Source organism: Sinorhizobium sp. 6-70 (assembly GCF_030124375.1).
Taxonomy (GTDB): domain Bacteria; phylum Pseudomonadota; class Alphaproteobacteria; order Rhizobiales; family Rhizobiaceae; genus Sinorhizobium.
Genome location: NZ_JASKLS010000010.1, coordinates 169971 through 227641 on the forward strand (window position 1 = coordinate 169971; position 57671 = coordinate 227641).

At 58.9% G+C, this 57671-nt stretch carries 52 protein-coding genes and 1 pseudogene (2 of these 53 cut by a window edge); 24 read left to right on the plus strand and 29 right to left on the minus strand.

What is annotated here, in order from left to right; all coding sequences use genetic code 11:
* The 3 genes from QN222_RS19925 to QN222_RS19935 all read left to right on the plus strand — a co-directional run.
* On the plus strand, nt 1-238 hold the final stretch of the coding sequence (locus QN222_RS19925) for a peptide deformylase (RefSeq protein WP_283963933.1). The gene continues 266 nt to the left of window position 1, outside the view; the window shows 238 of its 504 coding nt (coding positions 267-504); its start codon lies off the left edge, out of view; it ends in the stop codon at nt 236-238.
* Between the two features lie 80 nt (nt 239-318).
* Nucleotides 319-579, plus strand: a complete 261-nt coding sequence (locus tag QN222_RS19930; RefSeq protein ID WP_283963925.1) for a hypothetical protein — start codon at nt 319-321, stop codon at nt 577-579.
* 200 nt (nt 580-779) lie between these two features.
* Nucleotides 780-1154 carry a hypothetical protein gene (locus QN222_RS19935; protein WP_283963926.1) on the plus strand — a complete coding sequence of 125 codons (375 nt, stop codon included), beginning with the start codon at nt 780-782 and terminating at the stop codon, nt 1152-1154.
* Nucleotides 1155-1227: 73 nt separating this feature from the next.
* Here QN222_RS19935 and QN222_RS19940 read toward each other — a convergent pair whose 3' ends face one another.
* The 3 genes from QN222_RS19940 to QN222_RS19950 are packed head-to-tail and all read right to left on the minus strand — an operon-like array spanning nt 1228 to nt 6078.
* Nucleotides 1228-2775, minus strand: a complete 1548-nt coding sequence (locus QN222_RS19940) for a SpoVR family protein (protein WP_283963927.1) — start codon at nt 2773-2775, stop codon at nt 1228-1230.
* Nucleotides 2776-2777: 2 nt separating this feature from the next.
* Nucleotides 2778-4103: a YeaH/YhbH family protein gene (locus QN222_RS19945; protein WP_283963928.1), complete on the minus strand. Its 1326-nt coding sequence runs from the start codon at nt 4101-4103 to the stop codon at nt 2778-2780.
* 25 nt (nt 4104-4128) lie between these two features.
* Nucleotides 4129-6078 (minus strand): PrkA family serine protein kinase, encoded by a 1950-nt coding sequence (locus QN222_RS19950; protein WP_283963929.1) that lies wholly within the window; start codon nt 6076-6078, stop codon nt 4129-4131.
* Between the two features lie 1047 nt (nt 6079-7125).
* Here QN222_RS19950 and QN222_RS19955 point away from each other — a divergent pair.
* The gene (locus tag QN222_RS19955) at nt 7126-8514 is read left to right on the plus strand and encodes a DUF6538 domain-containing protein (RefSeq protein WP_283963930.1); all 1389 of its coding nucleotides are present in this window, start codon (nt 7126-7128) and stop codon (nt 8512-8514) included.
* Here the strand turns inward: QN222_RS19955 and QN222_RS19960 are convergent.
* Nucleotides 8477-8710 carry a hypothetical protein gene (locus tag QN222_RS19960; RefSeq protein WP_283963931.1) on the minus strand — a complete coding sequence of 78 codons (234 nt, stop codon included), beginning with the start codon at nt 8708-8710 and terminating at the stop codon, nt 8477-8479. The genes QN222_RS19955 and QN222_RS19960 overlap by 38 nt on opposite strands.
* Nucleotides 8711-8719: 9 nt before the next feature.
* A complete protein-coding gene (locus QN222_RS19965; RefSeq protein ID WP_284005565.1) occupies nt 8720-9415 on the minus strand; it encodes a hypothetical protein in 696 nt (231 codons plus the stop codon).
* Nucleotides 9416-10817: 1402 nt separating this feature from the next.
* Here QN222_RS19965 and QN222_RS19970 point away from each other — a divergent pair.
* On the plus strand, nt 10818-12419 hold the full coding sequence (locus QN222_RS19970) for an anti-phage dCTP deaminase (protein WP_283962705.1): 1602 nt from the start codon (nt 10818-10820) through the stop codon (nt 12417-12419).
* A gap of 144 nt (nt 12420-12563) precedes the next feature.
* Nucleotides 12564-13214: a hypothetical protein gene (locus QN222_RS19975; protein WP_283962706.1), complete on the plus strand. Its 651-nt coding sequence runs from the start codon at nt 12564-12566 to the stop codon at nt 13212-13214.
* A 42-nt stretch (nt 13215-13256) separates the two neighbouring features.
* On the opposite strand, the gene QN222_RS19980 is transcribed toward QN222_RS19975, so the two are convergent.
* Nucleotides 13257-14576: a hypothetical protein gene (locus QN222_RS19980; RefSeq protein ID WP_283962707.1), complete on the minus strand. Its 1320-nt coding sequence runs from the start codon at nt 14574-14576 to the stop codon at nt 13257-13259.
* A gap of 793 nt (nt 14577-15369) precedes the next feature.
* Nucleotides 15370-15783, minus strand: coding sequence for an aspartate 1-decarboxylase (locus QN222_RS19985; protein WP_283962708.1), 414 nt, complete (start codon nt 15781-15783; stop codon nt 15370-15372).
* 169 nt (nt 15784-15952) lie between these two features.
* Between QN222_RS19985 and QN222_RS19990 the strand changes: the two genes are divergently transcribed.
* The 5 genes from QN222_RS19990 (at nt 15953) to QN222_RS20010 (ending at nt 23951) form a co-directional block, all read left to right on the plus strand.
* A complete protein-coding gene (locus tag QN222_RS19990) occupies nt 15953-18046 on the plus strand; it encodes a class I SAM-dependent DNA methyltransferase (protein ID WP_283962709.1) in 2094 nt (697 codons plus the stop codon).
* On the plus strand, nt 18046-18321 hold the full coding sequence (locus tag QN222_RS19995) for a hypothetical protein (protein WP_283962710.1): 276 nt from the start codon (nt 18046-18048) through the stop codon (nt 18319-18321). Before QN222_RS19990 ends, QN222_RS19995 begins: the two co-directional genes overlap by 1 nt.
* Nucleotides 18321-19739, plus strand: a complete 1419-nt coding sequence (locus tag QN222_RS20000) for a restriction endonuclease subunit S (RefSeq protein ID WP_283962711.1) — start codon at nt 18321-18323, stop codon at nt 19737-19739. Before QN222_RS19995 ends, QN222_RS20000 begins: the two co-directional genes overlap by 1 nt.
* A gap of 185 nt (nt 19740-19924) precedes the next feature.
* Complete coding sequence (locus QN222_RS20005) at nt 19925-23392, plus strand: type I restriction endonuclease subunit R (RefSeq protein ID WP_283962712.1); 3468 nt, start codon at nt 19925-19927, stop codon at nt 23390-23392.
* Nucleotides 23364-23951 carry a hypothetical protein gene (locus QN222_RS20010; protein ID WP_283962713.1) on the plus strand — a complete coding sequence of 196 codons (588 nt, stop codon included), beginning with the start codon at nt 23364-23366 and terminating at the stop codon, nt 23949-23951. The genes QN222_RS20005 and QN222_RS20010 overlap by 29 nt, the downstream gene beginning before the upstream one ends.
* A gap of 106 nt (nt 23952-24057) precedes the next feature.
* Here QN222_RS20010 and QN222_RS20015 read toward each other — a convergent pair whose 3' ends face one another.
* Nucleotides 24058-25953, minus strand: coding sequence for an ATP-dependent helicase (locus QN222_RS20015; RefSeq protein ID WP_283962714.1), 1896 nt, complete (start codon nt 25951-25953; stop codon nt 24058-24060).
* A gap of 68 nt (nt 25954-26021) precedes the next feature.
* On the minus strand, nt 26022-28082 hold the full coding sequence (locus QN222_RS20020; RefSeq protein ID WP_283962715.1) for an AAA family ATPase: 2061 nt from the start codon (nt 28080-28082) through the stop codon (nt 26022-26024).
* Between the two features lie 204 nt (nt 28083-28286).
* On the opposite strand from QN222_RS20020, the gene QN222_RS20025 reads away from it, so the two are divergent.
* The 5 genes from QN222_RS20025 (at nt 28287) to QN222_RS20045 (ending at nt 31039) form a co-directional block, all read left to right on the plus strand.
* Nucleotides 28287-28781 (plus strand): poly-gamma-glutamate hydrolase family protein, encoded by a 495-nt coding sequence (locus QN222_RS20025; RefSeq protein ID WP_283962716.1) that lies wholly within the window; start codon nt 28287-28289, stop codon nt 28779-28781.
* A 33-nt stretch (nt 28782-28814) separates the two neighbouring features.
* A complete protein-coding gene (locus QN222_RS20030) occupies nt 28815-29114 on the plus strand; it encodes a hypothetical protein (RefSeq protein WP_283962717.1) in 300 nt (99 codons plus the stop codon).
* A 469-nt stretch (nt 29115-29583) separates the two neighbouring features.
* On the plus strand, nt 29584-29847 hold the full coding sequence (locus tag QN222_RS20035; RefSeq protein WP_283962753.1) for a hypothetical protein: 264 nt from the start codon (nt 29584-29586) through the stop codon (nt 29845-29847).
* Between the two features lie 104 nt (nt 29848-29951).
* Nucleotides 29952-30149: a hypothetical protein gene (locus QN222_RS20040; protein ID WP_283962718.1), complete on the plus strand. Its 198-nt coding sequence runs from the start codon at nt 29952-29954 to the stop codon at nt 30147-30149.
* Nucleotides 30150-30685: 536 nt separating this feature from the next.
* A complete protein-coding gene (locus QN222_RS20045; protein ID WP_283962719.1) occupies nt 30686-31039 on the plus strand; it encodes a TM2 domain-containing protein in 354 nt (117 codons plus the stop codon).
* A 1219-nt stretch (nt 31040-32258) separates the two neighbouring features.
* On the opposite strand, the gene QN222_RS20050 is transcribed toward QN222_RS20045, so the two are convergent.
* On the minus strand, nt 32259-32534 hold the full coding sequence (locus QN222_RS20050) for a hypothetical protein (protein WP_283962720.1): 276 nt from the start codon (nt 32532-32534) through the stop codon (nt 32259-32261).
* Nucleotides 32531-32890 carry a hypothetical protein gene (locus QN222_RS20055; RefSeq protein ID WP_283962721.1) on the minus strand — a complete coding sequence of 120 codons (360 nt, stop codon included), beginning with the start codon at nt 32888-32890 and terminating at the stop codon, nt 32531-32533. The genes QN222_RS20050 and QN222_RS20055 overlap by 4 nt, the downstream gene beginning before the upstream one ends.
* Nucleotides 32891-33116: 226 nt before the next feature.
* Here QN222_RS20055 and QN222_RS20060 point away from each other — a divergent pair, with 226 nt between their 5' ends.
* The 6 genes from QN222_RS20060 to QN222_RS20085 all read left to right on the plus strand — a co-directional run bounded on the left by QN222_RS20060 (nt 33117) and on the right by QN222_RS20085 (nt 35297).
* The gene (locus tag QN222_RS20060) at nt 33117-33566 is read left to right on the plus strand and encodes a hypothetical protein (RefSeq protein WP_283962722.1); all 450 of its coding nucleotides are present in this window, start codon (nt 33117-33119) and stop codon (nt 33564-33566) included.
* 30 nt (nt 33567-33596) lie between these two features.
* A complete protein-coding gene (locus QN222_RS20065) occupies nt 33597-33722 on the plus strand; it encodes a hypothetical protein (RefSeq protein WP_283962723.1) in 126 nt (41 codons plus the stop codon).
* A 243-nt stretch (nt 33723-33965) separates the two neighbouring features.
* Nucleotides 33966-34187: a hypothetical protein gene (locus QN222_RS20070; protein WP_283962724.1), complete on the plus strand. Its 222-nt coding sequence runs from the start codon at nt 33966-33968 to the stop codon at nt 34185-34187.
* On the plus strand, nt 34180-34311 hold the full coding sequence (locus QN222_RS20075) for a hypothetical protein (RefSeq protein WP_283962725.1): 132 nt from the start codon (nt 34180-34182) through the stop codon (nt 34309-34311). Before QN222_RS20070 ends, QN222_RS20075 begins: the two co-directional genes overlap by 8 nt.
* 64 nt (nt 34312-34375) lie before the next feature.
* The gene (locus tag QN222_RS20080; RefSeq protein ID WP_283962726.1) at nt 34376-34669 is read left to right on the plus strand and encodes a hypothetical protein; all 294 of its coding nucleotides are present in this window, start codon (nt 34376-34378) and stop codon (nt 34667-34669) included.
* On the plus strand, nt 34635-35297 hold the full coding sequence (locus QN222_RS20085; RefSeq protein ID WP_283962727.1) for an SOS response-associated peptidase: 663 nt from the start codon (nt 34635-34637) through the stop codon (nt 35295-35297). The genes QN222_RS20080 and QN222_RS20085 overlap by 35 nt, the downstream gene beginning before the upstream one ends.
* 140 nt (nt 35298-35437) lie before the next feature.
* Here the strand turns inward: QN222_RS20085 and QN222_RS20090 are convergent, their stop codons facing one another.
* Entirely contained in the window at nt 35438-35920 is a 483-nt protein-coding gene (locus QN222_RS20090; protein ID WP_283962754.1) for a BA14K family protein, read from the minus strand.
* Nucleotides 35921-36337: 417 nt separating this feature from the next.
* Between QN222_RS20090 and QN222_RS20095 the strand changes: the two genes are divergently transcribed.
* A complete protein-coding gene (locus QN222_RS20095) occupies nt 36338-36523 on the plus strand; it encodes a hypothetical protein (protein WP_283962728.1) in 186 nt (61 codons plus the stop codon).
* 551 nt (nt 36524-37074) lie between these two features.
* Here QN222_RS20095 and QN222_RS20100 read toward each other — a convergent pair.
* From QN222_RS20100 to QN222_RS20130, 7 genes are all read right to left on the minus strand, one after another.
* Nucleotides 37075-37389: a hypothetical protein gene (locus tag QN222_RS20100; RefSeq protein WP_283962729.1), complete on the minus strand. Its 315-nt coding sequence runs from the start codon at nt 37387-37389 to the stop codon at nt 37075-37077.
* Nucleotides 37390-37391: 2 nt separating this feature from the next.
* A complete protein-coding gene (locus QN222_RS20105) occupies nt 37392-37790 on the minus strand; it encodes a thermonuclease family protein (protein ID WP_336621035.1) in 399 nt (132 codons plus the stop codon).
* A 772-nt stretch (nt 37791-38562) separates the two neighbouring features.
* Nucleotides 38563-39324: an amino acid ABC transporter ATP-binding protein gene (locus QN222_RS20110; RefSeq protein ID WP_283962730.1), complete on the minus strand. Its 762-nt coding sequence runs from the start codon at nt 39322-39324 to the stop codon at nt 38563-38565.
* Nucleotides 39324-40433, minus strand: coding sequence for an amino acid ABC transporter permease (locus QN222_RS20115; protein ID WP_283962731.1), 1110 nt, complete (start codon nt 40431-40433; stop codon nt 39324-39326). Before QN222_RS20115 ends, QN222_RS20110 begins: the two co-directional genes overlap by 1 nt.
* Nucleotides 40430-41554 (minus strand): ABC transporter permease subunit, encoded by a 1125-nt coding sequence (locus QN222_RS20120; RefSeq protein ID WP_283962732.1) that lies wholly within the window; start codon nt 41552-41554, stop codon nt 40430-40432. The genes QN222_RS20115 and QN222_RS20120 overlap by 4 nt, the downstream gene beginning before the upstream one ends.
* 14 nt (nt 41555-41568) lie before the next feature.
* Nucleotides 41569-42597, minus strand: coding sequence for an amino acid ABC transporter substrate-binding protein (locus QN222_RS20125; protein ID WP_283962733.1), 1029 nt, complete (start codon nt 42595-42597; stop codon nt 41569-41571).
* Nucleotides 42598-42640: 43 nt separating this feature from the next.
* Nucleotides 42641-43837: a PLP-dependent aspartate aminotransferase family protein gene (locus tag QN222_RS20130; RefSeq protein WP_283962734.1), complete on the minus strand. Its 1197-nt coding sequence runs from the start codon at nt 43835-43837 to the stop codon at nt 42641-42643.
* 112 nt (nt 43838-43949) lie between these two features.
* Between QN222_RS20130 and QN222_RS20135 the strand changes: the two genes are divergently transcribed.
* Complete coding sequence (locus QN222_RS20135; protein ID WP_283962735.1) at nt 43950-44837, plus strand: LysR substrate-binding domain-containing protein; 888 nt, start codon at nt 43950-43952, stop codon at nt 44835-44837.
* A 276-nt stretch (nt 44838-45113) separates the two neighbouring features.
* Here the strand turns inward: QN222_RS20135 and QN222_RS20140 are convergent, their stop codons facing one another.
* The 10 genes and pseudogenes from QN222_RS20140 to deoC all read right to left on the minus strand — a co-directional run.
* Nucleotides 45114-46664, minus strand: a complete 1551-nt coding sequence (locus QN222_RS20140; RefSeq protein WP_283962736.1) for a sulfite reductase flavoprotein subunit alpha — start codon at nt 46662-46664, stop codon at nt 45114-45116.
* A 14-nt stretch (nt 46665-46678) separates the two neighbouring features.
* Nucleotides 46679-47101: a PAS domain-containing protein gene (locus tag QN222_RS20145; RefSeq protein WP_283962737.1), complete on the minus strand. Its 423-nt coding sequence runs from the start codon at nt 47099-47101 to the stop codon at nt 46679-46681.
* Nucleotides 47102-47104: 3 nt separating this feature from the next.
* A complete protein-coding gene (locus tag QN222_RS20150; protein ID WP_283962738.1) occupies nt 47105-47398 on the minus strand; it encodes a hypothetical protein in 294 nt (97 codons plus the stop codon).
* Between the two features lie 196 nt (nt 47399-47594).
* On the minus strand, nt 47595-50393 hold the full coding sequence (locus QN222_RS20155) for an alkaline phosphatase family protein (RefSeq protein ID WP_283962739.1): 2799 nt from the start codon (nt 50391-50393) through the stop codon (nt 47595-47597).
* Nucleotides 50394-51212: 819 nt separating this feature from the next.
* A pseudogene (locus tag QN222_RS20165) lies at nt 51213-51304 on the minus strand (LysR family transcriptional regulator); the annotation flags it as partial.
* Nucleotides 51280-53637, minus strand: a complete 2358-nt coding sequence (locus QN222_RS20170; protein WP_283962756.1) for an NADP-dependent malic enzyme — start codon at nt 53635-53637, stop codon at nt 51280-51282. The gene QN222_RS20170 and the pseudogene QN222_RS20165, both read right to left, overlap by 25 nt.
* A 165-nt stretch (nt 53638-53802) precedes the next feature.
* The gene (locus QN222_RS20175; RefSeq protein ID WP_283962740.1) at nt 53803-55146 is read right to left on the minus strand and encodes a PLP-dependent aminotransferase family protein; all 1344 of its coding nucleotides are present in this window, start codon (nt 55144-55146) and stop codon (nt 53803-53805) included.
* A 118-nt stretch (nt 55147-55264) separates the two neighbouring features.
* Entirely contained in the window at nt 55265-56470 is a 1206-nt protein-coding gene (locus tag QN222_RS20180; protein ID WP_283962741.1) for an aspartate aminotransferase family protein, read from the minus strand.
* The gene (locus tag QN222_RS20185; RefSeq protein WP_284005570.1) at nt 56470-57618 is read right to left on the minus strand and encodes a phosphoserine transaminase; all 1149 of its coding nucleotides are present in this window, start codon (nt 57616-57618) and stop codon (nt 56470-56472) included. Before QN222_RS20185 ends, QN222_RS20180 begins: the two co-directional genes overlap by 1 nt.
* A gap of 32 nt (nt 57619-57650) precedes the next feature.
* Nucleotides 57651-57671: the end of a deoxyribose-phosphate aldolase gene (deoC, locus tag QN222_RS20190; RefSeq protein WP_283962742.1), read on the minus strand. Its footprint extends 639 nt past the window's final position; the window shows 21 of its 660 coding nt (coding positions 640-660); its start codon lies off the right edge, out of view; its stop codon occupies nt 57651-57653.

Here is a 57671-nt window from a genome sequence, read left to right on the forward strand (position 1 = left end):
AGGCAGCGTCTCGATGCCCGGCATTTCAGAGGAAGTCGAGCGACCGGCCGCGGTGCGCGTGCGCTATCAGTCGCTATCAGGCGAAACGCTGGAAGAAGATGCAGAAGGACTGATGGCGATCTGCCTGCAGCACGAGATCGACCAACTCTCCGGTATTTTCTGGACGCAACGCCTTTCCCGGCTAAAACGCGAACGCGCCGTCAAGCGGTTCGAAAAATTGACCAGAGGTGAGCGGTGACCTGCTGCAGCGTCCCTTGAGACGCGCGGCGTGTAGTCTAGCTGGGATCGACGACAATAGGATTCATCAAAGGATACAAAATGAAAGCCTTAAACCTGATACCCGTGCTTGCATTGCTCCTGGCCGGATGCACGGCCGTGTCGCCTGATCTGGAGCCCCTCCCCGGCAGCTTCACCTACGGCGAGAAGGCGGCCGAGCGCAGAACACAAGCGGCGCCCGGCACGATGATCCAGCATCGTTTCCTGCATCAAGGGACCATGGTTTTCGAAACTTACGAGGTCCAGCCGGACCATTCCTACAAGCTCGTCCGCCGCAGCGTCCAGGACAGCTGGGCGCCCTGACGCCCGCCGTTCTACTGCATGTTTCCCCAAATCGTACCCGATTTAGGGAAACATGCAGCGTTTCAAAGTGCGACAGCGCCCTTTGCACATCTGATAGACGCGCGGCGCTGTAAGGCGAAGCTGTCACGACGTCGTCGCGACCCGGAACATTGTGATCGCCGCCTCGTTCTCCATTGGTAGAGATCAATGGAGATTATCTGATGGCCAAGTATCTCGATGAACGCGGCGATCCGGTCTCGAAGACGCATGATGCGGACAGGGAAGAATTCTCGGCCCGGGAAACCAGACCGGGCGGCCTCGGCCTCCGTGTTCTGGCGGTGCTCACAGGCGGACTCTTTCTCGTCCTGCTTGCCTGGGGCGCCGTCGAACTCTGGGGTGAAAGCAATGACAGCGATCGGGCGACGCAAACTGAGCAGACTCAGCCTGCTCCATCGTCCGAACAGACCGGCAGTGTCGGCAACCAGACACCGGCACCCGTCGACGGCCAAGCCTCCCCGACCGACATGAATCCTACCGCCCCGTCGGGAACCGGTGGACCGTCGCAGCAAACCTCGCCTGACGGCACGGCGAAATAACGGGCCGTCCGTCCGGCCACCATGACGCCGGTATAAAGCCTCCGCCGCCATCACATGCCACACGCATGATCACCTATTCGGAAGTCGGCGCCGTCGAGCACTCATAGAGCACGTCGTCGGTTTCCGCATCGACGCCGGCAAGGCTAACGTCGTACCCCCAAAGATGGCGCACGTGACGGAGCGTGGCGTCGCGGCTCGCTTCGTCGAGGAGGATGCCGTTCTTGACGTTGTGCTGCAGCCGTAGGTGGCGGTCGCCCAGGAGATCGACATCCACGACTTGGATGTCCGACTGGTTCGCTGCGACATCGTAGCTGCGCGCAAGCGCTGTGCGTATGGTCTCATAGCCGCGCTCGTTGTGGATCGAGGCAACCTCGCAGTAGTTGTCGCCGGCCTCGTCCGTCAGCAGGAACAGCCTGAATTTGCGGATCAACGCAGGGCTCAGATATTGCAGGATGAAGGACTCGTCCCGGTGGTTCGCCCAGGCGTCGATCAGCGTCTCCCGCCATTTGCCGCTGCCGGCGATCTCGGGAAACCAATCACGATCTTCCGGTGTCGGATCCGTGCAGACGCGCTGGATGTCCTGCATCATGGCAAATCCCAGCGCATAGGGATTGATGCCCGGAAAGCGCGGGTCGTCGAAGGATGGCTGAAAGACCACGTTGGAGTGGCTGTGGAGCATCTCCAGCATGGAGCCTTCGCTGATCCTGCCCTGGTCGAAAAGCCTGTTCATGATCGTGTAGTGCACGAAGGTCGCACATCCCTCGTTCATCACCTTGGTCTGCCGCTGCGGATAGAAGTACTGGGCGATGACGCGCACGATACGTAGGAGTTCCCGCTGCCAGGGCTCCAGGATCAGGCTGGTTTTTTCAAGAAAATAGAGCAGATTTTCTTCGGGCAGGTTGAGCGCCTTCTTCCGCTCCGAAGCGTCGCGCTCGGCCTCCTTGGAGTTGTGCCCGTCCGGTGAGGGCGGCAGCGTTCTCCATAAATCGCTGTAGGTCTGCTCTTCGTATTCGAGCCGCTCGCGGGCGCGCTCCCGCTCCTTCTCGGACGAAAGCCGCGGTGGACGACGATATCGGAAGACGCCCTGATCCATGAGTGCGTGGGCGGAATCGAGAATGACCTCCACCTCGGACGTTCCGTACCGCTCCTCGCATTTGGCGATATATTTCTTGGCAAACTCCATGTAGCTCAGGATCGCGCTGGCGTCGGTCCACTGCTGGAACAGATAGTTGTTCTTGAAGAAGTGGTTGTGGCCGAAGGCCGCGTGCGCCGTCACCAGGGCCTGCATGGCCATGGTGTTCTCCTCCATCAGATAGGTGATGCAGGGGTTGGAGTTGATGACCAGTTCATAGGCAAGCCCTCGGCGGCCCTTGCGATAAAGATGTTCCTCGAAAACGAAGCGCTTGCCGAAGGACCAGTGCTGGTACATCAGCGGCATCCCTACCGAAGAATAGGCGTCGAGCATCTGCTCGGAAGAGATGATCTCGAGTTGATTCGGATAGACGTCGAGCTGCAATTCATCCAGTGCGATCGTTTCGATCGCATCATAGGTGCGCGACAACGTCTCGAAATTCCAATCGGAATCGTGAAACAGAAGGTTTGAGGCTGCGCCTTTGGGCATTCCTATCGCCTTTCAGTGCGCAGTTGCATGGTTGGCTGCCTGGCGAAGAGCTTCCGGAAAACCGGATAGATGTCCGACGGCCTCGCAATCCGCGTCATCTGGAAATTCGACCATTCGCTGTCGACCGTGCGATAGGCGCGCCAGAGGGACGTGCCGTTGTCGGTCGTACCGAAAATCTCCGTCTCGCGCTCATCTATGATTTCGACATAGGCATAATATTGGCAAAGGCGCATCACCTGCCGGTGGAGAAGCGAAACGCAAAGGTCCGAATCCCCGGCGCTGTTCTCCCCGTCGGAGGCCTGGGCAGCGTAAATGTTCCATTCACGCGCCGGATAACGTTCCTCAATGATGCGGAGCATCTCCTCGATGGCCGTGGAGACAACAGTGCCGCCGCTCTGCTTGCTGTAGAAAAATGTGTTTTCGTCGACCTCACCTGCCTCATCCGTGTGGCGAATGAAGACGATGTCGATTCGCTTGTAGCGCCGCTTGAGGAAGAGATGCAGCAGGACGAAGAAGCGCTTGGCCAGATCCTTCTCGCGCTCGCCCATCGACGCGGAGACATCCATCAGGCAGAACATCACCGCGCTTGCATTCGGCAGCGGCTGGGGCTCGAAACGATTGAAGCGGATGTCGACCGGGTCGACATAAGCAATGCGGCGGCGGCGCCGCTCCAGCTTGTCCAGTTCCTCGCGCAACGCCTCGATGCGCTTTTGGTGGGCACCACTGGCGTTCGATTCCGCCTCCAGCTTGGCAATTTCGTCGGCGACTGCGGCCACGTCCGCACGGCTGGGCCGCCTGAGCGCGATACGGCGGCCATAGCTGTTGCGCATCGTGCGCCCCACATTGATGTTCGTGGGCGATCCCGACGTCGCAAAACCGGCCCGACGCGGCTTGAACGCGACGGACTCCTTGAGATTGAGCTTCACCATGTCGGGTAACTCGAGATCTTCGAAAAAGAGATCGAGGACTTCGTCGCGCGACAGCACGAACTGGAAGTCGTCTTCGCTCTCGCCGGTTCCCGCGCCCTTGCCTGAGCCGCCGCCACGCGCGCTTGGTTTCGGGAGGCGATCGCCTGGCGTGAACTCTTGATTGCCGGGCAGGACATACTGTCTCTCCCCGGAGCTCGGGGAAGGCTGGAAGGATGGTTCACCGACGCCGCGTTCGGGCATGGGCACGCGGTGCTCCGCATCCACGTCCGCGATCTTGCCTGCTTTGATCTGTTCCTTGATCGTCCGTTTCAGCTCTTCCCGCGCCCGTTTCAGGAAACGCCGCCTGTTGCCAAGGCTCTTGTCCTTTGGATTAAGGCGGCGGTCGATGAAATTCGGCATTGGCAAACCCCCAACGTACGCATCTTTAGCCCGCCTTGTTCACTCGCATGTACCAGTCGACGAGCCTCCGAACCTGCCGTTCGGTGTATCCGCGTTCAATCATGCGCTGGACGAACTCGGCATGCTGTTTCTCGGTGGCGCTGTCTTTCTTGGAGCCAAAACTGATGACTGGCAGCAGATCCTCGACCTGACCGAACATACGCTTTTCGATGACTTCGCGCAGCTTTTCATAGCTCGTCCAGGAGGGATTGCGGCCGCTGTTCTTGGCGCGGGCACGCAATGTGAACTTAACCACCTCGTTGCGGAAGTCCTTCGGATTGGCGATGCCTGCCGGCTTTTCGATCTGCGACAGCTCGCTATCGAGAACCTTCCGGTTGAGGATCTGTCCAGTGTCTGGATCCTTGAAGTCCTGGTCCTCAAGCCATGCATCGGCGTAGGCGATGTACCGGTCGAACAGGTTCTGACCGTATTCGCTATAGGATTCCAGATAGGCTTTCTGGATCTCGTGGCCGATGAATTCGGCATAGCGCGTGGCCAATTCCGACTTGATGAAGTCGAGATAGCTTGCCTCGATTTCCTTGGCAAACTGTTCGCGTTTGATCGCCTGCTCCATGATATACATCAGATGCACGGGGTCGGCGGCGACCTCCTTGGTGTCATAGTTGAAGGTCTCCGACAGCACCTTGAAGGCAAAGCGGGTGCTGACGCCCGTCATACCCTCGTCGACGCCGGCGGCGTCACGATATTCCTGTACCGATTTCGCCTTCGGATCGGTGTCTTTCAGGTTCTCGCCGTCATAGACCCGCATCTTCGTGTAAAGTGGCGAGTTTTCATGCGGAGCAAGGCGGGTCGACACCGTGAACCGGCTCAAGCACTCCAGAACTTCCGGCGCGCAAGGATTATCGACCAGTTCACTTTCACGAAGGAGCTTCTCGTAGATCAGCTTCTCTTCGGTGACGCGCAGGCAATAAGGCACCTTGACCACCAGGATGCGGTCGAGGAAAGCCTCATTGTTCTTGTTATTCTTGAACTGAAGCCACTCGGATTCGTTGGAATGCGCCAGGACGGTGCCCTGGTAGGGAAACGCGCCGAAATTCTCGGTGCCGTTGTAATTGCCCTCCTGGGTCGCCGTCAGCAACGGGTGGAGGACCTTGATCGGCGCCTTGAACATCTCCACGAATTCAAGCAACCCCTGTGTAGTGCGGTTCAGCCCGCCACTGTAGGAGTAGGCGTCCGGATCCGCCTGGCTGTAATTTTCGAGCTGGCGGATATCGACCTTGCCGACCAAGGAGGAGACATCCTGGTTATTTTCGTCGCCGGGTTCGGTCTTCGCGATGCCGATCTGGCGCAAGCGGGATGGCACCAGTTTGACGACGCTGAATTTCGAGATGTCGCCGCCGACTTCGTCGAGCCGCTTCGCCGCCCAAGGCGAAATCAGACCGGTGAGCCGCCGTCTCGCGATTCCATACTTGTCCTCGAGAAGATCCGCCATGCGTTCCGGGTGGAACAGACCGAGCGGGGATTCGAAGACGGGGCTGATCTTGCCGTTAACCATCAATGTGTAGATGGGACGCGCCTCCATCAGCTTCTTGAGCCGCTCCGCCAACGAAGATTTGCCGCCGCCGACCGGCCCGAGGAGGTAGAGAATTTGCTTGCGCTCTTCCAGGCCCTGCGCGGCATAGCGGAAATAGCCGACAATCCGCTCGATCGTATCCTCCATGCCATAGAAGTCAGAGAATGAGGGATAGATCTTGATGGTTCGATTGGCGAAGATTCGCCCGAGACGCTCGTCCGCGCTCGTATCGACGAGGGTCGGCTCTCCAATGGCTTCCACCATGCGCTCCTGCGCGGTGGCGTACATACTCTTGTCGTCGCGGCAGGCGAGGAGATATTCTTGCAGACTTATCTCTTCTTGCGCTGCACTTGTATAGATCTCTGAAAAGAGATCGAAGACGTCAGATTCACTCCTTGTCATCATGCTCTCCCGCGGGAGGCCGGTCAACCGAGACGGGTTCGCTGCCTGTTGGCTCCCTGCTTACAGTGAACTGTTTCCTGCCTCCAAAGTTCCTCAACACGTTGCGGTTTAGCTAGCGGATGCCGAAGCAGTGGCCAACGGTGAGCACCCGCATCTCCCTTACGGCGCGCGGCGCTTTCCAAATGGCGCAACGGGCACCGTAATACTTTGAATTGCTACAGGTCTTATCCGTAAGTCGAATCGGATATAAGAAATCATGCAGCAGGTTCGCCGCTCTGTCACCCCATCATATTGACCGCTTTTCACAATTCCGCGATGGCGAGCGGATTCGCGTCCAGTCTCTGTCCACTTTTCCGATTTTTCGACGAACGGCTATTTTCCACCGCGGCAGGGTCCCACAGAACCGGTGCGCGGGCGAAACACAACTCGCCTTCGTCTCCGTGGCCCGAACTCGGGCCGGGCGGAAATGCTGCAGAGACCCCATGGCCAGATCTGGCACAGCGCGGCGGCGACCCCACTCGCTTGTTCGTAGACTTGCGTCGGCGACGCCGCCTGATGGATCTCCTTAGCAACACAATATGGCATTTTGGTCGCGGGTGCTACCGGAGGCGTTCGTTTTGAGCTTCCGGCGCGACGTACAAGCGAGGTCCTGCAGCTGCAGCGATGCGCCGCGGTGCCGGAACAACGGCGTTACAGCGCCGCGCGTCTAATCAGACGCGCAAGGTCGCTGTGGAGCTTTGAGTTTCTGCATGGTTGTCCTTAAATCGATCCCGATTCAAAGGATCACGCCGTAGCGCATGCAATTCGAAGTCCGAAAATAAAAAACCCCGTAGAACCGGACGGTTACGGGGGCTTTTTAATTCAATTTGGTGCGGTCGAGACGCACAAAAGGTGCGCGCAACGCGCACCGGAAAACCGCTTCAACAATGCCTCCTATTATATTGCTACAAAACACATTTTAGTCTCTCCTGTTATTCGATCCGATTGACGCCCGCGCCTTTTTGGGCCACATTAGGGAACCATTTCCGGGGCACAGGAGGAGGCGCCGTGGAGAGGACAGAGCTCGACAGATACCTCATCACCCGCAACGGAATATATTTTTACAGGCGCCGGGTCCCGAGGCTCGTCGCCGCCCTCGACGAGCGGCAGCCGACCGTCCGGGCGTCGCTCAGAACGCGGGATCTCGCCAAGGCGCGGGCGCTGCGGGACGGATACGAGCGCGCGGACGACGAGCTCTGGGGCGCCCTCCTAGGCTCGGACTCCGCCGAGGCGGCGAGGCGGCGCTACGAGGCCGCCGTCCGGCGCGTCGCGGCACTGGGCTTCACCTACCGCACGACGATGGAGATCCTGCAGGGCGAGACCGGCGCGCAGATCCTCGATCGGCTGCGCGTGCTGCTGGAGCACAGGCCCAATTCGCCCGAGACCAACGCCGTCCTGGGGGTGGTCGAGCGGCCCGGCGTGCGCCTGTCCGAGGCGTTCGCGCTCTACGTCGAGAAGATCGCGGCGCCGGAGCTGGTCAACAAGAGCGGCGAGCAGAGACGAAGCTGGCTCAAGGTCAAGAAGCGCGCGTTGAAGAACTTCACCAGCCTGGTGGGCGACAAGCCGATCGGCGAGGTGACGCGGGAGGACGCGCTCAGGCTCTACGACCTGTGGGCGGAGAGGATCGCGCCGCCGCCGGACGAGGACGGCAAGCGCCGAAGGCCGACCCACACCGCCTCCTCGGGAAACCGCGACATCGGCAACATGCGCGTCCTGTATCGGAAGTACCACGAGCACATCGGCGTCAGGAACATCGACAATCCGTTCGACAAGCTGGCCTTCAGCGACAGGCACCAGAGGGCGAGAAGGCGCCCGCCGTTTCCGACGGCGTGGATCGCAGAACGGATCCTGGCGCCGGACGCCCTTCGGGCGCTGAACGACCAGGCCCGAGGAATCGTGCTGGCGATGGTCGACACGGGCGCGCGTCCGAGCGAGCTGGCGAACCTGCCGCCGGAGAGGATCGTCCTCGCCGCGCCGGTGCCGTACATCGACATCCAGACGCGCCCCGACGACGACGACGAGGAGGAGCTCGGCCCGTGCGAGGTCAAGACGGTTTCGTCCTACCGGCAGATACCGCTCGTCGGCCTCGCGCTGGCGGTGTTCCGCAAGCATCCCCGAGGCTTTCCGCGCTATCGGGACCGGGCCGACGCCCTTTCCGCCGTCCTCAACAAGCACTTCAGGGTCCATAAACTCTTTCCGACCCCCAGGCACAAGATCTACTCCCTGCGCCATTCGTTCGAGGACCGCATGAAGGTGGCGGGCGTCGACGCCGAGCTGCGCGCCATCCTGTTCGGACACACGGCCGCGCGGCCGGAGTACGGGCAAGGCGGATCCCTGGAATGGCAGCGGGACCAGCTCCTCAAGATCGTGCTGCCGTTCGACCGTGCAATCGTCTGACCCGCCCGCGCGCCGAGGCGAGGACGGCGTGATGCGCGCGACGCCGCGCGAGCTGGTCCTCGAGCCATGCGTAGAGCCCGACGAGGACGCCTCCATCTCGTCCCATGGCGACGACCTCCACCGCGAGACGGTCGAGCAGCCTTTCCATCTCGCGGAGAGACACGTCCGCCGGAACCATGGGTGTCCTGGCTTCCATTCCGCGGCCCTAGACGAAACCGTTGTCCGACGCAGGTCCCGCGCCGCGCCGACGCCTCTCCTCGGTCTTGGCCCTGGCGAAGGCATAGTGGACCTGCTCCTGGCACGGACGTACGCCCCAGAGCAGCGCCTTTGTGAATTCAGGCCGCCGCGAACAGAACAGCGCGACGACGTCCGTCGAGACGCCGCCCTGCCGCAGCCACGACGCGCCCGTGCGCCGCAGCGTCTGGAAGGTCATCCGCGGCGCGCGCTCCGCGCCGAGGACGGCGCGCGCCAGCCTGCCAAGCTCCATGCGGCAGCGGCGAAGGCTTCCGACGTGCCCGGACGGGCGGAGCGCGCCGTTCTTCCGCCATCGCCTCATGTGCTCCAAAAGCGGCCGCGGGATCAGGATCGGTTCGGCGTCGCGCTCCCAAGCCGAGAGGCACTCGTATTCCTCCACGGGCCGGCGGTAGAACAGGCCCCGCTCGAGGTCGATCCAGGGCAGCCCCTCCTCCCTCTCGAAGGACGCCAGCTCGATCACCGACGCGTGCGTGCAGGTGTAGAATGCGACGAGAATGAACCTGGCGAGGTGGACAGTCTGTCCGCGCCCACCCTGCGCGCCCCTTCCCCTGTGGGCCGCCCGGAGCAGCCTCGCCACTTCGTCGCGGCTGCAGCAGCGCGTGCGCGGCGCCGGCCTCCTCCGTCCTTCCGTCATCCTCGGCGTCACCGCAGCACCTCCCTGGCCGTGTCCTCATGCGCGCTGTTTCGGGCCCCGCTTCGACGATCGCATGGCCCCGGCCGCCCCGGCGGCGCCGCTTCTTGTCACTGCGCGCGCGACGGCGGAATTCTCCGGGGCCGGACGAGCCCGACCTTCTGCAGGCGGGAGCGAAGTCGGCCGCCGCGCGGGCGTCGCCGCCTGGACCGGCGCTTTTCGAACCGCTGCCTTGCCGGCCGGCGTTCCGCTTCAAAAACGAAGGACGCCGGCAGCATCTCCGCGTTCTCAACCGGCGACTATAGCACATTTCATGCATGACTTGAATATAAAAACGGTTACTCTCATGTACAGCGCGGTCGATGCAACGGGCTCGTATTTGTTGACAACCTGATCCTGCGCGGGGCAGATGCCGATGATCCCGATTAATTGTTGACAATTCTGCGATTCACGCGGGATTCATGAATTAATTTTCCGTACACTATTAAGGATGAATGGAAAATTACTGGATCGTCCGCGCCGTGGCATGTGCCCGCTGTCCCGCGGCGTGGTTCGGAGGCCCGCGAGCGGGCGAGGCTCGACGCGCCCGGCGTCTGCATTCGCCGGCCGGCGGCCGTCGCGATGTTGTTCGTGACCCGCCGAGCCGGATCCGGCCGGAGCGACGAGCGGGGGAGAACGGGACAGCGTGCACCTCAAGCACTGGCTCGATGGAACCTCCGGCCGGACCGGCGCCGGACGCTACCTTGGAGGGCCCGCTGGGAGTAGCCTTGCCCGCCCGCAGGCCCCGGCGTCCGCTTGGCGGTGAACTCCGCCCCGACGGCTCGGCGACCGCATTTCCGCTTCCAGATTGTTGACATCGGGCTCGCATGACCTGTGTGTCCACTCTGTGAACACAGCGCAGTCGCACATGGAGGTTGTCCTGAAGAGAGCGGATTACGAGGAGCCTGCTCGCATGCCCGAGCTCGGTGTGACGAACATCCACTGCCGTCTGTCAGGCATGGGCAAGAGGTTTTAGCCTGCAAGTAGATCTCAGTGAGGATAACCCGTCTCTACGAGCCTGCATGCTTGGTTATCGTTAGGAACTTCCGAAAGGCGCATGGAAGCCATTGCCAGAGCCTATTCGGGGGAGGCGAGCGCTCGGTAGCTGTTCAGCGACCGCTGCTGGCCTTTAGATCTGCGTCCCGGATAACGTATGGACCACGTAGGGTCTCGGGTCGCTCGAGGACGTTCTTGACGGCGTCTCTCATGATCGCGCGCAGTTCGTCGCCGCGCTGCTCGCTTGAGGATTTATCTTGCACGGCAAGGTTTGATTTCATCACTACACCCTCCAAGTGATCCGACTCGATAATACCGATATTAACGAACCAGCGATATGGATAATCGCATCACGGTCTTAATGTTCCCCTAGGAGCTACGAGTGACAACTACAGCGACAGTCGACAATCCGGAAATCGTCGTAGGACTCGTCGGGCCGATCGGTGTCGACCTCGACGCAGTGGTGGGGTTCCTGACGGAAGCTCTGGCGAAAGTCCAGTATGCCAGCGAGGTCATCCACATCACACAGGTAATGCGGGACGTCTTGCCGCAGATTGTGATTGATGAATCCAGCTACGTGCACAGATATGCGTCGCTTATCAGTCACGCGGACACCGTCCGGCGCAGCGTAAACAACAACGCCGCCCTCGCCTGCCTTGCAATAAGCGACATTCGACGCGTGAGGACCCGCCGAAACGGCAAGCGCCGACCCGACCAGCCTGCTCTCGGCACGGCCTATATCATCCGGCAGCTAAAACGAGAGGAGGAGATCGCCCTCCTTCGCGCAGTCTACGGCCGGAAGTTCGTGCAGGTCTCTATTTACTCCGATCCGGACGAACGCCGACGCCAGATCATGAGGAAGATAAAGGGATTCGGTACCGCCATCATTGAAGACGAGGAAGCGGAGAAGGAAGCGATCGGCCTCATCGCACGAGACCACAATGAGGTCGACGAGGTCTTCGGGCAGCGCGTGTCCGATGTCTTCCCGCTCGGGGACGTTTTTGTTCCCGGCCAGGGAGGACGGGAGGCGAAGGAAGTCGTCGAAAGATTCGTAAACGCGTTCTTCGGTCATAACGGCCTGTCTCCAACGAAGGCCGAGTACGGAATGTATGCTGCGGCAGGCGCGTCCCTTCGGTCGCTTGACCTGTCACGACAGATTGGGGCGGCGATCTTCTCGGAACGGGGCGAGGTCATCACTCTGGGCTGCAACGAAGTGCCGAAGGCATTTGGCGGAACCTACTGGTGCGACGATGCTGGCTCGCACCACCGGGATTTCGAGGAGGGAGAGGACGGCAACCATAGCCGAAAGCTCCGGCTGCTCCATGACCTCGTCGACCGCATGGGCCAGCTCGGCTATCTCTCCGACAAGCTTGAGAAGGAGGGAGCCACCACGAACCAGGTCAAGAAGATGATGACCGAGCGGCTCATCTCGGATTCGAGGGTCATGGACATCATCGAATTCGGCCGCATCATCCACGCCGAGATGTCCGCGATCACCGACGCCGCTCGCAAGGGAAAGGCCTTGGCGGACTCGATCATGTTCACGACCACCTTCCCCTGCCACATGTGCGCCAAGCACATCGTGTCCTCCGGTATCCGGCGCGTGGTCTTCCTCGAGCCTTATCCCAAGAGCCACGCGAAGGACCTCCACGAGGATTCGATCACCTTCTCGCCGTCCGAGCAATATACGAAGGTGCTCTTCGAGCCGTTCATCGGCATCTCCCCTCGCCGCTACCGCGACATCTTCGAGAAGAAGAAGCGCAAGGGTTCCGACGGCAAGGCGATCCAATGGGCCGAAAAGAAACCGGTCCCCAGGATTGAAGACAGGAGTCCTTCCTACATCGCAAACGAAGAGCCGGCCATCTCGCTTGTCGTAGAAAATATCCTCAACCTTTCGAAGGCCTCAGTCCCGATCGCGCCGGCGGCGGTGAAGACTCCCTCGAGACGAAGTCGTAAACCCAAGGATTCGCCGCCGTCGATCTAGCATCACAAAACTGAAAACGTCGAAGGATTCGCGTCGAATCTTCAGCGTCTCTGGCCATTGTGCTAGCGATACCGAAACATTTGATTCAACGCCCAGATCGTGGGCAGGTCGTAAGAGAGCAAGATGCAGGACTCGAATTCCCCAATGTCAGATCAGATTGCGATGATCAGGGAGTTGATTGCTCGTCTTCCAGCCCCGTGCCGGCTGGCGGAGATGACCGACGCCCAGATCGTCGAGGCGGGCGAAGAGCTCTCCAGGAACGCCGACAGCGAGTGGAATCGGCTTCCTGACGAAACTATCGGGCCACGGCGCGAGGGCGTGCTCGGCATGTTGCTGGTGCGCAAGCGCCGACAGCTCGCGTATTCCCTGAAACTTTCGAATCTTGCGCGCGATCCATTTCAATCCATCCCGGCCGCATTGTTGAGCGTCGCAGGCGGAAGCGCTCTTCCGGGCCTCGTCACGGCACCGCCCGTGACGTTCCCCAGCTTCCTGCTTGCTATTGCCCTGTCATGGCTTCGGGTCTTCGCGCAGCCCATCGGCTATGGCGAGGCGGCACTCTTGCACTACATGAACCAGATAGAAGCCGTGAAAGGCAAGGTAATGCAAGATGACCTTGCCGAAGCCGGCCGCGTCCTGATCGAGGCGTATGGTTACGTCAAGGGGCAGAACGGCAACGAGATCTCGCACCTGCTGGCCTCGCTGAAGGCCTGGAAGGCCATCGAGGAATTCGATGGTGGGTACCGGGTCACGGAAACCGTGCCTTTCGGTCTGGGGCCGATCGAGTATGTCAGCTAGCCGCGCTGTCGGCATGTCCGGGAGACGTGGCGGTCGTACACGTCAGCGGCAGCCGGTCAGAAGATTCCGTGTGTATTCGTAAAGGCTCTCGTCCAGTCTGATCATAGTTTCAGGGTCGAACCGTGCGAAGTCGAAGCGGCTGTCGGGAAGCGAGTAGATATCACCGTTCGAATCAAACATTGGCGGGATGACACCCACGTAGGAATGCGCCTGCACGGGGCCGAACGTCGGACCCTTCTGTCTTCCAATGGCAACTCCAAGTCCGAGTTCCAGCATGTAGTTTTCAGCCTCGTCGAGATAGGTTCCCCGACCGCCGGGCTCCTGCATTGCGATTGCCTCGAGTGCCCGCTCCAGGATCGATCGTCGCCCTGGCAGTCCGCTTTGCTTCAAAGCGGCGTCGATCCACGTGTCTTTATCGTTTCCGTCCCGCCAATGGCTGAGGTTTGAACAGATAACCGCGAACGCGAAGGCACGGTTCTCCCGTTCCTTGAAGGATGGGAAGATTGCTGACCACGGAGCCATTCTGTCGGGAAGCAAAATATCTCTGAACTGACGTTCGCAAAGGTTGAGACACACGTGTGCTATGGTAGCCGCGAGGTCGTAGGCCAGCGCTGCGTCACTGATCTGGGCGAAGTGCGCGAGGAGATGCACCGGCGCGGAATATAGCGTGAGCGACGGTTCATAAAGCCGGGATAGAAGGCCACCGTGAATTCCCTCACCGACCTCCTTCTGCTTGCCTGCAGGCACCTTGCCCATCAGGATCGCGCGTATAGTGTCGTATTCGGACGCAACTGCGATGGTCTCAAGGAGAGCACCGACCGTCATCGGCTGGCGGATGAGGCGGTCGCCGGTCCTGTTGTCGTGAAAGCAGACGAAGAGGATTGGCCTGCTGGGATCCAGTCGGCCGTACGCGTCAATCTCCTGGCCCGCGGAAATCGATATCTGCCACGGGTGTCTGGCACTATGCGTCTCCTTGGATTCGAAGACGGTCTGGTAGTACTTCGGAAAGGTCAGGCGACGTGTTTCGTCATGAAGGTCGATGAATGAGGCGAAATCGCTTTCCCTTGGGGGCCTGTCTTTCGTCGGCAGTAGCCTGAACTCCTGATATATGCGCTTCAGGTACGCGCGTCCCCAGATCGTTCCCACGATATCCGCCCAATGCGCCATCTCGTGGCTTATGGTTGCCATGATTTCGACGACTTTGGCGTGATCCGCAGCCTCCAAGGCTTTCGGCAGGTCGTCCTTCTCGTATTGGTCCAGGGTCACCATCTGCGTGTGTGGCGAGAAGTGGGCAATGGCGACAGTGTTCGGAAACCTGTGCTCTCGCCGGTCGGCCATCCATTTCTTCACTGCATCCGACATCAGCGCCATCCTCTCGAATTCGGATCATTCCGGTACTCATCAAATGATGTCATGTCGAGAGGGCGCATACGCGGCCTCCACGTGCTAGTCCGCGGCATGTGCCAGTCCTCGGAGCGATCCGGGCCCGAATGAGAAGCATCCCGGCTTCCAATTCCTTATAACCGGTATCCTCTCGGTATATTACGATGAAAGCCGGCGCCAATTGCAACGACCCGGATTCACGGCATTTTCGAAAAGCAAACCCGACAAGAAACTTGGAAACATCCCCTATCTCGGACTGAGATGAAGGATTCCTGCACCGAGGGATTGGCACCCGCGGGAGTGTCACAGAACCCATCTCCAGGATGCCGGGACAGAAAACGAGATCTGCGCTCCCGGATCATCGCCGGCTTTTACGATGCTCGGATCCCGCGGAGCCTTTCGGAACGACGGCGGAGAAGCTCGCCATTCAGAAGCAATCCGACTGGCTCGCTGGCTCGACCGTGACGCGCGGTCGCTTGATGCAGAAATGAATCTTGGGCCTGTCCTTCGCCTATTCGGCATCTCCCACTGGCGATCGGACACGTTCCCGTGTGTGGCCCATTGGCCGAGTCCTTGGGCCTAGAGATCTGTCCTCTCATTGCAAGGACGCCCGGCCCAGGGAACTACTATCTCGAACAACCCGTGAATCGTCCTCAGCGGACAGCCGTACTCAGGTTGGAGCGCGCGCTTCAGGATGCCGCCCAGATTTCGATGCGGACCGCCTGAGGACTTTACTCCCCTACACAACGTTGAGCTCAGGCCACTAGCCGGTTTAAACGCCAGCCACCAGGAGGGGTATTGGGAGTTCTTCGCCTCCCGTATCGAGGATGCTGAATGTGTACCGGCCCTCGGCGTGGCCGTCTACTGAATAGCTCAGGCGATCGCAAACGCGGTTGTGGTTGTCGAACGTCAGCACCTTAGGCTTCAGACCCGTGATATTGCCCTCATCCACATAGACTGAGCTACAGACGATGATCGCGTCTCCGGGCTGACAAGTCCTCGCGGCCGCCCCGTTGAGAATGCAACAGCGCGAACCAGGTTCGCCAAGAATGACGTTGGTTGAGATTCGCGCACCCGAGTTCTTGTTCCAGATCTCTACGAACTCCATCGGCAGGATTCCCGCCTCTTCGCAATGATCGGGATCTAGGGTGATCGAGCCATGATAATTCAGGTTCGCCTCGGTCAACCGGCACCACTGGCGACTGAATTCGTGGTGGTGGATTGATAAAGCAGAATTGGCTTCATCGGGTTGTACCCACCCACCAACAGATGTCATTAGTCGTGACGCACAAAACCGACGTAAGCCAAACGTGCGTGCGAATAAACATATTCCTGGACGAAGAATTGAAGCGCTGATGATGCGGAAACGACAGCAAGACCAAAGCCAGATCAAGTGGGTCGCCGACTTTATCTGGAACATCGCCGACGACCGTCTGCGCGACGTGTACGTGCGTGGCAAGTATCGAGACGTGATCCTGCCCTTCACCGTGCTAAGGCGGATCGATGCGGTGTTGGAACCGACCAAGCAGGCGGTCCTGGAACGCAAGAGACTGCTGGACAATGCCAAAGTGGCAAATCAGGACGGGGCGCTACAGGCCGCTGCCGGACAAGCCTTCTACAATGTTTCCGAGTTTACATTGGCCAACCTCAAGGCCAGCGCCGCCGGGCAGCGCTTGCGCGAGGATTTCATCGCCTATCTGGACGGCTTCTCGCCAAACGTGCAGGAAATCCTTACCAAGTTCAGTTTCCGCAACCAGATACAGAAGCTCGTCGATGCCCATATCCTTGGCTACCTGATCGAAGACTTTCTCGACCCCGAGGTCAATCTTTCGCCGTTGCCGGTCAAGGACGCCGACGGGCGTATCAAGCTACCCGCGCTCGATAACCACGGCATGGGAACCGTGTTCGAGGAGTTGATCCGCCGCTTCAACGAAGAGAACAACGAAGAAGCGGGCGAGCACTTCACCCCGCGTGACGTAGTCAAGCTCATGGCCAAACTACTGTTCCTGCCTGTGGCTGAGCGCATCGAGTCTTCTACCTATTCGCTATACGACGGCTCTTGCGGCACGGGTGGCATGCTCACCGTTGCCGAGGAAGCCTTGCAGGAGCTGGCCGAGCAGCACGGCAAGGATGTATCCATCCACCTGTTCGGGCAGGAAATCAGCGATGAAACCTACGCCATCTGCAAGGCCGACCTGCTGTTGAAAGGCGAAGGCGCGGAAGCGGAGAACATCGTTGGGGGGGCAGACAAATCCACGTTGTCTGCTGACCAGTTCCGCAGCCGCGAATTCGACTTCATGATTTCCAACCCACCCTACGGCAAGAGTTGGAAGACCGACCTGGTGCGCATGGGCGGCAAGAAGGATTTCAGCGACCCGCGCTTCATCGTCAATCACGGCGGCGATGCTGAATTCAAGCTCATCACCCGCTCCAGCGACGGACAGCTCATGTTCCAGGTGAACAAGCTGTCCAAGATGAAGCATGACACCACACTTGGAAGCCGCATCGCTCTCGTCCACAATGGCTCTGCACTGTTCACCGGCGACGCCGGGCAAGGCGAAAGCAATATCCGCCGTTGGGTGCTGGAGAACGACTGGCTCGAAGCCATCATCGCCCTGCCGCTCAACATCTTCTACAACACCGGGATCGCTACCTACATCTGGGTGCTGGCCAATAAGAAGGCTGCGTACCGGAAGGGAAAGGTGCAGTTGATCGACGCCAGCCAGTGGTTCGCGCCGCTGCGCCGCAATCTCGGGAAGAAGAACTGCGAGTTGGGCGAAACCGATATCCAGCGCATTCTTGACCTATATCTGGGCGAAGCGCGGGATACGGCGCAGAGTAAATGGTTCGACACCCAGGACTTCGGCTACTGGAAGATCACGGTCGAACGCCCGCTACGTCTGAAAACCCAATTGACAACCAGTGCCATCGAAACCCTGCGTTTCGCCAGCGGCGACGAGGCGCTGCGCACTGAGATCTACGCCGAGCATGGTGACAAACTGTACACCGACTTCGTCAGGCTTAAGCCCGAAATCGAAGCATGGCTCAAGGGTGACGGCGACGATGAGGACGATACCGAGGACAGTGACGAAAACCGTACGTCCGCGATGAAAGCCGTGCCGGAGAAACGCCGAAAGAAGTTGCTTGATTCCACGACCTGGCTACGGGACAAGGCGCTGCTCGATCTGGCGCTGCTGGCACAGAAGGTTATGGGCAATGCAGTGTTCGACGACCACAACGTCTTCCGGGTGGAATTCGATGCGGCGATGAGAACATATGAGAAGAAACCCACTGCGACGGATAAGAAAGCTATATTCAAGGCCGTGAGCTGGCGTGATGAAACCGCACCGGAGGTGATCGCCAAGCGGCACAAACTCAAGCCGGGGATACCTTCATTCCGAGTTTCGATGGACGCTATCTCATCGAAAGTGCAAAGCATCGCGAAATAGTGTGGTACGAGCCGGATGCCGACCTGCGTGACACCGAGCAGGTGCCTTTAAAGGAACCGGGCGGCATCGATGCATTTTTCAAACGCGAGGTGCTGCCGCACGCGACGGACGCATGGATCGACGGCGAGAAAACCGAGATCGGCTACGAGATTTCCTTCGCTCGCTACTTCTACAAACCGACTCCGCTGCGCTCGCTGGGCGACATCCGTGCCGACATCCTGAAGCTGGAGCAGCAAACTGAAGGATTACTGCAAAAGATCGTGGGGACAGCGTGATGGTGGTGGGTAGCGTTTATCCGAGCTATCGTCCGGCGCGTATGCGCTGGCTGCCGCTAGTGCCAGAACACTGGAACGAACAGCGTGCGAAGACCTTTTTCCGCGAGGTTGACGAACGCTCGCACACTGGCCACGAGGAGTTGCTGTCCGTTTCTCATCTCACTGGAGTTACACCGCGCAGCCAGAAAAACGTCACCATGTTCAAGGCCGCTAGCTACATCGGTTCCAAGCTGTGCCAGCCCGGCGACATAGTTATCAATACGCTGTGGGCGTGGATGGCGGCCCTTGGCACAAGCAGGCACGTAGGCATTGTCAGTCCGGCCTACGGAGTCTATCGCCCGCACTGTGTCGATAGCTTCAATCCGGAATATCTGGACTATCTGCTGCGCATCCGCGCCTATGTTGCGGAATATATCGGGCGCTCGACCGGCATCCGTTCTTCGCGACTACGCCTTTACCCGAACCAGTTCCTCGACATTACACTGCTGCAACCGCCACGGCCCGAGCAAGACCAGATCGTCGCCTACCTGCGTACGCAGGATGCACACATCGCCCGCTTCATCAAGGCCAAACGCGATTTGATCGGGCTGCTGACCGAGCAGAAGCAAACCATCATCGAAGGCGCAGTTACCCAAGGTCGTGATACGAACACAGAGAAACGCGATTCAGGAATCGACTGGATTCCACGCATCCCTGCGCATTGGGAAACGTGCAAGATCAAGCACGTCGCGGCGTTTAATCCGTCACGGTCGGAGAGTGCCTCGTTTCGCCTCAGTGATGCCTCGGTATCGTTCCTGCCGATGGAGTGCATCACAACAGAAGGAAAGCTACAGAGCGTTGAGAGCAGGAAGACATCGGAGGTTTGGGAGGGCTATACCTACTTCCGTCGCAACGACGTGGTGATGGCGAAGATCACGCCGTGTTTCGAAAACGGCAAGGGCGGATTGCTCGACGAACTGCCAACCGAGATTGGCTTTGGCACAACGGAGTTCATTGTGCTCAGGGCGACAGAACGGCGAATCCGGCCAGCGTTCTTGGCAAAGCTGTTGTCACTGAGAACGTTCCGAGTTCTCGGAGCCGATGCAATGACAGGCGCCGCAGGCCAGCAGCGCGTGCCGCTCGGCTTCGTAAAGAACTTCCGTGTTGCTCTACCACCACTCGACGAGCAGGATCAAATTCTGTCCGCACTTCAAACCGCGACAGCGGAACAGGATATCGCCATCGAGAGGATTCGAAGCGAGATAGCCCTCATCCGCGAATACCGCGACCGTCTGATTGCCGATGCTGTCACCGGCCAAGTGAATCTGCGCGGTTGGCGGCCCGGCCCGGACGATGTGATCAGCGATGACGACCTCGCCGCGCTAGGCGACGACGAAGCCGAACCCACCGAAGATGAAGGCGCCGATGTCGACGCGTAAACCCATCGTATCCCTGGCTGGCCGACGTTTTGCTGCTGCCCGAACTGCACGTCCTGATCGAATCCGCCCCCAGTATGCCGCGCAGCACACGGCGCGGGCCGCTTTGCCATCTTCAGCAGCGGCTGCCATTGACGCGCAGAAAACGGTTCGGCCGAAACCCTGACGGAGAAAGAGGGAGACGACGCATGAAGCCTTCCGACACCAGCGAGAAAGAACTGGAACGGCTGATAGTGCGCCATCTGGCGGGTATCAGCGAGCACTTACCTGCTCCTGCCAATACCACGCAGAGTCCGGCGGCCGTGTATGCGCCGGGCGGCTACGTGCTGGGCCGCGCTGCGGACTTCAATCGCGACGTAGCGCTGGACACCGTGCGATTGCTGACCTTTCTGCAAACCACGCAGCCTGATGCGGTGGAAACGCTGGAGCTGGCGCACGAGGGCATCAAGCGCACGCAGTTCCTGCATCGCCTACAAGGTGAAATCACCAAACGCGGTGTGGTGGACGTGCTGCGCAAAGGCGTGAGCCATGGGCCGGTGACGGTCGATCTCTACAAGCTGTTGCCTACACCGGGCAACGCTAACGCCACCGAAGCGTTTGGTAAGAATATCTTCAGCATCACGCGGCAGGTGCGCTACAGCCATAACTCCGGCAACGAGCTCGACCTGGTGATCTTCGTTAATGGTTTGCCGGTCCTGACTTTCGAGTTAAAGAACTCGCTGACCAAGCAGACCGTGGCTGATGCCATCGTCCAGTACCAGACCACGCGCAACTCGCAGGAACTGCTGTTCCAGCCGGGACGCTGCATCGCGCACTTCGCGGTGGACGATGCCGAGGTATATTTTTGCACTGAATTGAAAGGCAAGGCATCGTGGTTCCTGCCATTCAATCAGGGCTGGAACAGCGGTGCGGGCAATCCGCCCAACCCCAACGGATTGAAGACCGATTACCTATGGAAGCAGGTTCTGGCGAGGCAGTCACTAGCCAACATCATCGAGAGCTTCGCGCAGGTGGTAGAGGAACAGGAAACCGATGCCGCCACGGGCCGGAAGAAGAAAAAGCGCAAACCGGTGTTCCCACGCTTTCACCAGTTGCGCACGGTGCGTGCGCTGCTGCGCCGTACCCGCGATGACGGCGTCGGCAAGCGTTACCTAATCCAGCACTCGGCGGGCAGTGGCAAGAGCAACACTATTGCATGGCTGGCGCATCAGTTGGTGGAGTTGCGCAGCGCCGCCGATCCAACTGTGGCGCAGTTCGATTCCATTATCGTTATCACCGACCGGCGTGCGCTAGATACGCAGATCGCGCGCACCATCAAGGGCTACGACCATGTGGCCTCGATCTTCGGGCATTCCGACAACGCACAAGAACTGCGCAACTACCTGCGCCGAGGGAAGAAGATCATCGTCACCACGGTGCAGAAGTTTCCCTTCATTCTTGAAGAGCTGGGCGACCTTTCGGGTAGGAAGTTCGCACTGCTGATCGACGAGGCTCACTCCAGCCAAGGCGGCAAAACCACGGCCAGGATGCATGAGGCCCTTTCCGGCAAGACCGACGAGGAAGCCTTTGAGGAAGACGCCACGCAGGACGCGGTGAACACGGAAATCGAGAAGCGCATACGGTCGCGGCGGATGCTTTCCAACGCCAGCTACTTTGCCTTCACGGCCACACCCAAGAGCAAGACGCTGGAACTATTCGGCGAGAAAACCGTGGTTGGCGATACGGCGGAATTCCGCTCACCCGAGGAACTGACCTACACCACCAAGCAGGCGATACAGGAGGGTTTCATCCTCGACGTGATCGCCCACTACACGTCGTTGGACAGCTTTTACCACGTCGCCAAGACGGTGGAGAACGACCCGGACTTCGACAAGGCTCGGGCATTGAAGAAAATCCGCCATTACGTCGAGTCCCACGAGAAGGCTATCCGGCGCAAGGCAGAGATCATGGTCGATCACTTCATCGCACAGGTCATGGGCGCGAAGAAGGTCGGCGGCAAGGCGCGGGCGATGATTGTGTGCAATAGCATTGCACGGGCCATCGACTACTGGCGCGAGGTGTCGGACTACCTCGAACAGATTAGGAGCCCGTATAAGGCCATCATCGCATATTCGGGTGAGTTCGAGGTCGGCGGCCAGAAGAGAACCGAGGCTGACCTCAACAATTTCCCGAGCAAGGACATCCCCGACAAGTTCAGACAAGACCCGTATCGCTTTCTAATCGTCGCCAACAAATTCGTCACCGGCTTTGATGAACCGCTGTTGCATACGATGTATGTTGACAAGAAGCTGGCGGGCGTGCAGGCGGTGCAGACGCTGTCGCGATTGAACCGCGCACATCCGCAAAAGCATGACACCTTCGTGCTGGACTTTGCCGACAACGCGGAGGCGGTAAAGGCGGCGTTTCAGGACTACTATCGGGCTACGATCCAGACCGGCGAAACCGACGCCAACAAGCTCCACGATCTGAAAGCTGACCTCGATGGCAAGCAGGTATATAGCTGGCAGCAGGTGGAGGATTTGGTGGGGCTGTATCTCGGCGGCGCCGACCGCGACATGCTCGATCCCATCCTCGACCAATGCGTCGAGCAATATCAAGACGATCTGGATGAGGACAGCCAGGTCGAGTTCAAGGGCAGGGCCAAAGCGTTTTTGCGGAGCTACGGCTTCTTCGCCGCGATTCTGAACTATGGCCATCCAGCATGGGAAAAGCTCTCTATCTTCCTGAACTTCCTGATCCCGAAGCTGCCCGCGCCTAAGGAAGAGGACCTGTCGAAGGGTGTACTCGAATCCATCGACATTGACAGCTACCGTGTAGAAGCGCGCGCAACACTCGAGATGGCGATGGATGACACCGATGCCACGGTTGAAGCTGCGCCAACAGGTGGCGGCGGTGGCAAGGGCGAACCGGACATCGACAAGCTGTCGAACATCCTGAGGACCTTCAATGACCTGTTCGGCAACATCGAATGGAAAGATGCCGACAAGATCGGCAAGGTTATCGCCGAGGAGATTCCGGTGCGCGTGGCGCAGGACAAGGCCTACCAGAACGCGCAGGCCCATTCCGACCGTCAGAACGCCAAACTGGAGCACGACAAGGCACTCAACCGGGTTGTGTTGGAACTGCTGTCCGACCACACCGAACTATTCAAGCAGTTCAGCGACAACCCGAACTTCAAACGCTGGCTGACCGACGCGGTGTTTGACGTGACGTACCAGCAGAGCCCTGCCAATGGAACACGCGACGCAGAGGATGTCCGCAGGCGCGCATTGGCTGTTGTTCGGGACAGATTCGGTGCTGCGGTGGTCTGGTCGCAAGCCGTCGACACGTTGCTAGACAGATTGACGGCGGGAGGAAGGAACAGCCTGGGCATATCCGATCTCACCATGATCGAGGAAGCCAGCGGTTTATCGGTAAGTCATATCCTGTTCCCCGTCTTGAATCTGCTATCGGCCAATGACGTGGGAATTCTGAACCGAGAGTTTGTCCGTGCGGGCGGATTGGATACCGAGCACTCGATGACTTTCGACGAGGTGCGGTTCATGGCGTCGGAAAACCAGGAGGAAGGCGACTGGGCCGAACGGCTATCAATCCGTTGGACGCTGCAGAATCCACAGAGGGGTGCGGATGGGCGATACTCTAAAAACGCTGTTTGACTGGTTTCCTGGACTGCGGAAGTTATTCCAAGCCAGAACAGCGGATGATTTCGACGATTTTCTTGACCGCCATTTCGAGAAATGTGTTCAGCGCATGGAGGCAGAGGCCCATCACTTGAAGACAGACAGCGAAGAGAAGTTGTCTGCATTCCTGGCCGCTGCGTTGGATATGCCGGGGCTCGCCGTGACCCGCGAGGGATACAGCAATGGGCGGGTGGATCTGACGATCAGAGTTGAAAGCACGATGTTTCCAGAGCAGCGTCTGGCAGAGGCGAAGATCTATGCGGGGCCGGCTTATCATGAACAGGCCATCGAACAACTGATCTCCCGCTACTCCACTGGGCGACAAGGCCGTGGCTATGTGGTCGAGTACTTCAAAGACGCTGGAATCGCCGATCTTGTGCTCAAATTGCGTAAAAAGGCAGATGCCAGTTTTCCGGTGCATCAGCATGGGATGACGTGTGATCACCCAATGAAATGGGCGTATGTCAGTGATCACAACCATGCGAGTGCAGAGCTGATCCATGTCGTGCATATCAACGTGAATCTGCACCGATAACATCGTGCCAGGGGAAGAGCCTGGCGTTGGCCGCCGAGAGTGGCAGAATGGAACAGATTTCTGCCAAGCTTTATGTCGGACAGGTATTAGACGGTCGCGACGGCCCTCACCGAGCTGCCCATTCGACGCCCGTCTGAATAGGAACCTTTGCCTGTTGAAGCAGATCATAAATCTCGTTGATTTTTTGGATCTGGTTCCCCTTACAGAATGCCATATGGAGCCGATCCCGCGCCCTCGAAGCTGCGACGAAAAAATTTGAATGCCCTTCGCCGGGGTCCTTGGCGAAGCTCCACCACTGCGTATCGTCGAGTCCGAGCTGGACTACGATGTCGTATTCCAGTCCCTTGCTCTTGGTAATCGTCAGCAACGGAACCTGGCCCTCGCCTCGGTACCATTTGAACACCTCGTTCCAGGTGCGCCTGCCGTTCGCTGCTTCCTTCAGAAATGCCCGCGTTGCCGTTCGGATCTGACCGAAATAGTCCCCCTGTTGATATTGCGGGGCCAGTGCCGCCAATCGGGGAAGCCCGAGAAAGGCTTCGACTTTTTCCACCAGGACGTCGACCTGCGCCGCCGCGGGAATGGCGGTGCCATCGAAGAAGTTCTTGGCTTTGAAACCGTCCAACGGATCGAGAATGCGCACTTTCCGTTCGTCGCCGGCCTGTTCATCGAGTCCTTCCACCATCATCAGTAGATCGACCACTCGCGTCCACACAATGCCGCCGCGCCTGGTGCTAAGGAATTCGAGAGAGTCCACGATCGCCTGGGCGTATGGCTCCACCATAAGATCCTGGATACTCGCCCCGCCGACATTCCGATCTTCGTTTCGCAGGCCGATGCCACATGCCTCGAAGTGCGGCACCAGCCGGTCCTCCCAGTCATTGGCTTTCTGCCGGACGAGGAGCCCGATCTGACGCGGGTCGATGCCTGCGAGGATGCGTCTCGACACGAATGTGGCGATGTTCGCATTCTCCTCGCTCTCGTTCTCTGAGACGACCACGCTGCATATCTGTTCCGGTGGCAACTCCGGCGCCTCGCGAACTGCGACAAAGTCAGGTTCTGTGGGCGCCAACCTATCCTTCAAGATATTGAGGATTTCGACGATCCTCTTGTTGCTGCGATAGTTGCTCTGAAGCACCAAGCGAGCACGACCTAGCTCGGGAGGCCCGTCGAGAAAATCCGCCGCGAACTCGCCGAAGCTGTCGTCCTGAGCCCCGGCCCATCGCATGATTCGCTGCTTGTCGTCTCCGACAGCCGTGATGACTGACGTCGATCCTTTGAAGATGGAGCGCACGAGTTCGTATTGGACATACGTCGTGTCCTGGAACTCGTCGATGAACACGTGACTGTACGTCGCGCAAATCGCCCGGCGGACTACGGAATTATTCTCAACAATAGCCTGGAGGAGACGACCCAACATCTGGAACGTCAGCGGCGACGGATCCTGGTCGAGCGCCCATGCGATCCTAGCGAGATGAAGGAAAGCTCCGTAGGTGCCGACGCGCGGCGGCACCAGCGACATACGCTGGATCCCGCCTTGATAATCGTCGTAGCTAACGCTCATCACGCCGTTTCGTTCGGCCTTTACGCCGGCGATCTTCTCGACCCGTCCGCCTAGCTTTGTTTCGTCGCCCAGTCCGTCAGCGACAGTACGTTGAAACTGCTGTACCTCGCCCCGCGGCGGCGCAAAGGCGACGGTATACGGGTTCCTCAAAGCCCATTGAGCCGGAAGGCCCCTCCAGAAGCGGTCGAAGAGCTGTTTTGTGAAGGCGTCAAAGGTCAGGGAGTCAAACCGATCAATCTGCTCCTTCGAACACCGCCGTTCGAACCGCTCCCGTAAATTCCGGGCGGCATCGCGCTTGAAGCTGATTGCGAGGATTCGCCGAGGATACGGGCACAGTCCGGTCTGCATTAGGAACACGCCGCGCTGCCCGAGCAGTTCGGTCTTCCCCGCACCAGGCCCCGCGGTGACAAGCGTATTTCCTCGAGACTTGACCGCACGCATGGCGGCGTCTTCGAGGCTATCGATTCCAACTGGCGACCAGGTATCGGGAGTAAAAAGCCCTTTGGACATCAGGCACCGACGGATTCAAGTTGCTGCTTGACCCTTTCCAAAAGCCTCTTCAGGACCGGCGGGATACCTTTCTTGAGAACAGCGTTGTCGATGCGAGACAACGCCGCCAGATGGACTGCCGGCTTTCCGCGGCTGCCTTGAAAGAGGTAGGAATACCAAGGAAAGAGAGGCATCATTGGATACTCCGCATATGCCGTCAGGCCATAGCCGTCCTTCTTGAGCACGGTGGCAGCCGCCTCGCCCTGTCGAACCGGATCATTCGCGTTCTGCGGTCCCAAGGCTCCCGGCTCAAGCACTTGGTACTCGGAAGGAAACGCCTCAAGCATCATCATGTCGAGGTCAAGCGGAACGGAAAAGAAGACGTCCTGCGTCTCAAAAAACGCAAGCCCGCTTTCAAGCCATGCCTTGCTGCGGCCGTCGGCCGCCCAGTCCTTGCTGACTCCTCTGGTGAGGCCTTTCGCGTGGTTCAGCGGTCCTTGCACCGCTGGATCCGTCGACGGTCGCAAAGTTTCGATTCCGGTTGCCGCTGCGGCGAACTGGCGAATATCCCCGGAACTCCTTCCGAGGTCCAGATCGAGAAGCGTTGTGTGGGAGATCCCGAGCTGGTTCACGAGGCGCCAGAAATGTTGCACATAACGACCGCCAATCGGCACGATCGCGACGAACGATCGGTCCATTGGGATATCAAGTGCTTCCGCGAGGCGAGGAAGCACGATCTCTTCAGAAGCCCCCTCCCCGAAAATCGCGTGTCGCGCGAAGTAGATTTCCGGATGGGCGCGAACTGCCTCCCTGACGAACTTAGCGGCTTCGTCTGCGCCCTTCGGGATGTCGAGCCCCCGGACGGTCGAGATCCCGGTTGAGAACTCGCGTCGTACGTGCCGGATCGCTTCCGGTTCGAGCCGTCCGACGATCGCTGGAGAATGACTGGTCACGATCCCCTGGACACGTTGAGTGACTGTGAGCTTCTGAAGTTCAGTTATCAATCTGGACAGGAAATATGGTGCGAGATGATTTTCCGGCTCCTCGAATGCGAAGATCGTGAGGGCGGGCGCCTGCATGAACCTTGCTTGAAATGGCGGAGCCTTGCCGTCCGCAACCTCGGCTTCCAGCGCGAGCCTCAGATCCAGCAGTGCCTTGACCAAGGCAAAATGGAAAAGTGACCGCTGTCCATCGCTGAGTTGTTCGACGCCGATCGCTCTTCCTGACGCCGATGGTGTCAGGGCAATCGACGCGGCGCGGATGACCTGTTGGAAGTCCGGCGGCAATACATGGAGAGCAGCGTTCGTCGCCGTATCCGCAGCATTCAGCTCCTGCCAGCAGCTCTGAATATAGCCATTCACCCGCTTGAGAGCGTCCTCGTCGGCAAGGGCTTCCCCGGCCTTTTTGATCAGATCTTTGATTACCGCCTCATTCTTCCATTGAACGGACTCCATGAGCGCGCGTCCCAGGCTCCTGACCGTCAGCTTCGTGAGAGTGGTGATATCCCGGCTCGCGGGTATGAACCGTGCAACCACCAGTGCGCGGTCGGCAGCAGCCATCTTCTTCTTTATCGCGGGATCTTTCGGCTCTCCGAAAGAAACCGGATCGGTTGTGAGGAGCCAGTACAAGTTCTCCTCGATGACGCCGTCCAGCGTGCCGGTGTTTTCCCAGCTCGCCTCCAAGCGGACGCGCGCGATGAGTTTCCCATCCGGGCTGAGGAAAACGAGATTTCGGAATGCCGCAGGAACGGTCTTTTCGGCGGCGGGGTCCGCGGAGTCGAGCTCCGGGAAACCTAGCTCAACCTCGACAAAGAGCCGTCGAACTGGAGCGCTCTCAAGTGTTTCGCCGGGGGGAACAAAGAAGTCTTCCGGTCGGATGAGCCGTTCGTCGCGAGTTTCTCCAAAGAGGCGCAGAAGGGCGGCCAGTGCAGCCGACTTGCCTGAGCCGTTTCGGCCGATGAGAGCGGTGATGCTCGAATCGAAGAACAGAGTTTGAAACTTTGGAGTCTCGCCATTATCCGCGGCCACATTTGTGGGGCCGAAACATTGAAACCGCCAGACCTTCATTTCATTGATTTTCACTGCAACTCTCCCCGATTACATCAGCCTCTGATAAGCCAAGCATGCTGTGATGCCAATCTCCCAAATTGCAGGATCGCTGCAACGCAACCAGAATTTCGCAGCACAGGAGACAAGCCACGTGGACAGATATGCTTCGTTCTACGAGCTCGCGAGGACTGAAGTTCTTGGCGAAGACTATGCGATCGAATCCTTAGACCGAAAGAATTGATCGTCGTAGCACCACATGGTGGCTGGATCGAACCAGGAACGACAGAGATCACAAAAGCGATCGCCGACGGCGACCTTTCCTACTACGTGTTCGTCGGTCTGAAGCCTGGCAGGCGTCATGAAGACTTGCATGTCTCATCCGAACGCTTCGACGAGCCCACAGCCTTGGCACTGATTGCGGAGAGCCAGACCGTCGTCGGCATTCACGGAATGCAGAACAACGCAGAAGGTGAGGACGTCTGGGTCGGTGGGCGCGATGTCAAACTGTGCAGGGACATTGTCGAGGTGCTTGGAGCTTCGGGTTTCGCGGCGACCTTGCGAAAGCCGGGTCAAAGCCTAGCAGGACAAGCTGCAACCAATGTGTGCAACCGCGGGAAGCGAAGGACCGGTGTCCAGCTTGAGATATCGAGGCGGCTTCGGGATCGTCTTGGTGCAGAGCCTGATCTGTTAACTCTCTTCGTTCGGGCTGTCCGAGGAGTCATTGCTCGTTAGCAGCGAGTTCTTGCGAAAACGGAACATGATGCGGTGTTAGACCTCGCCTTCGGTGCGCTCCGGCGTGCAATATGCCCTGTCGGACGGAGCCGCCAGGGCGGTGCCGGTGGTGAGCCTGTTTCCGGCCTTCTCATTTCCGTCATCATCCTGACCGACGATGATCCGATTCTGCTCGTCAGTCGAAGATACATAACGTCGACTCCGGGTTCGGAGAGTTTCCGTACGATCCCAATTCTTTCAGAGTTTGTGTTCCCTAATTTTTTCCCGGGCTTCATCAAGTTCAAGCCGGGTCGCTTCCATAAAGATCGTCAGTTGCTTCACGGCCTCGATTAATTGGAACAAGATGAAACCTCAGGTGACGGTCCGACAGGACACAAATGAATCCTGTTATTGCAGCAACTGAGTTAAGGGCTGTTGAATGTTCCCGTTCCGCTCGCATCCCGTCGGATGCAATTAATTTAAGCATACTCGATCACGATTTTGTTTGGAACAAGAAGCGGTAGGTTTGTGCGCTAAGTTTGGACTAAACAAGCTCCCGGGATAGCCAACAACTTGCGTCTTCCGCGCCACCGCTAGGCAGTCAAAAAAGGATCCGTAGTCGCGCTCCCAAAGCTACTTGTTCGGGTCGGTGGACGCCCTCTTCTTCAGCGTTTCCCTATTCAGGCTTTGCTCCATGCTGCCATTAACGCACAGATTCGCGAAATCGTCGCATTGACTATTGGGATGATGAGGAGGCCAAGGCGACGGGATGCGCTGGCAAGCCAGTAATCGTGTTCGCACACGGAACATGCTATGAATGTCCATGCCTGAAAGCGAGCAGCACTACGAGTTTTCTGAATTCTGCGGCGAATTTGTCGATGACGGCGTGATGGTGATTCTCAGCATATACCGCCCAGCCGGAACCAACGCAGATTGGACGCTAGAGGTCGTCGATCAAGAGGGATACTCGACCGTCTGGGATGATCAGTTCGATACTGATCGTGATGCCTTCCAAGAATTTCTCGCCACTGTCCTGCGCGACGGTATCCGCAGCTTTCTGGAGCAGTCGATCCACACTGTAGATTGACGCTTGACCACGACCACGGATGTATTGGCAGTAGCTACAAGAAGGTCGGGTTAGCCCGGCCTTTTTTGTTGCCTAATGCTCGCGAGATGCCAATCTGTGCGGTTATGGAAGACAAGGTCGAAGCCGCCCGCCAACGTTACAATGAACTCTACCCGGATCGCCCCATCAAACAGATCGGCGACACGCCGGATGTCTATTACTACCTGGTCATGATGCGCGGTGTCTGGGAGAACGGCACGCCGTTGTCTGACCGGCAAATCAAGGCCGTCGAGGCGATCACCCCGCCCGGGTGTTTCTCGTGATTGCCCAGCGGTCCTTTTGCGTGGCTCAAGCGCCGTCCGGAGGCGCGAAGAAGCAGTTCACGTGATACTCATTCGGATGAAGGCAGACGTGAAAATCGCTGTCACCGGACTATAGTTTCTATAGGGTATCAGGAATCGATGCTCCGTCGTGATCAGGTGGTGGTCGCCAGGATGAAGGATGACCACAAATCCATAAGGACCGTTCGAAACGGTCTTGCCCGGAATTCTCTCGCAGTCGCCAGCGACCTCGGACCCGTTGCGACAGGCGGGCGGGTAGCTCCAGAGCGTACGGGGCCGGTGTGCATCTCCGATCGTAAAGAGCCCAGAGGCAGCCCCGGCAGTCAGCATGAAGATTAGCGATCCAGTGCGGGTCATCGTGGCCACCTCCAAGACGGTGGAGACCATTGGAAATCGAGATTGTACGCTTAGGTGGTATGCAATCACACTAACCTATATGGGCGAGCTCCTAACCCTTGACTGCAACCTGCACTATGAGACGCTTCAAGGCTCCTGGTTGTAGTGCGTAGGTGGCAATCATGAATCTTTCCACGGCAGAGCAGATCCTCGTCGAGCAGCGCGTGACGAACGAGGCGAGGTCAACTGCGGTCGCCTATCTGCTTTGGCTTTTCGTCGGTGGACTCGGTGCGCACCGCTTCTATACCGGTCGCGTCGGCAGCGGCGTGGCAATCCTCGCCCTATTCGTGATCGGAGTCGCCACCGTTGGCGTCGGTATCGGGAGCCTGATCCTGGTCGCCTGGGGCGTATGGCTGCTGGTTGATCTGTTTCTCATTCCCGGCATGATCCGTGAACAGAGGGACCGGGTGCGGGACAGTTTGAGCAAGCAGATTTATGCCGAACGCTTGCTCGCCGGTGAGCGAGGGGAGAGCTGATTACATGAGCGGTTTTACCGACGAAGAGCGAGCGGCCGAGCTAAAGCGCCGCGACGATGCGATTAAGCGGGAAGCGGAAGCCCAAAAGGCAACGATGCGTCGCGCTGATGTGGCGGAACTAGCGCGAGCAGAAACGAGGTGCCTCCATTGTGGCAGCCCGATGCGATGGTGGGAGGCCACGGACCCCGAGAATCCTTTGTGCGACATATGCCTCTGACGAAGGACACCCATTTCCACAAGGGCGCATTGCTGGTGAGTCTTTGCGTTTTCCTTTCGGGATGCTGGGAATTGGAGTGCTATCCGCCATTGCCTCCGTTGCTGCACGATTTAGAAGCCTCGGGAGGGTGGTGGACCAACGGGTGCCCCCCTCCCAAAAATTTTCTTCGTAGCCGTATACTAGAAGGCGTTTCACCGGAGCTCACAAAGCGATTGAGGATGCGGTTCCCCGCCGGCAGTGATGCTGAGGCTTTGGAGCGTCACCTGCAGGGAGAAGGGTTCCAGATTTCCTCACCTTGTGGTGAGAGAGTGCGTCTGGGTCAGTTTCACCAAGAGGGTTGCCCATACCCGATGAATGCGAAGATAGCTTGGGAGCGAGCAGAGGACCGAACAGTGACCTGGGTCAAAGGTCACGTCTTTTACAAATACCCGTAGGCTCTCGTCACGCCACCGCTCGCTCATTCTGGCCGGCCTCTTTGGCGATGCGCATGAACCTGTGCGCCGCTGTTTTCTTCGAGCCGAAACCCGAAATGACCGCGCGGGAGCTGTTTCTCCATCTTGGTCAGGCGCCTCGGCTCGGGATCGCGCCATCCTAGCCTCGCTCGCACCCCATCCCGTCGCCGTCACGATCCAGGCCATATACATCTGGACCGATGACACGAACGGGACCATGCGCATACGCTGAGCCATTACCAGATCCGCTGGCGCAATCAACGTCACTAGCAACCGGCACACAGGGGACGTAACTGGGATGGCATTGAGCCCCGACAGAAACGCAGCCGGGTGCGGTGGCCAAAAGAAACAACGCCGCGAGTGTACGGGCAAACATGTCACCCCTCGACTTTCCTAAAGCAAATCTGCTCCAGTCGCCCTGGCGGCTCTCTTAAAGCAGAAAGGCATTCCCTTCGACCGCGGCGGACATTCCAAATCAAATCTCCGTACCGTGGAGAAAATAGTAGTGTCTACTGCGACCTTTGAATCGCCGCTAGGCAGCTACCATCTGTTAGCGTCGCGAGCGCTCCTCGACGGCCCGGCGCATGACCTCATCGCGCCCGCACTCGTACTTCTCCATGTAGTATCGGATCAGAGACTGGCGGCGGCCCTCATCCATGATGGAGTAAACGTTCCTGAATTGGCGTTCCGCCGTTGTCCGGGCTCTGGTCGGTCGGCCGGCGCCAATGAGCCTCGACAGCGCAAAATAAACCAGCAGTCCGACAAAACTTCCAACCAACAGGGCGGGACCCGTTTCCTGATTGAAGAAATCTCCGGGGCTCGTCATCTGTATGCCTTCCGCCAACCAGCTTCGCGTGCGGCGTCCTCGGAGCAGAACCACCGTTCGCCGCTCAAGAAATCGACGCGCGTTTCGCTGTAATACTCCTTCCCTGGCACGTGATAGATGTGCTCGCCCGACCGGTAACTGATGTTGCCTTTGATATCGCAGCCTGGAATCGGCGACACGTACTGCGATATGCCGAACAGTGCCAGCGCCCCTACGACGAGGATGCCGGGAATCGAACCGCCTTTGCTGCGCGGTGCTGATCGCCGACGAACATAGTGGCTCGGGAAAGTCGGCGCGCCGCTCTTTAGCTTCCGTTTCCGATGCTTGCCCGGATCGAAGTCTACAATCTTCCCCATGGCTCCTCCTCGAAGCACAAGGATGCCGTGTGTCGCTCAATACGTCCACTCGCCCGAACGGCTTAGGGCATCTGACAACATCGCGGCCTCAGACCGCCCCTGTCGACACACCATTGACTCCTCACAAGACGAGAACATAATAAGAACATTCATCGGCGCTGCGGCGCGCCAATCCGAAACCTTAAGGGGACCGACAACCGCTGCCTGCGGGCAAAGAAGGTGCGCCATGCGAACGTTCGAAGATGAAGTCCGAAACATGATTGCAGTCGACTTGACCGTCCTGTCACCCGATCGAAGGCGCGCCATTGCCGGCCTCGACCAATACCGCCGCATTGTAGAAGTCCGCGGCGTGCAGGACGTCGCCGCTAAAATCGCAGAATCCTTCTGCTCCTTTGCCGTCTTCGATGGCGAGCAGGTGCTACGCTACCCTGCGATTACCCCTTTCATCACACAGACGCTGTATGCAATGCCGATCGAACTGCGACGGGAGGCATGCGACCGGGACCGAGTGAAGGCAGACCGGGCGCGCGTCAGCATGGCACTGATGATCTCGTCTGCATTGCTACTGCGATATCGCTTCGAACAACTGAAATGTGGCGTGGCACCCTCGAGCACGGATTGGGACGGCGCCTTCGAAAACCAGTTCGGTAGCGGCCGGAAGGCGGCTGAAGGTTGAAGCCGTCGTATGTGGCCATAATACTTGCAGATGATCAATCCACCGAAAGAGAACAGAAATCTCTTTGACCGGCTGCTCGACCTGGAGGAAGCGCTAGAGCCCCGCTTCCGCGAAATGACGGTGGCCGCGGAGGATGCCGGCTGGACCAGCATCTAAATCCGCAACGCGCTTGTCAGCCTGGCGGAACACTACTCCGACGAGGGTGGCGGACGCGCTCCCAGTTCGGATGAGCATTCAAGCATAGCCGGATACTGCTCCAACCCGAAAAGGATCGACAGAAACGATCTCCACCCTCTCCTCTTCCATGAGATACAGAGCCGGGAGGATTTCTTCGATTTCGAAGGCTACAGGGCAAGTGTGCTTTGCTATCCAGGGAAGGAGCCGGCGGGTTGGATCGAGATGGCGATCCAGCAGAAAACCGGTGAGGTCTGCCTGCTGCATGCCGTAATGGCCAGAGCCGATCCGGAACTCTTGAAGCTCGAGGTAAAAACCACCGGCCCGATATGGGGATCCGGCAAGGCGGACGACCCAAGGCACGCAGCCATGCGCTTCTACGAGACTCTGCTCGAAGCCGGACACCTGAGCTTCGAAGTCACCAGCGAGGTCGGCTTCGATGAGTGACGAAAGGACAGCGGCCACCCAGCCGCACCGCGACCACGCGCTTTACGTGCACTACTGCGAGCACTCTGGTTGCACGAAGTGGGGCGGCTTCGGCTTCGCGGTCGGCAAGGCCGAGCCCAACTAGTTCTGTGCCGAGCATCGACCAGAATGGAATCCCCGCCATGAGGCACGCACGCGGAATTGATCTGATGGGCGGGCCCGCGATCGACCCCGAACGCGGGATCGGCCACCTGCGCCTGGCCGATCTCGATGAGGACCAGATCCTCGGAGCGCGTTGCGCTGCATGCCAGTATAACAACTGGCTGAACCGATGGGAGATTGCCGGAAAATTCGGCAGCGGCGCTATCCTTGACGACTTGCGGCCGATGCTGCGTTGTACGCGCTGCGGAAACAAGGGCAACAACGGCTGGCGGATCGGCCGGATCAATCGAGACTCGGAGTGGGTGGATGTGCAACCGGTATCGTATCGAGGTGGAATTTGACGAGCTGTGGCGCTTTGCGAAGCCACATCGGGACATGACCAACCGCGCGAACCCCACGACGGAAGTCATTCCGGACAAGCCGGGTCTGGTCATCCGCAACAGCCCCGACGGAGAGCGCGAGCTCATCAATCTCACCTGGGGCATGCCATCCCCCCCGACAGTGACGAACGGAAGGCCGGACTACGGCGTCACCAACATCCGCAATCTCGATTCTGCCCATTGGCGTGGATGGACCGGCGTCAAGAACCGCTGCATCGTCCCGTGGACGGCGTTTTGCGAATATGAGGATACCAAGCCGAAGAAGACGGCCCGTTGGTTCGCGACCGACGACAGGCAGCCCCTCGCCTTCTTCGCCGGCATCTGGACGCCTTGGAAGGGCGCACGCGGCTCGATGAAAAACCCACGCACCGGGGAGCACGAGCTGTTCGCCTTCCTTACCTGCGAGGCAAACGCGCTGGTCAAGCCAATCCACCCGAAGGCCATGCCGGTGATCCTCACGGACCCGGCAGAAATCGAACTATGGCTAACGGCGGAATGGAAGGATGCCAAACGACTACAGCGTCCCTACCCGGTCGAGCAGATGACTCTGCTGCCCGTCGAGAGCACATCGGAGCCGCTGCTGCTGTGATAAGTCGGCAGGCAACGACATCGGCGGGTGGCTGCACTAGGCCGTCAGCAGGGCGGGACTGGCTCCCACAAACGAGGCGACCACGACACACTACCGCATGGACGGCGGGCATTTGGTGGTCGCGCTTCAGCCAAACTGCATCAATAGTACGGCGAAATGCACTGCTGACGCGGCCCATAGTAGGGCTGGAATGTGTTGTCGTAGGCACTATAAGAACGGTAGCGCGAGTAGCACCAGTCAACGTGGGCCGAGGTTGAGTTTGAGTAGGCCGGACGCGGTGGCGACGCAATCGCTCCGCCGATAATCAGTCCTGTTCCAAACGCTGCTAGTGGATACCACCATCCGTCATTGTGCCGACGGTAGCCATGTCGATAGGATCGATAACCCCGGTAGCCATTGTAGTAGCCGTAGCGCGGACCGGCGCTGTATCGCGGGCCGCCGTACCTACCGTACCCACGCGCGTGCTTCGGGCCGCCACGGTGGCCGGGCTTGTGGTGGACCAAGTCCACGCCCTGAGCGCTCAAATCCGGCACCGTAACCATCGAAACAGGCAGCGCCTGGGCCGGGGCTGCGCCAGCAAATGCCGTAGCAGCCGCGATTAACAATGCACCAATTTTCTTCATCAACATGACCATACTGTTTTGCATCCGTGGATTCATCGGTTCTTCGCTACCGCGCGGCCCGAGACAAGCAAAAGGCCCGGCGACCGACGGCCTGCCGAGCCCGGGTTACGTTGCGTGGGACATCGGCCGCTGCGACTTCGTCCCGGTCTTGCAGGCGATGTCGCTGGTGGCCTGGTCCCTTGCGATGCCTCCTCCGTAACCGATACCGATATTGCCACGACAGCAAGCAGTCACCCACGGACCAAAGTCCGATGCAGATGGGCAAAGGTCTTAACCGCCTTCGAGCCCGGAACCATCCATCGAGGATAGAGTTCGCCGCTCAGGGCGTGTGGAGTTTCTGGAGCTGTCTGATGAAACGTCCCTTCCAGACGGCTCAGGGACTCCGCCGCCTCGGCTTCCCGCCGAAAGGAACGCGTGATGCATGATAGAGACAATTATGGACATCCGGAACGAAGGGCATCAACTGGTCTGCCCTTGGGCATAATGCTCCTTTCGATGTTAGCGATTACTGCTTATCTCGTGGTAGGAGGCGCGCTGCTGGACGACAAGAACCAAGACATCGTGGTCTACGTCCCCCAGGCATCCGCACCAAATCCACACTGAGCCAACAGAACTCTGTTGATCCGAGTCGACGCGGGAAGCGTTGTCTCGCATTCCCGTTCCGGAACAAATTAGCGTTTTATGTATTAGCTATGCGTCGTGACAGCGACATGCAGGTCCCCGCCTGCGAGACGCAGTGCCCGCGCCTCCCCCAGCGCGGGCACTCGAACGTTTCGAGGCTATCGCATGCGGGAAGCATTAACTCTCTGTTTCATTTTGCTGATTCTGGCCCTCACGACGTTCACATTCGTGATGCTCGCCTTGGGCTAGGGCCGTAGGTGGGTTTCCGATCCGGCGCTGACATTAGCCTGGCACAAGCAGAGCTGCAGTGGGGGATTGGCCAAGTCCGCTGCAGCTCCGATCGCGACGTATCAATTATGTAGCTGGGGCACATTCGCCCTGTTCCATCCAAGGGAACCGCTTCGAACGTCGCTTACATCCATAGAGATAGTGAAGGCGGAAACGGGATCAAGGGCAAATCAGTGCCGCAGGCGCGCGCCGTCGCGATAGACCCGCAGCAGATAATCACGCTTTCGTCACGACTGAGGGGGCGATTACCACCTGTTGGCCTCTCGTTGGCGCTCCTCCACCGCCCTGCGCATGGCTTCTTCGCGGCCACACTCGTACTTCTCCATATAGTAGCGGATCAAAGACTGTCGGCGGCCTTCATCCATGATGGCGAAAACGTTCCTGAATTGTCGCTCGGTGCCCGATTTGGCCTTAGCTTGTCTACCGCGGCCGAGTAGCTTTGACGTCGCAAAATATACCAACAAGCCGACCAAGATCCCAACCAACAGGCCCAGGGCCGTTTCCTGATTGAGGAACTCTCTTACAGCACTCACGACCCACTCAAGCTGAGAGTCTTTCATCTTTATCCGCACCACGACTGCTTGAAGCCAAGCCAACGGTGCGCAAGCCCCTCGTCGACGAGTTGTGCCCCGAGCGATCGGCCGCCTCGGTATACCTCGCGCAGCTTCCGACCGTATTTGTCCTCATCGCGCAGTCCGGCCTTGAGACCGAAGGAGCCGCCATTCAACAGGCTCTGCAGCCGATACTTGGCGCGCTGTCCGAGTTCCCGCTCCCCAGCACATCTGGGCTCGCTGATCTCCGGCGTATCGATATCCGAGATCCGGTACTTGATGCCGTCGAGCCAGAACGTGTCACCGTCAACGACGCACGTTGTCCGCGCGTCCGATGCGCATATGGGGAAAGATGCGGAAATGGTGTCTTCCGGCGGCACGGTTGCCCAGCCGTAGGCTCCACCTATCACGATGCCAGCCAGAGGCAACACAAACACCCAGGGGGATAAACCCCTTCTAGCCGCTGCCGAGCGTTTGGCCGGTTTGAATTTGGTTACCGTCCCCACGGCCTCCCGCGTCGCTCGCGGCTTGCCTGCCCCTTTTGGAGGCAGGTCGCGACCAAACACGGAATTGGCGACAAGTATCGCGCAAAGTAGCACGCCGCCTATGACCAGCGCGAAGGGCGAGTGACTTCCGCCTCCACCGCCCCATCGCCTGCGCGCCTTGGCGTCATTTGGAACCAAAAGTAGAAGTGGGCCGAGCATCAAGGCACGGCGGCTTAACCCTTGGGATGGAACGACGCTCATCTGGTCCCCTCAAACCAAACCCTGCACAAACCCCTCTTTTGCATCGAAGCACAAAGGAGACATCAAGTCGAGTGACCGCAGATCTGCGCGCTTGAGTTGCGACGCGCGGACAAGGCTCAATGAGCACTCCGCGGTCTAGAGGGCGTAAGGATAGACCGAATTGATCAGCTCCGCCTTCGCATCCAGGTTGCGCCTCAGATGGTGCACGGGGGCACGATATGGGTGAAATCCAAGGAACGCTTGCGACGCCCCTTCTTGTCATCGGCCAACTCGCGGTCTGCAAGCAGCAACCGCCGGCAGCGCAGATTTTAGGGCCAACGCTTAACCGATCGCAAAAACGTTCGCGTTGTCGCAAGCAGCGTCACGCAGGACGTCTGTGCCTGCGGGTAGAACGGCCTGCGCTTCGCCGTCGCGAGCGGCCCACAGCGGCTAGCGGTCAATGAACGATCTGCTTGAGGAAGGTCCTCGTCCGCTCGTTTGCGGGCCTGTCGAAGAAGACATCGGGCACGTTGCTTTCGACGATCGCCCCCTGATCCATGAACACGACGCGGTCGGCCACCCGCCTGGCGAACCCCATTTCGTGGGTGACGACGATCATGGTCATCCCCTCCTCGGCAAGTGATACCATGGTGTCGAGCACCTCCTTGACCATCTCCGGATCAAGCGCCGATGTCGGTTCATCGAACAGCATCACCTTCGGTGCCATGCAGAGCGCGCGGGCGATCGCGACGCGTTGCTGCTGTCCACCCGAGAGCTGCCCCGGAAACTTGCGCGCCTGCTCCGGGATGTGCACCCGTTCCAGAAACTGCATCCCGCGCTCTTCCGCGACCTTGCGCGGCGTTCCGCGCGAGAGGATCTGCGGCAGAGCGCAGTTCTCGAGCACGGACAGATGCGGAAACAGGTTGAAGTGCTGGAACACCATTCCGACATCGCGCCGAATCCTGTCGATGTTCTTCAGGCTCTCGTTGAGTGTTACGCCGTTGACGATGATCTCGCCCTTCTGGTGTCCTTCGAGATGATTGACGCACCGGATGAGTGTCGATTTCCCGGAACCCGAAGGACCGCAGATCACGATCCGCTCTCCCGGCTGGACCGAAAGGCTCACGTCCCGAAGGGCATGGTAGTTACCATACCATTTGTCCATGTTGCGAATAACGATCGCGGGCTGTTCGAACACTCGCGTTTCCTCGATGGACATCAGCGATAATCCTTTGCCTTCACGCGCAGTTCGAGCCAGCGCGCGTAATATGAGATACCGACGCAAATGCTGAAATAGATCACGCCGACGAACAGGTAGGCTTCCGTGTAGGGACCCGGCCAAAGCGGATCCATCGCAGCCGAGCGTCCTGCGCTCAGCATGTCGAACACGCCGACAATGATCACCAAGCTGGTGTTCTTCACCATGACGATGGCGGTGTTGGTCAGCGGCGGGATGACCTTCTGGATTGCCTGCGGCAGCACGATGTGCCGGATCGCCTTCCAGTGCGGTATTCCGAGCGCCTGCGCGGCCTCCACCTGCCCAGGCGGGATTGCCTGCAGACCGCCTCGAAGCACCTCCGCAAGATAGGCGGCCGAGAACACCGTCAGTGCGGCGAGCGTGCGCCCGAGCTTGTCGATATCGAGTTCCGGAGGCAGCAGCAGAGGCAGCAGGATCGAGGCGACGAACAGGAGGCCGACCAACGGCAATCCTCTCACCGTTTCAATCAAGCCGACCGAAAGCAGGCGCAGAATCGGCAAACTCGATCGTCGCCCCAGCGCCAGAAGGATCGCAAAAGGAAAGCCAAGTCCAAGGGAAAGCAGCGCCAGAAGCAGCGTCACCGGCAGTCCGCCCCATTTGGCAGTAGAAACGTGGGAAAGGCCCGCAAAGCCACCCCACATCAGGGTTAGCATCGCGCAGACGGCCGCTGCCCAGACGTATACGAGCTTCCTCCCCCAAAGTGCGGGAGACAGCGATATCAGGGTCATGCCGAGGAGCAGTGCGATGACGGTCGCCGGGCGCCACTGTTCGCCTGGGGGATAGAGGCCGAACATGATGAAGCGGAATTTCGCTTCGATAAATGCCCAGCAAGCTCCGCCGGACCTGCAGGCGGATGGATCGTCCGTAAGCCAGACGGCGTCGGTTACAGCCCATCTGAATGCCGGAAGCAAGGAGAGGATCACCGCGACCGCACCGAGCGTAAGAAGAGCGCTCAGCATATCGCCGAACAGGACCTTCAGGATCGGCATGCGCTTTGCGGGCGGCGCTTTCCGCGGCGCGACCAGTTCGGTCGCCGCCATCGCATAGTTCATTGTTACAAGACTCGTCATCGGGTCACCAATGCCACGCGTGCGTTGTACCAGTTCATGAAGAACGACACAGCGATGCTGATCGTGAGGAAGACGGAGAGCAGGATGGCGATGCTTTCGATGGCCTGTCCCGTCTGGTTGATGACCGTCCCCACCACGAGACCCAGTTCAGGATATCCGACTGCCAGAGCCAACGTCGTGTTTTTCACTGTCGACAGGTATTGCGACGTCATCGGGGGAATGATGACGCGGAGCGCCTGGGGGACGATGATGCGAAACATCGTCTGCCGTTCGGACAGGCCCAAGGCCCTTCCGGCCTCCGATTGGCCACGGGAAACGGCTTCGATCCCGCCGCGGACCACCTCGCTGATGAAGACGGACGTGTAGATGATCAGGCCAAGCATCAACGCGGCGAACTCCGGGGATAGCCGCATGCCGCCGGCGAAATTGAATCCCTTGAGCTCAGGCAAGTTCACCGAGGGCTCGAGGGCGATCGTTCCAAGGATGAACATTCCCAGTGTGGTGCCAGCAGCCGAAACTCCTCTCAAAATCCATGGAAGACTCTGCCTGAACCGCCAGAAAGTCATGGCGAGTGCTGCGGACGCTACAAGAAAGGCAAACCCGTACGGTCCGAGCGAAACCGATGGAACGTAGAGTCCGCGGAGCGACAGGTAGATGCCGGGGAACGGATTGAACGCTTGCTTCGGTGCGGGCAAAAGCGTGGTGGCGAGCGCATACCAGAACAGCAGTTGAACGATCAGCGGCATGTTGCGTACGCCGCCAACAAAGGAGGCGGCCATCCCTGACGCAAGCGGGTTTCGCGCCAGACGTATCAAGGCAATGAAGAGGCCGAAGATGGTCGAGGCGACGATCGCAAGCAATGAGATTGCGGCCGTATTGGTCAGCCCCACGAGATAGGCCCAGCCGAACGTGTCGGAGGGATCATATGGCAGGACGCTCTCCGAGATCGGAAAATTCGCCTGGCGATGCAGGTATTCAAAGCCCACGTGAATGCCGCGCGCGGTCAGGTTCTCGGCGGTATTCGACCAAAGCCAGTAAAGAAGGCTGGCAAATCCAACGAGCAACAGGACTTGAAGTGCGACGCTTCGAACGTGGCGGTTGTCTAGGAGTGTCGAGAGCATGCCAGCCTCCGAACCTATTGGAAGGCCAAGGGGAACATCAGTCCGCCGTTCGTGAAAAGCCGGTTCGCGCCGCGATCGAGCTTCAGCGGACTGTCCTTGCCGAGGTTGCGATCGAACATCTCCCCGTAGTTGCCGAGCTTGGCGATGATGTTGGCAGCAAACTTTTCGTCGAGACCGATGGCGGCACCATTTCCCGGTTCGATCCCAAGGAAACGCTTCACGCGTGGGTCTTCCGATTTCTCCATCTCCGCGATATTGGCCTGCGTGATCCCAAGCTGCTCGCCGGCGATCAGCGCCTGGATCGACCAGTTGACGATGTCAAGCCACTGGTCGTCACCGTGACGGACCGCCGGTGTCAGCGCATCCATGAATTTGGTCGCAGGGAAGATGACGTAGTCATCGGCATTCTCGGCTTTCGTTGCTCTCAACGATGCGAGCGCTGCGGCATCGGTGATGAGGGCGTCACAACGCCCCGAGAAGAACGCCTGGCTCAACGCGGAGCTATTCTCGAACACGACCGGCGTCAGACCGAGATTGTGCTCCTTCGAGACGTCGTTTGCGACGACCTCCGTCGTGGATCCGGTCTGGACGCACACCGACGCTCCATTCATTTCCTCGACTCTCGTCACGCCAAGCGCCTTCGGCATCATGAAGCCGGTGAACTCGTAGTAGTTCGGCGTCGTGAAATTGAGCCCGTTGGCATCGCGGCGCAGGGTCCAGGTGAACGTCCGTGGGAGGATGTCGATCTCCCCGGTCTGAAGTGCCGGCACACGCTGTTGGCCGCTCAGAGGCACGAACTCCACCTTGTCCTTGTCGTTGAAGACCGCAACAGCCACAGCTCTGCAGGTCTCAACGTCAAGGCCACGCCAATAGCCCTTCTCGTCCGGAGCACCGAAACCAACCGTGCCCTGGCTCGCGGCGCATTTTAGAAAGCCGCGGGCTTTGACGGCGTCCAGCGTTGCACCTGCAAATGCCGGAGCGGATCCTGCAGCCAGACCGAAAGCGAGCGTGGTGATGCACATTCCAAGTAGTTTCGATTTCATTTCATTCCCCTTTTTTTGGTTGTGAGAATTGACAAGCCGGCCTTTAGCTCGCCTTGGAGACCCTCGCTGGCGCACATCGTTCGGTGATGTCGGCGAGGAATGCTTCGATGTCGGCTTTGAGGTCGCCGAGATCTTCCAAGCCGATGCTGATCCTCAAGACCAGATCTTCTCCGTCCCACTGGCTGGCGCTGCGATTCTGCTTGACCGGCATGGGCGCGATGAGACTGCGGGTTCCTCCCCATGAGGCACCAATGGCAAACGTGCGCAGGACGTCGAGGGCAACAGCCGCATGCTTGGTCGCTTCGGGCTTCAGCACAACGCTGAAAACCCCGCTTGCGCCAAGGAAGTCACGCTTCCAGATGTCATGTCCGGGAAAATCCAGCAGCGAGGGATACAACACCCGATCGACCAGTGGATGCTGCTGGATCAGGGCGATAATCTCGGCAGCACCAGCAGCAGCATGCTTGAGGCGCACCCCAAGCGTCTCCATGCCTCGCAGCACAAGCGTGGCATCGTCGGGCGAAACACCTATGCCGAGGCGACCGAGGGTCGCGCGAAGGGGAAGGATATGTTCCTCTGCGCGTACCGTAATCGACCCCATCAGCACATCGGAGTGGCCGGAGACATATTTGGTCAGGGCTTCGGTGACGATGTCGGCGCCGAGTGTGAGCGGTTTATAGTTGAGCGGCGTCGCCCAGGTATTGTCGCAGCCGACAAGAGCGCCATGGCGATGAGCAATATCCGCGATCTTCGGCAGATCCTGGATCTCCATCGTCGTGGAGCCAGGGGATTCACACCAGACAATCTTGGTGCGAGCGTCGATTTGCTTCTCGAGATCTTCGACGGCGACCGGGTCATAGTAGGCGATCTCGACTCCGAAGCGCGCGAGGTCGCGGTTGGCGAAGTCGCGAACCGGCGGATAAGAGTTGTCGGCAATCAGGACCTTGTCGCCAGAGCTCAGGAACGACAGCATGGCAACCGAATTCGAAGCTTGCCCGGATGGCACCAGGAAAGTCCGTGCACCCTGCTCGAGCGCAGTCAGTTTTGCTTCCAGGGTCCGTGTCGTCGGTGTCCCATAGAGACCATATGTGTAGCCTTGGTGACCCCGCTCGCCGCGCGTCCTGTAGGCTTCGGCATTCTTGAATACGATCGTGGATCCACGATAGGTCGCCGCGCCGAGCGCCTCGAAACCGTCCATATCGACATCGGGCGTGACCACGCACTGGGTGAGATCTTTCATCTTGCCTTCTTCCCAAGGTTATTTCTTTGAGCGGATTAAACATGGAGGTGTCCATTCCGTCCAATATCAATATGATGAAACCTTATTCGCCGAGGTTATAAGGTTGCTTGCCATGAACATTCGCCAGATCGAGGTCTTTTACGCAGTGATGACCAACGCCACTGCTTCGCGCGCAGCCGAAGTGCTTCGCATCTCGCAGCCTGCGGTGAGCAAGGCGATCCAAGAGCTTGAGCGCGATATTGGTTTCGCTCTTTTCCGCAGGGAGAAAGGCAGGATGTTTCCGACCGCCGAAGGACAAATGTTCTTCCGTGAGGTCGAAGGCTCGTTCTCAGGTCTGGTCCACCTCAAGAGTGCAGCGGCCCGTATTCGCGATTTCGGATCCGGCGAGATCCGGGTCGCCAGCCTCTCCGCCCTGAGCACGAACGTGATGCCACGTGCGCTGCGTGGCTTCCAGGCAAAACATCCTAACGTCGCGATCACCTTCCAGGCACAGATGTCTTCCGTTGTGAAAGACCTTGTGGCCAGTGGTCAGTTCGATGTCGGGCTTGCAGCCGATGAAATCGATGTTGCGGGCGTCGACGCCCGCCCGTTCGCGCGCTACCAGGCGGCAATCGCCGTGCCTTCGGGGCATCGGTTGGAATCAAACGACGTCATCCGCCCGCGCGATATCGATGGCGAAGCGTTCATCGCGCTGTCGCCCGAAGACACCACACGGCGATCGGCCGAATCGATCTTCCTCAACGAAAATATCAAACCCAAGATGGTTCTTGAGACACCGTACTCCACGACCGTCTGCGCCATGGTGCAGGCTGGCATAGGGATCGGAATGGTCAATCCCATGACCGCGGAGCCGTTCGTCGGCCGAGGCCTTTCCATTCGGGCATTCGAGCCCGCCGTCTATTTCAAAACGTTACTGCTCTTGCCGCCCAATCGGCAGCCCTCTCGGATCGTCTCCGATTTCGTCGAGGAGGTGATGCGGCACTCGGTCTTTCAGGACTGACGATTCGCTCGTCGAGAAAACCGGGGTTTCCTGCCCGGCTTCACTCAACGGTGCGAAAGCAGGTCGCGAGTTCGCCATTGACATCAACAATCAGACCGCGCGAGCGGCGGTGATAGGAGTACCGTGTCGGCGGCCGCGGCAGCCAAGAGCCGTTCATGGAAACGACGTAACCGTTCACCGCACTGTACGGAGTGACATAGTCCACCATTGCCTGCCGCGGTTGCGCCGGCAGGCAATGGTAATCGTTTGTCGGGCCAGCATGCTGGTGCAACCGGCTCAGTAGAGTTCCTTGTGCATCCGCTGGTTTTGGACCATGTCCTGCAGGAACTGATCGGCCGTCTCGGGCGAGAGTCCGCCGACAGAGGAGGCGATGTCGCAAACGACTTCGTCAATCGATCGATCAAGGTTAGTCTTGTTGCCACACACATATATGTGAGCACCCTCGCCGAGGAGCCGCCAGATATGGTCGCCATTGTCCTTCAAGGCATGTTGAACATAGTAGGGTTCGGCTCTGTCACGAGAAAACGCGGTGATGAGCCGCCCGACAACGTCGGTCTTCTCCCATTTTCTAATCCTCTCCTCGTAGAGGAAATCTGACGAACGATAGCGGTCACCGAAAACAAGGCATGTGGGTGCCGAACGAGCACTACGCCCCGCCTGTTCGAGCAATCCCATGAATGGCCCGATTCCTGTGCCTGTGCCTACCAGTATCAGTGGGTAATCCGAAGCCGCAGACAGATGGAACCTCGGATTTGCGCGCACGAATATCGGTACCGCGCCGGTAGTCCTCTCCAGATAGCCCGTGGCGGTCCCTCTGCGCTTCCGTCCAAGTTTATCGTAGCTCACGTCTCTGACGCACAGGTCGATATAGTCCGGATTGCCATGCGATGCGATCGAGTACGCTCGCGGTTGAATTGTCGGCAGCAGTGCGGCAACCTCGACCGCCGGTGCTGCCGCTGGACTGGCGAAATCCTGAAGGAGATCGAGCAGATCACGGCCGTGAAGATATTCGTCCAGCGCCCTCTTGTTTGCGATCTTCAGCAGATCCTTCAGTGCCTCACTCTCCGTCAGCTTCGCAAACTGACGCAGGAAAGACTTACCAATGATCCTGAGCTCCTTTGACGCGAAATATTCGATGACGGCGTCCTCATCGAACCATTCTGCCAGCCCAGACAGTAGCTTGGGGTCGTTCTCCGGTACAAGATAGAGGTTGTCCCCCGCACGGTAGTTTATGCCGCTTCCGGCGATGTCGAAACGATAGTGCCAGGCGTGTGGAGCTGCGCCGTTCAACTTGTACCTTTCGATGATTGGTGCCGCGAACGCGTTGTTTTCTCCGTATGATCTAACTTTCAAGTCCAGCGAAAGACCCGCCTCGTCATTGCCTTGAAGTACGGCGAGAAGTACCGAACGCCAGATTTCAAAGAAGGCGTCAAAATCCGTGTCTGCGTCCACTCGGTTGACGAACGGGCTTGCGCCGATTTCTTGAAGTGCAGCATCCAAGCCTTTGGTAAAGCCGCAGAAATTGGGGTATGCGACGTCTCCAATGCCGAAGATGGCATATCGTAAGCCGCGCATATCCGATGCACTTTTCAGTCGTTCCTGGAAGCCCTCCGCGTTGGCGGGGGGCTCTCCATCTCCAAACGAGCTTGATATTATTACCAGCCGATCTTGGTGGTCAAAACTGGCTAGGTCGAACTCTGCAAGGGGATTTGCTGATGGGTTAAACTGTGCAAATTCCGGGTCAAGAGCGAGCCTCTCGGCAAGTCTTCGAGCGTTGCCGGTCTCGGACCCGAATCCGATCACAAGCCGCCTTCCATATGATGACATGATCGCTCACCGCTTCAGTTGGCGTAGTATTCGTCGTAAAGTTCTTTCGACGTCTCCAACTGGTCGAAGTCCACCATGAGATCATTGATGACACGCCGGATGCTAATGTATTCGACGATCTTGCCATCATGATCGAGCACCGGCTGAACAGTAGTGTCGACGACATAGAGCCCGCCGCCCTTGCCCACGTTCGGAAAAGCGCCGCTCCAAGTCTTTCCGTCCTTGATAGTCTGCCAAAGTTCTTTGTAGACGCTCTTCGGCACATCGGGATGGCGAACGATGTTGTGCGGCTTGCCAATCAGCTCATCGCGGGTGTAGCCGGTCAGTTCGCAAAATAGGTCGTTAACGTAGGTGATGTTACCCTGAAGGTCTGTGGTCGAAATGACCATAACCTTGTCGAGGGCTTTGAGAACCTTTGCGTTGAATTCATTTTCCATGGGTTAACACCTTTCTACGAATGGCTGTTTGGTCGCAGGTTCTCCTCCTCGTGGAGGGTTATAGGTCGCGGCCAAAAAGATGTAAATTAAATGCATGTTATTGCGACCGGATGCCGCGGCGCGTGAGCCATACAGGTTGGCCAAGATGGGCAGGCCGGCATTCAGTCGCTCTTTCGCTGCGACCGTCGCCGTGTTCTTGCCGGTGTAGCCGAATGCACACGCGCCGCGCTCGCTGTACTGGTCCTCCGCGAACCGGATTTCCTGATCCTCGACGAACCGACCATTAATCTTCGGCATTAGGTAGCAAAAACCACCAGACCCGAAATATGACGAATTGCTTCCGGGGCCGATCCGCGCCTGGCACAACGTCGCGGCGCGGCAGCCATGATCCTTGCAAGACGCCCGAGACGGGCGTTATCGGGCTGACGACACGGGCGCCGCTGCGACGTCGCGTGTCGTGGAATTTACGCCGCGCTAGGTGGACGCAGGATCGTCATGACCCTCGACCCATCAAGGCGGATGCATAGGCGATGAAGCCTTGGAAATCCTCCTTGAATGACTCCGGATCGGCATCGGGGGTGAGCTTGCGTAGCGGCACCGGGCTGAAGGGTGCCTCGGTCCTCCTGTTTTGGCTGTTCGCGGTGTCATTCAGCGTTGACCACAGATCCCCGTAATCGGAGTCCGGGCGCGCCTGGTCGAGCCGGAGCAGGTCCCGCAAATCGTTTGCGGCCGACACGCGCCCCGACATGATCGGCGGACGCGGTCCGCAGAACCGCCTGAGGATTGTCGCCGGGATCGTGGCGTGTTCGTAGACGGTCCTCGACACGTTCACCCCGCCCTCACCGCGTGGGATCAAAGGCGACACAATGATCGCGGGCACACGCGGTCCGAGCCGGCTGATCCCATTGGACAGCGCCGGGATCGGCCGGGTCGTGACGGTCCCATCGCTCCCCCTGACCTCCACCTGGTCAGGCGGGAAGAGATGGTCGTAGAAGCCGCCGTGCTCGTCATAGGTGATGATGAGCATCGACTTGTGCCACTGGCGGAAGCCCGTCGACAACACTGGACCGTTCATCATCGCCCGCACGATGCGCGCGACCAACCGCTGGCCATTGTGCATGTCTGCGGGCGCATGATCGTCGTTCCCATCGGGAAGCTCGATGTAGTTGGGCTCGATCACCGAGACACTTGGCAGGGTTCCTTCGCGCGCCATTGTCTCGAACCCCTGCACGGGGTCTTCGAATCCGACGATGTTAACTTTGTCGAATGCGAAGTTGCGGTAGAGCCGCACGAAGCTGTAGCCATGCTCGAATATTTTCCACGAGACCCCGTTCCTGGTCAGGTGGTCGAAGAAGGTCAGCCGCTCCGACGGGGCGTAACCCTTGAAGTCGGAGTTCTCCTCCTCGGGAAGGCTATGCCGGTCGCGGTTGAGGTCGCCGCTCAGCATGACGTGCCGGTTCGGCAGCGTACCGCCGATATGGGAGCCGAACCAGTGGTCGCAGATGGCGAATTCCCGAGACAGCGCCGCGTAGACCGGCAGTTCCCCGGATCCGTAATAGTTCATGATGCGCTGGAGGGACTCTTCCGTGGCGTGCGCGCCCAGACGTTGCGCGAAGTTGGCCACGAAGGACTTCATGCCCCCGGACATCTGCGAACTCACGCAGTCGCGGCTGTGGCAGGGATTGTCGATCTCAAACGGCCATGAGGTGTCGTTCGTCAGCGTGCTCCGGAACCTCACCGGGTCGGCGATGGGGCTGAACCGATACTCGTTGACATCCCGATCACCCTCGCTTGCCAGTCCCTCTACGTCTTGAATCCCAAGATCGCCCAGACCGTCGCGGCTGAGATAGCCGAACACCTGATCGAAGGATCGGTTCTCCTGCATCAGCACGACGATATGGTCGATCTTCGCTAGTTCACCTGGGTCCACTATGGGAGGTCGCCTGATGATGCCCCCAGGCAATGGCGGATCCGCCCATTTCTCGTCAACAGCGGTGGCGAAGAGGTCGGGCAAGCCTTGTGGGCTGCCGCCTATCGGACCGCCCCCACTCATCTCGATCGGCACTGCGATCGGCTTGCCCACGTGCCAGAAGACCATCTCGTCCGTCGCCTCGTCGTACTCGATCTCGGCAAGTTCGTAGTGGCCGACGAGCCATGGCCTGATGTACTCGTCGAAATGGTTAAGCTTACCCTTTACCTCTTCCTCTTCATCTTTCCATTGCGCCATGTACAAGGACCTCTCCACGCCGTCCTTGATCTTCTTCCCAAGTTCGATCTCAATCCCCACCACCTCGACCTTGTCTGGTATGCTGTCCGGCAAAAGCAGAACCGGGACATAGATCAGGCGACCGCTCGTGGCGCGGAGTTGCAGCCTGAGTTCCCCCCACAGTTCTTCCGGTAGTGTGATATCGGGCAGATGGTCCAGAACGATATCGCGGGACCCGGGGTAGACAAAATCAATCCGCAGGGAAATGTAGGGCACCTTCAGAGAGGTCGTGGCCGGCGGAATGATCGGGTCCTGGGCCCAACCGGCATCCAATTTGAAGTTTCTGGCATCGATTGTAGGTAGGCTCGTGACGACTGATGGCAGGGGCAGGGGGATCGTCTTTTCCCGTTCCAGGTCGTAGAGGAGGCTTAGCTTCCTGTCCAACCGATATTGGACCACCCTGGCCTCGACCTGGAGCATTTCAAAGTACTTAGCCTTGTTCCAATTCTCCTCGAATCCGCGCTTCCAGAAGGCTAAGGGGGCGCGGTAACTGACCAGGGGCAGGACACTGGGATACTGCGCGTCGATCATGTAGCGGCGTCGGTCGCTCGAGCCGTCAGCCTGCCGGCTGACCTTCAGCCATAACCCTGCCCCGCCGGGCCAGACCGGCATGTGATGCAAGAGGTTGTTTCCTCCTGTCCGTTGCTGGATCAACTGATCACGCTGCATCAGCTCGAGAGTGATCTCGGCTGCCGGTCCGCTTCCCCCTCCTAGTGGATCAGGGATGCCGGAATCGTCCTCAAGGGCTGTCCCGTGCAGAACGGCGCTAGCGCTGAAGCCCGGTGCAATCCATTTGCTTCGGCGCATTTCGTCAAGGTCGCTGATCCGATCCTGACCGACCCTCGCCAATGGCCCGGGCATGATACCGCTCGGCGAATGGTCGCCGGGCTGGTCCGTCTCGCCGACCGTGATGCGGCGGATCTTGATGAGCAGCGGGCCCTCGGTCATCGGCGGCAGCCTGAATTGCATCGATCCGCCGGAATCCAGGTTTACGAAGGCTTTGTGCATCCGATAGGTGAATGGCATCGTAGCCTCCCGATGGTGGCTGTTGACTGCCCGTCATATCGGTCCCGGAGCGGTAGGAAAGCGCCCTCACTGGCTGCCGATGCGCACGCTCGCTGCGGGACCCACGCAAAACCAATCCAGGATTTTATACCCCGCGACATTATACCATTCAGTGTGTGTGAATTGAAGTCCGCGATATTGGGGCGCGGGCGAATATCAGGGAGGTACTGACATCAAGGCGTATTGGTTCACGGAGGAGCTCTCATGGGGAGCTCACATTGCCTTACTTCACCGTGCGCCTGCCCGTCGATCGCGCATAGCATGACAGGGGGACGCGCAGAAGCATCGGCGCGATGAGGTTTGATGCCATTGCTGCACCAGCATAGCAGAGCAGGAACACTGCAGGCTTTGTGAGGAATCGCCGCGTCCACCAAGCATGCATTGCGGCGAAAGCTATGAGGTATGCGAGGCCACCGATCTGCGTGAGTATCGTTAGAAAGACGACGATCGCGATTTCATGCCAATGTGCTATCGCGGTCATGGCTGAAAACCAAGCAGCCGTAGAGAACGGCGATGCGACCCGACCGTAATGCCCATCGCCCGGGAATTACGCATCCATTGCCGATAGCCAGAACCTGAGCTCGGGAGACTTCTCCTCCGCGTTCCGGATGTACCGCTTTTGCCATGAGGCATCGGGGGTGAGAGGCTTCCCGAATATGTCCGGGCGCTTCCAGGCAGACGGTGATCGACCTTCTCACCGGCTGGCACGGTAGGGCGATCGTCGACAGCCGTGACCGCGAACTGCTCGACACCACCGATGGGATCGTTGAGATGACTAACCACCCGTCTGGTCGTCCGCGTGAACAGTTGGACGTCGAGTTCCTTTTCAGCGCGTGCACCTGGTTGCTCAAGGCCGGCCGCGCAATGCACACCCGTGCTGCTGCCCGTCCGAAATGCCGTTCCTGACGGCGTTCTCCGCTTCGACGGCCGCCAGCGCCGTCATGTTGACGATACCCCGAGAGGTAACCGAGGAAGTAAGAACGTGGGCGGGACGCGCCGCGCCTAACAGGATCGGCCCGACATGGAGGGCATCGCTCATGACTTTGACAACGTTGAGAGTGATGTTGGCCGAGTCGAGATCCGGAAACACAAGTAGATTTGCTTCACCCTTCAACCGCGATCCAGGAAGGATTCGGTCGCGAATCGTTTGCGACAAAGCGGCATCACCGTCCATTTCTCCGTCGAACTCCAAGTGCGGCGCCTTCCGCTCCAGGAGGGCGATCACCTCTCGCATCTTTGTGGCACTCGCCGACATCTTGGACCCGAACTTCGAATGGGACACAAGGGCAACCTTGGGCTCAATACCGAACCTGCTCACGGCGTCTGCGGCCAGCATGGTTATGTCGGCGATCTCATCGGCATTCGGCTCGTTATTGACGTAAGTATCGGTAAGGAACAGCGCCCCCTTGGACGAGATGAGCAGGCTGAGCGCGGAAAAATCCCTTATGCCCGGAAGTCGTCCTATGATCTGGCGCACGGCCTTGAGATGGTGTTCATACCCGCCCACAAGGCCACAGATCATTGCGTCGGCGTCATTTCGCTTGATCGCTAAAGCGGCGATGACAGTCGTATCGGTGCGCACAATTGTTCGTGCCGCATCCGGCGTCACACCATCTCTTTCCGCACAGGAGAGATAAAGCTCGACATAGTCGCGATAGCGCCGGTCATCCTCCGGATCAATCAGCTCAAAGTCGCTTTCTGGGCGAATCCTCAACCCATAACGCTGAATCCGCGCTTCGACTACGGAGGGCCGTCCAACCAGGATCGGAATTGCAATCCCCTCTTCCACGACCATCTGCACGGCGCGCAAGACACGTTCGTCCTCGCCTTCGGCGTAGATCACTCGCTTCGGAACAGTCTGGGCTCGCGCTGCAGCAAAGACGGGCTTCATGATCAGCCCGGACCGGAAGACGAAGCGATTTAACCGGTCGAGATAGACCTCCATGTCTTCGATCGGGCGTGAAGCCACTCCGGTCGCCATTGCGGCCTTGGCGACCGCCGGCGCAATCCGCAGGATCAGGCGCGGATCAAACGGCGACGGAATGATGTAATCGCGACCGAATGTCGGGACCTCACCAGAGTAAGCCCGAGCTGCGATGTCGGAGGGCTCTTCGCGGGCAAGAGATGCAATGGCCCGAACTGCCGCGAGCTTCATCTCCTCGTTGATTGCGGTCGCGCCGACATCGAGTGCGCCGCGGAAGATGAAAGGGAAGCATAGGACATTGTTGACCTGGTTCGAATGATCAGATCGACCTGTGCAGACGATTGCGTCGGGGCGAACCGCCCGAGCCTCATAGGGCATGATTTCGGGCGTGGGATTTGCCAGAGCGAGAACGAGCGGCGACGCCGACATCCGACGCAGCATTTCCGGCTTCAGAACCCCAGGAGCTGACAATCCAAGAAAAACGTCCGCCCCGCCGATGACATCTGCCAGCGTTCGCGCATCCGTTTTTTGCGCGTAGACGTCCTTCCAGCGGTCCATGAGGGTGTTTCGCCCTTCATAGACTAACCCCTCGATGTCGGAGACCCAGATATTCTCCTTCCTTGCGCCCAAACTAACGAGCAGATTGAGGCAGGCAAGAGCGGCAGCACCTGCGCCGGACGTGACGATCTTGACGTCCTCGATGTGTTTTCCGGCAAGCTCGAGACCATTCATTATGGCCGCGCTAACAATGATAGCTGTGCCATGCTGGTCGTCGTGAAAGACGGGAATGTTCATCCGGCGCCGCAGTTCATCCTCGATCTCGAAACACTCGGGCGCCTTGATATCTTCGAGATTGATGCCGCCGAAAGTCGGTTCTAGCGCTGCAACCGTTTCAACCATCCGGCCGACGTCATCGGTATCGACCTCGATGTCGAAAACGTCGATGTCCGCAAATTTCTTGAAGAGGACAGCTTTTCCTTCCATGACTGGCTTCGATGCCAGAGCGCCAATGTTGCCGAGCCCGAGGACCGCAGTTCCATTTGAGATCACCGCGACGAGATTTCCTCGCGAAGTAAATTCCGCCGCCGCCGAAGGGTCCCTGCGTATGGCCAGGCAAGGAGCAGCTACGCCAGGCGAATACGCCAGAGCAAGGTCTCGCTGGTGTCCTAAAGCCTTTGTTGGCTGGATTTCCAACTTCCCGGGCTTCGGATGGCGGTGATAAGAGAGAGCCGCATCCTCAAAATCGAAAAGGGGACGCTGTGATGAAGTGTCGTCGGTCATGATTGTCCCTTGGAGTAACCTCCCACGATTGCCTCGGAGAAACCACCGGCCCACCCCTGCCCGGCCGCGACGCGTTTAGGCGTGTCAGCTTCGAAAGGTCTTTTTGGGAAAAGGATGCCGCCTGACGGCCTCGACGATGGTGGATATCCGAACAGTGTTCAAAAATTAAACAACCGCTTTCGTACCAAGCGGCGGTTGTGAAATCAGACTCGCGAGCAGGATCAGTCCGTCTTCGAGATCGCCGCGATCAGGAGCAACACCGAGAGAGATCCTGACCGCTTCAACAGGATGAGCGACAATTGCGAAGGCGGAGCTGGGCACAATCGAAATACCCACACGATCGGCGTGCGCGGCGAAATCAGAGGCCCGCCAGTGGTCCGGAAGGTGCAGCCAGAGATGATGACCATTGGGGTCACCTGCGAAGTTCGATCCCTCCAGAATTGTTGATGCCAGCTTCTGGCGCTCGGCGTTCTCTGCACGGATTAACCTTGTGATTTCTTCGAGAGTACCTTCCGAAATCCAACGGCTGACCAACGCAGTCATCAAGGGCGGCGCCATCAGTATGCTCGCACGCAACACTGCAGCGAAACGCAGCGCCTTAGCGGCACTCGGCGCGACCACATAGGCTACACGAAGAGCCGGAGTGGAGCATTTCGAGAGCGTTGCGATATGCCACGTGATGTCAGGCGCAAGTTCTGCTACAGCGGGGATCCGTTCGGCCCTCAACGGCGCATAGGGATCATCTTCGATGATCGCGACACCGTGTTTCCTGGCGATGCTAACCAAAGCCCTTCGTCGAGCTTCCGGGAGCGTCGACGTGGTTGGATTGTCGATGCTTGGAACAATATAGACTGCCTTTGGCGACCGTTCGCCGCAAACCTTCTCGAATGAGTCGGGAACAATACCCTCTTCATCCATGTCCAGCGCCTCCAGAATCAGCCCTTTCTGAACGCCTATCGCTTTCAGTCCCGGATAAGTCATAGCGCCGGCGGCAACGAGATCGCCGCGTTGGAGCAATAGTTCACAAACACCGAACAGAGCACATTGCGCTCCTCCGGTGACGACGATCCGGTCGGGCGTGACACCCTCGATCCGATGTGCAAGCCATGTTGCTGCAGCAGTCCGATCGGGTTCTGCACCCGTGCTTTCCTGATAGTGGAGATGCAGCAGACCCTTGGAACTTCCAAGGACACCGGCAATGCCGCTCGGAAAGATCTTCCGGAAGTCGACGGCAGACGGTTGCGGGGGAATATTCATGCTGAGGTCGAGCAGCGGCTGGGGCTGATCCACGACTCCGTCATCAATTCTCTCGCTAATGAAGGTCCCTCGACCCGCCTGCGCTGCTACGAGCCCTCGCCGCCGAGCCTCGTTGAAGGCGCGTGTCACGGTGGTCAGATCGACGCCCAACGCTTCCGCTATGGCTCGTTGAGCCGGCAAACGATCGCCGCGCATCACGCGACCTGTCCGGATATCTGCTTCCAACGCCTCGACAATGCCCAAATACTTCATCCGAGCCGCCTCGATCAGCCTTGGTTTCCACATGGGGGATCCTCAAAATGTATGCACAATTAGCATACATTTCTGGTACCATGTATGGGCTAGGATTGAAAGCGCGGATTGCTTTTTTCTAACGAGTCAACGATCGACCGACCTCTTGAAGCCGCGCTAATCCTTGATCAATTTCTGCGTCCGACAGGATTAAAGGTGGTAATAGCCGCAGCACATTGTCTCCTGCGGTTACGGACAGAAGCCCATTTGCACGCGCGACTGTCGCAGCGAATTCCACTGGAACAACGCAGCGCAGACCGAGCAGAAAACCGTGGCCACGCACCTCCGCAAAAACATCGCCATAGGTTGCGACGATCTTTTCGAGGCCGGCGAATAAACGGGCGGCCCTGCGGCGCACATCCTTAAGAAACGCTTCGTTTGAGATGATCTCGACCACCTTGTGTGCAATCACCATTGCCAGGGGATTACCTCCAAAGGTGCTCCCGTGCGTTCCCGGAGTCATACTGGCAGCAACTCTTTCCGTGGCGAGACAAGCTCCAAGGGGAAAGCCGTTACCCAAGCCTTTGGCTGTCGCGAGAAGGTCCGGTGCAACGCCGGCATCCTGATATGCGAAAAGGTGCCCAGTTCGTCCTATCCCGGTCTGGACCTCATCGAAAATCAGCAGCACGCCACGGCGGTTGCAGATATCGCGAACTCGCGCGAGATCCTCGGCGCTCAACCGCCGGACGCCACTTTCTCCTTGAATGGGCTCGAGCAGGATAGCTGCAGTCTCCGGACCACAAGCGGCATCCAGAGAGTCGATGTCGCCGAAACGAACGACGTGGAATCCCGGCGTCGGAGGACCGAAGCCTTCGAGATATTTCTCGCGGCCACCGGCGGCAATGGTAGCCAAGGTGCGGCCATGAAAGGCTCCCTCCATGGTCGCGATCCGATAGCGTTCCGGAGCCCCAGCGACGAAGTGGAACCGGCGCGCTGTCTTTATCGCAGTCTCGACTGCTTCCGCGCCGGAATTGCAGAAGAACACACGATCTGCGAACGTTGTCTCGCACAGGAGGCGGGCAAGCGCCTCCTGTTCCGGTATACGCATGGCGTTGGAAACGTGCCATAGCCTGGCCCCCTGACGAAAGAGGAGGTTCACCAGATCCGGATGCGAGTGCCCCAGGCCCGTCACTGCAATGCCGGTGGCGAAGTCGAGATATCGAATCCCGTCCGCGCCATAGAGCCAGGCGCCCTCCCCGTGCGTGAACGCCACATCCGCCCTGCGGAAACAGGGAAAAAGATGATCAGGCCCCTCTTTGCGCTGCACCGATGCCGTATTTGCCATCAGGCCACCGCCTTCAAGGATTCGAAGTAGGCCCAGGTTAGCCATTCAAGGGCCAGGGCAAGATCCGGGGTCTCCACAGTTGCACCCGCCCAGAACCGAAAACCGGGCGGTGCCGTCCGATAGGAACCTACGTCGAAGGCAGCCTTTTTCTCGGCCAAGAGCGCAACCACAGCGCCAGCGATTTTCTCTTGCTGTTCACGCCTATCTTTGAATGTTGGATCGATGATCTTGAGACAAATCGATGTCTTGGAGCGAATTTCGGCTCGGTTCGCGAGGAAATCGCACCACCCGTTTCGGCTGACCCAGTCCGATGCCTGGTCGAAGTTGGCTTGGCAGCGTGCCTTCAGCGCTGACAGGCCACCGATGTCGCGAGCCCACCGAAGGCCGTCGATCGCATCCTCAACAGCGAGAAGTGAAGGGGTGTTGATCGTCTCCCCGGCAAAAAGACCTTCAGTCACCAAGCCACGACCGACCATCCGAAAGAGCTTGGGCATCGGCCAAACCGGCACATGATCGATGAGCCTCTCGATCGCTCTCGGGCTGAGAACGATCATTCCGTGCGCCCCTTCGCCGCCGAGAACTTTCTGCCAGGACCATGTCGTCACGTCGAGCTTCGCCCAAGGGAGATCCATGGCGAATGCTGCCGACGTCGCGTCGCAGATCGTGAGACCAGTCCGGTCGTCGGCGATCCAGTCGGCGTTCGGAACACACACGCCGGAAGTCGTCCCATTCCAGGCAAAGACAATGTCGCGGTCGGGCGATGCCTGGGTCAGGTCAGGCAACTCGCCATAGGGAGCGTCGAACACGCGCCGGTTTTCGAGTTCCAGTTCTTTGGCGACATCGGTTACCCAGTCGGCACCGAAGCTTTCCCAGGCGAAGACATCGACGCCGCGGGGTCCGAGGAGATTCCATAACGCCATCTCGACCGCCCCGGTATCGGATCCCGGCACGACCGCGATCCGGTAGTCATCCGGTATCGCGAGTAGTTCGCGTGTGAGATCGATCACCTCCCGCAACTTCGCCTTTCCGGCCGCCGATCGGTGTGATCGCCCCAGCACCGCCTCCTGAAGTGCCATGAGAGACCAGCCAGGACGTTTCTTGCAAGGGCCGGACGAGAAGTTGGCGCTTAGTGGCGTTTGTTGCGGCATAGGAGGAGAAACTGGCATCTTTATCGACCGAGCTAGTGTTGCAGCAAGAGTGG

Excerpts from the sequence above, each read along its gene's own strand:
- QN222_RS19975 (WP_283962706.1), top strand. The coding sequence starts at position 12,564 with ATGTCAGATCAGATTGCGATGATCAGGGAGTTGATTGCTCGTCTTCCA.
- QN222_RS20115 (WP_283962731.1), bottom strand. The coding sequence starts at position 40,433 with ATGACGAGTCTTGTAACAATGAACTATGCGATGGCGGCGACCGAACTG.
- QN222_RS20145 (WP_283962737.1), bottom strand. The coding sequence starts at position 47,101 with ATGGAAAATGAATTCAACGCAAAGGTTCTCAAAGCCCTCGACAAGGTT.
- QN222_RS20010 (WP_283962713.1), top strand. The coding sequence starts at position 23,364 with ATGGGCGATACTCTAAAAACGCTGTTTGACTGGTTTCCTGGACTGCGG.
- QN222_RS20035 (WP_283962753.1), top strand. The coding sequence starts at position 29,584 with ATGCCTGAAAGCGAGCAGCACTACGAGTTTTCTGAATTCTGCGGCGAA.
- QN222_RS20185 (WP_284005570.1), bottom strand. The coding sequence starts at position 57,618 with ATGCCGCAACAAACGCCACTAAGCGCCAACTTCTCGTCCGGCCCTTGC.
- QN222_RS19960 (WP_283963931.1), bottom strand. The coding sequence starts at position 8,710 with ATGGAAGCCAGGACACCCATGGTTCCGGCGGACGTGTCTCTCCGCGAG.
- QN222_RS20120 (WP_283962732.1), bottom strand. The coding sequence starts at position 41,554 with ATGCTCTCGACACTCCTAGACAACCGCCACGTTCGAAGCGTCGCACTT.
- QN222_RS20075 (WP_283962725.1), top strand. The coding sequence starts at position 34,180 with ATGAGTGACGAAAGGACAGCGGCCACCCAGCCGCACCGCGACCACGCG.
- QN222_RS20135 (WP_283962735.1), top strand. The coding sequence starts at position 43,950 with ATGAACATTCGCCAGATCGAGGTCTTTTACGCAGTGATGACCAACGCC.
- QN222_RS19930 (WP_283963925.1), top strand. The coding sequence starts at position 319 with ATGAAAGCCTTAAACCTGATACCCGTGCTTGCATTGCTCCTGGCCGGA.
- QN222_RS19945 (WP_283963928.1), bottom strand. The coding sequence starts at position 4,103 with ATGCCGAATTTCATCGACCGCCGCCTTAATCCAAAGGACAAGAGCCTT.
- QN222_RS20110 (WP_283962730.1), bottom strand. The coding sequence starts at position 39,324 with ATGTCCATCGAGGAAACGCGAGTGTTCGAACAGCCCGCGATCGTTATT.
- QN222_RS20090 (WP_283962754.1), bottom strand. The coding sequence starts at position 35,920 with ATGAAGAAAATTGGTGCATTGTTAATCGCGGCTGCTACGGCATTTGCT.
- QN222_RS20055 (WP_283962721.1), bottom strand. The coding sequence starts at position 32,890 with ATGGGGAAGATTGTAGACTTCGATCCGGGCAAGCATCGGAAACGGAAG.
- QN222_RS20080 (WP_283962726.1), top strand. The coding sequence starts at position 34,376 with ATGGGCGGGCCCGCGATCGACCCCGAACGCGGGATCGGCCACCTGCGC.
- QN222_RS20095 (WP_283962728.1), top strand. The coding sequence starts at position 36,338 with ATGCATGATAGAGACAATTATGGACATCCGGAACGAAGGGCATCAACT.
- QN222_RS19940 (WP_283963927.1), bottom strand. The coding sequence starts at position 2,775 with ATGCCCAAAGGCGCAGCCTCAAACCTTCTGTTTCACGATTCCGATTGG.
- QN222_RS19935 (WP_283963926.1), top strand. The coding sequence starts at position 780 with ATGGCCAAGTATCTCGATGAACGCGGCGATCCGGTCTCGAAGACGCAT.
- QN222_RS19950 (WP_283963929.1), bottom strand. The coding sequence starts at position 6,078 with ATGACAAGGAGTGAATCTGACGTCTTCGATCTCTTTTCAGAGATCTAT.
- QN222_RS20130 (WP_283962734.1), bottom strand. The coding sequence starts at position 43,837 with ATGAAAGATCTCACCCAGTGCGTGGTCACGCCCGATGTCGATATGGAC.
- QN222_RS20060 (WP_283962722.1), top strand. The coding sequence starts at position 33,117 with ATGCGAACGTTCGAAGATGAAGTCCGAAACATGATTGCAGTCGACTTG.
- QN222_RS20015 (WP_283962714.1), bottom strand. The coding sequence starts at position 25,953 with ATGCGTGCGGTCAAGTCTCGAGGAAATACGCTTGTCACCGCGGGGCCT.
- QN222_RS20070 (WP_283962724.1), top strand. The coding sequence starts at position 33,966 with ATGGCGATCCAGCAGAAAACCGGTGAGGTCTGCCTGCTGCATGCCGTA.
- QN222_RS20100 (WP_283962729.1), bottom strand. The coding sequence starts at position 37,389 with ATGAAAGACTCTCAGCTTGAGTGGGTCGTGAGTGCTGTAAGAGAGTTC.
- QN222_RS20085 (WP_283962727.1), top strand. The coding sequence starts at position 34,635 with ATGTGCAACCGGTATCGTATCGAGGTGGAATTTGACGAGCTGTGGCGC.
- QN222_RS19980 (WP_283962707.1), bottom strand. The coding sequence starts at position 14,576 with ATGTCGGATGCAGTGAAGAAATGGATGGCCGACCGGCGAGAGCACAGG.
- QN222_RS20155 (WP_283962739.1), bottom strand. The coding sequence starts at position 50,393 with ATGCCATTCACCTATCGGATGCACAAAGCCTTCGTAAACCTGGATTCC.
- QN222_RS20180 (WP_283962741.1), bottom strand. The coding sequence starts at position 56,470 with ATGGCAAATACGGCATCGGTGCAGCGCAAAGAGGGGCCTGATCATCTT.
- QN222_RS20000 (WP_283962711.1), top strand. The coding sequence starts at position 18,321 with ATGGTGGTGGGTAGCGTTTATCCGAGCTATCGTCCGGCGCGTATGCGC.
- QN222_RS20040 (WP_283962718.1), top strand. The coding sequence starts at position 29,952 with ATGGAAGACAAGGTCGAAGCCGCCCGCCAACGTTACAATGAACTCTAC.
- QN222_RS20175 (WP_283962740.1), bottom strand. The coding sequence starts at position 55,146 with ATGAAGTATTTGGGCATTGTCGAGGCGTTGGAAGCAGATATCCGGACA.
- QN222_RS20125 (WP_283962733.1), bottom strand. The coding sequence starts at position 42,597 with ATGAAATCGAAACTACTTGGAATGTGCATCACCACGCTCGCTTTCGGT.
- QN222_RS20050 (WP_283962720.1), bottom strand. The coding sequence starts at position 32,534 with ATGACGAGCCCCGGAGATTTCTTCAATCAGGAAACGGGTCCCGCCCTG.
- QN222_RS19990 (WP_283962709.1), top strand. The coding sequence starts at position 15,953 with ATGATGCGGAAACGACAGCAAGACCAAAGCCAGATCAAGTGGGTCGCC.
- QN222_RS20005 (WP_283962712.1), top strand. The coding sequence starts at position 19,925 with ATGAAGCCTTCCGACACCAGCGAGAAAGAACTGGAACGGCTGATAGTG.
- QN222_RS20045 (WP_283962719.1), top strand. The coding sequence starts at position 30,686 with ATGAATCTTTCCACGGCAGAGCAGATCCTCGTCGAGCAGCGCGTGACG.
- QN222_RS20065 (WP_283962723.1), top strand. The coding sequence starts at position 33,597 with ATGATCAATCCACCGAAAGAGAACAGAAATCTCTTTGACCGGCTGCTC.
- QN222_RS20150 (WP_283962738.1), bottom strand. The coding sequence starts at position 47,398 with ATGCCGAAGATTAATGGTCGGTTCGTCGAGGATCAGGAAATCCGGTTC.
- QN222_RS20140 (WP_283962736.1), bottom strand. The coding sequence starts at position 46,664 with ATGTCATCATATGGAAGGCGGCTTGTGATCGGATTCGGGTCCGAGACC.
- QN222_RS20170 (WP_283962756.1), bottom strand. The coding sequence starts at position 53,637 with ATGACCGACGACACTTCATCACAGCGTCCCCTTTTCGATTTTGAGGAT.